Genomic DNA, 55,072 nt, shown 5'->3' on the forward strand with positions numbered 1-55,072 from the left:
CAGGGCATTGCCGCGTCCGGCTGATCTGCGACCGGCAGCAGCCGCGCGCGTCCGTCCGGCGTCGAAAAACGCCCTTCGTCGAAGGGCAGCTCGCCCCAGCGCCAGGGTGTCAGCTCGGCATAGGCCGGGTTGGAAATCGGCGCATGACGCTTGAGGTTCAGCAGTTGCGCGCCCTCATTCCGATAGGCGGTCAGCCGCACATGCTCGCGATAGATATCCGCGGCCCGCTCGAAGTGAAACGCATCGCCCCATCCCATTGCCTGCGCCACCTTGGTCAGCATCCACCAGTCCGGCCGCGCCTCGCCGGGCAGGTCCAGCAGGCGGCGCTGGCGACTGACGAGCCGGTCCATGCCGGTCAGCGTCCCGTCCTTCTCGATCCACGCAGCCGAAGGCAGCTGGACGCTCCAGTCCGCCGCGTCCGGCTCGATCCGATCGGTGGCGCGGATGGTCAGCGGCACCAGCGCGCGCGCCTCCTTGAGCCAGAGCGATGCGGCTTCATCCGCGCCGATGCTCCACAATGCCTTGACCCGGCCGCCGCGCATCGCCTCCAGCAGCGCCTCGCCCTCCAACCCCGGCCCCTGCGCCATGGCGCGCGCGCTCCAGAAGCGCTCGGCCCGGACCAGCTCCTCGGCATCGAATCCGCTATGCGCGGCGAGGCTGTCGGCCATGCACCCCACCTCGCGCGCGCCCATGCCGTTCGCTCCGCCGCCGATCAGAAAGGGAGAGGCGCCCGGCCGACCAATGCGCCCCGTCGCGAGATGTAGATTGAGGACCGCTGTCGCCACCCTCTCATCCGCCGCAACGGACAGCGTTACCGCCTGCCCATCGGCCGCCCATAGTTCATAGAGGGTGCGAATGGACGCCGGCGGCTGGCCGCAGGCGCGCGCAACCGACCAGATATCATGGCCCCGGCGCAACGCATCCCAATGGCCTTCCGGCACGACGACGCTCCACTCCAGCCAGGCCGGGTCGATCAGGCCCGTGTCACGGCAGTGGAGCAGCAGGCCGCCCAGCAGTCGCGCCACGCTGCCCGGCGCGGCCGGCAGATGCAGGTCTGCCTCCAACGCACCAAACGCATCCGCCGGCGCGAGATGGATCAGCCGTGCGCCATCCGCCCGCGCCGCCTGCACCCGGTCGATCAGCACTGGATGGTCGCGCGCAATCTCGCCGCCGACCAGCAGGATGGTTCCGGCCCGGCTGATATCTTCGAACGCGCCCGGCATGACGTCCTCGCCATAGGCAGCGCGCTGCAACCGTGCGATGCCGCCCCGCCAGGGCGTGTGTATATGGGCCGACCCGAAAAAGCCCTTCAGCAGCTTGTTGGCCACATAATAATCCTCGGTCAGCAGCCCGCCGCCGACGTGCAGAGCAATACTGCCCGGACCATGGCGCGCGATGATCGCCGAGAGTCGTCGCGCGATCTGTGCAATCACCCGATCCCAGCCCTGCCGCCGCCCGTCCATCAGCGGATGCAGCAATCGCCCCTCCAGCTGCGTGCTGTCCTCCAGCGCCAGCGCGCGGGCGCACAGCAACCCGCCATTGGCGGGATGGGTCGCATCGCCCTCGATCCGCAACCGTCGGCCCTCGTCCGCCAGCACGCGCATACCACAGCCCACGGCGCATTGCCCGCATTGGCTTCGCACGATCGCCATGGTCAGCGCGGAGTCCAGCGGCGATCGGTCATGATTCCCGTCCTAGCGGATTGAAGCCAAAGACAAAAGCGGCGCTTGCCTAAACCCGTATGATCGGCGCAAACAGGTGGCATGATGACGCTGCTGTCGCGCGCCCTGGCGCTGCTCGCCCTGCTTGGCTCCTCCATGGCGCAGGCCGCCCCCGGCGATCGCGGCCCGCTGCTGCTGGCGGCGGCGAGTATGCAGGAAGCGATGAACGCGACCGCCGACGCCTGGGCGGCGCGCGGCCATCCCCGCCCGGTGCTGTCCTTCGCCGCATCCTCCGCCCTTGCCCGGCAGATCAAGGCCGGGGCGCCCGCCGATCTGTTCCTGTCCGCCGATGAGGAATGGATGGACGATATCGAGCGCGCCGGCCTGATCGCGCGCGGCGCGCGGGCCAATCTGGCGGGCAACCGGCTGGTGCTGGTCCGCCCGGCCGACAAGCCTGTTGCCCTGCGGATCGGGCGCGACATGCCGATCGCTCGCGCGCTGGGCGACGGGCGGCTTGCCATGGCCGATCCCGACAGCGTGCCCGCCGGCAAATATGGCAAGGCGGCCCTCACCGCACTGGGCGCCTGGGCCTCGGTCGAAGCCAAGGTCGCGCGCGCCGACAATGTCCGCGCCGCTCTCGCGCTGGTGGAACGCGGCGCGGCCCCGCTCGGCATCGTCTATGCGACCGACGCCCGCGCCAGCAAGAGTGTGGCTGTAGTCGGCGTCTTCCCGGCCGCCAGCCATGCGCCGATCCGTTATCCCATCGCCCGCTTGACCGCCAGCCGGCACAGGGACGCCGAAGCCTTCCGCCGCTTCCTGCTGTCTTCGACCGGCCGGTCGATCCTGGCGCGCTATGGCTTTAGCGCGCCCTGATCCTCATTTCTGGCAGGCGACGATCGCGGCGATGACCGACAGCGTTTCCTCGGGATCGCGCACGCGCACGGTATCCAGCCCCAATTGCTTGGCCGGATAGTCGTTGCCGCCGGGGAAGATGGCGTCGCCGATGAACATCATCGCATCCAGCGCGATGCCGCTCGCGTCGCGCAGTTTCTTGAGGCCATAGGCCTTGTCAACGCCTTCGCGGGTGATGTCGATTGACGTCGCGCCACCCATGTTGATCGACAGGCCGGGCAGACGCTCGCGCAGATCCGCCTGGATCACCTTGCGCTTGGCGAAGTCGGGATCCCAGCCTTCCTTGGCATGGATCGGCGCCTGCTGGCCGAGCGCGGAAAAGGTGATCTGGCTGCCCCGATCCTCGATCCGCTCGCCCCAGGTCTGTTCGGGCACGAAGCCAGTCGCTTCCAGCGACGCATCGAACGCCTCCAGGATCGCGCTCTTCTGCCCGGCGTCGAACAATTCGGCATAGACCGGCTTCCAGCCGCCATCGCGCCAGGTATAGAGCTTGGTGCCGGTCGTCGGCATCAGCCACAGCCGGGTGACGTCGGCGCGCGTGGGCAGGCGGCTCGCCACCTGCTTGTCGAACTGCGGCCAGTCGCCGCCCGAAATCACCGCGACATGCGCGACCTCCAGCAAGTCGGCCAGCGCCTCGCCCATCGCCGCACCCAAGGGCTGCTTGCTTTCGGCCAGGGTTCCGTCGAGGTCGAAGGCAATCAATTCTTTCATGCACCTGTCCAGTCAGATGAAGTTGACAAATATAGAGTGGCTGCGACCCTCCTGTGGCGCGGCGCTACACCATCGCCCTGGCTTTTTCCAGCCGACGCGATCGCGCAATGACACGGCATATGTGACAAACCAAAGACATGCTCCACATGCGTAACAAACGCGCATCGTCACGCTTTCTTGACGGCCGAACACATATCCCTCACCCAGCATGACATGAATGCTCCCCTGACCCCGGACGATTGGACGGTCATCAGCCTGTCGCTCAAGGTCAGCCTGGTCGCCGTGGCGGCCATGCTGCCGATCGCCTTCGCGCTCGCCTGGGTGCTGGCGCGCTGGCGTTTCCCCGGCAAGCTTCTGCTCGACGCGCTGGTCCACCTGCCGCTGGTGGTGCCGCCGGTCGTCACCGGATGGCTGCTGCTTATCCTGTTCGGCATCAACGGCCCCATCGGCCGGTGGCTCGACCAGTGGTTCGGCGTCACCTTGCTGTTTCGCTGGACCGGCGCGGCGCTCGCCGCCGCGATCATGGCGATGCCGCTGATGGTGCGCGCGATGCGCCTGTCGATCGAGGCGGTCGACCAGCGGCTGGAGCAGGCGGCCCAGACGCTGGGCGCCTCGTGCGCCCGGACGTTCCTGTCCATTTCGCTGCCGCTTTCCCTGCCCGGCGTGCTGGCGGGCGCGATGCTGGGCTTCGCCCGTTCGATCGGCGAGTTCGGCGCGACCATCACTTTCGTCTCCGACATTCCCGGCGAAACCCGCACCCTGCCGATCGCCATCTACGCCGCGCTCCAGGTGCCGGGCGCCGAAATGACCGTCAGCCGCTTTGCGATCATCTCCGTGCTGCTCTCGCTTGGCGCCCTGCTTCTGTCCGAAATTCTTGCCCGCCGCGTGGCGCGGGGACGCATGCCCCATGTCCTTTGACATCGCCGTCCGCCACCGCCTGGGAGATCGCGACATCGCCCTTGCCTGCCGGTCCGACGCCCGGCTGATCGCGCTGATCGGTCCGTCCGGCGTGGGCAAGACCAGCATCCTCAACATGGTCGCCGGGCTGCTGACGCCCGATGAGGGACATATCATGGTCGGTGGCGAGCGGCTGTTCGATCGCGCCGCCGGCATCGACCTGCCGGTCGCGGATCGTCATGCCGGCTATCTGTTCCAGGATCTGCGCCTTTTCCCCCACATGCGAGTGGAGGCCAATCTGCGCTATGGCCGCCGCCCCGGCGGACGGCTGTCGCAAGAGGAAATGCTCGCCTTTCTGGGTATCGGCCATTTGCTGCACCGGATGCCCGCCAGCCTGTCGGGCGGCGAGGCGCAGCGGGTCGCGATCGGCCGCGCGCTCCTGTCCGCCCCCCGCTTCCTGCTGATGGATGAACCGCTCACCGGGCTCGACCGCGCGCGGCGCGAGGAGATATTGCCGCTCATCGAGCGGCTCCGCGACAAGATCGGACTGCCCATCCTCTACGTCACCCATGATCTGCGGGAAGCCGAACGGTTGGCCGACCTGGTCGTCGAAATGCCCGGGAACTGAGCCGCCACGCTAACAAAGATGGTCGACAGCGGCCCATTTGACCGCCATCAGAAAGCGACGCAGCAATTAGGGAATGATCCACTGAACCCCCTGGACGATATGCCCGATTCCACTGACCCGACAGGCGGCCCGATCGGCGAAGCCTCGGCCCCCTCCGCGATCGAACAGCGTCTCGACCAATTGGAGCGCATGATGGCGGACAGCATCCGTCGGCTGGACCAGCTCCAGCATCTGGTCGAGCTGGTCCTCAGCGAAACCCATGCCCACCGACGGGACGCCGCGCCGGCGCCTGAGGGCAAGACCCGCTGGTCGAGCGAGGGCTTTCCCATTTTGCCGCGAAACTGGCCGGTGCATTTCGGCGCGGATCGCGACGACGGGGAACTGGCCGCGGATGATTTCCTGGCCGGAGGATGGTTCGGACGCGAAAGCTGGGGCGTCTGGGGCCACGACACCATTCAGACGCTCCGCTTCGCGCTGGAGGAATATCGCGGCGGCTATGCGACGGTGCATTTGGGGCTGCGTTGCCTCGTCCCGCCCGGCATGGATCGCCCCGGCATCGACATTCTCGCCAACGGCTATTTCCTTGGAAGCCACAAACTCGGTCCAGTGGGGCGCGTCATCACATTGCGCCTCCCGCCTTCCTGCATCGGCGATGGCAACATTCTGCTTCAGTTGCGGCATGATGCTGCAATATCACCCGCATCCATAGGTGCTGCGCCGGATGACCGCATCATTGGCGTCGGCCTTACGACGCTGGATGCCGCCTGACACATATCCTTCCAAGAAAAGATCTGGCGGAGCGTGATATAGCTGAAGCAGATTTTTCGGGAAGAACACCCCAGACATATTGGACCGGATAAATCGCAATATGATGCAATAGATCGCAACTCGATTGCGGAGTCGCTTCATTTACGGTTACTGCTTGGCGCAAGTGCAGGGGAATCAAGCCCTTGACGTCATGAATGGTTCAACTGGCGCGCATTACCGTGCGCGGATCATCAGGGAGCGAAATACAAGCGCATGGCCAATCTGATCATCACTGGGGGCGCGGGTTTCATCGGTGCGAATTTCGTCCGGCACTGGCGCAAGGTGTCGCCCAATGACGGCATCGTCGTGCTGGACGCCCTGACCTATGCAGGCAATCCCGCCAATATCGCCGACGTGCCGAATGTAACGCTGGTCGAGGGCGATATCTGCGACACGGCGCTGGTTTCGCGGCTGATGACCGATCATGATGTCGACACAATTGTCCACTTCGCTGCCGAAAGCCATGTGGATCGCTCCATCACCGGCCCCGACGCCTTCGTCACCACCAATGTCATCGGCACCCACAGCCTGCTGAAGGCCGCCAAATCCGCCTGGCTCGACAAGGGCAGCGGCCGCCCGCACCGCTTCCACCATGTCTCGACCGACGAAGTTTACGGCACGCTGGAACTGGACGATCCGGCCTTCAGCGAAACCACGCCCTACGCCCCCAATTCGCCCTATTCCGCATCTAAGGCCGGGTCCGATCATCTGGTGCGCGCCTATCATCACACCTACGGGCTGGAAACGACCACGAGCAACTGCTCGAACAATTATGGTCCCTACCAGTTTCCCGAAAAGCTGATCCCGCTCTTCACCCTCAACGCGCTGTCGGGCAAGAATCTGCCCATCTATGGCGACGGCATGAACATCCGCGACTGGCTCCATGTCGAGGATCATTGCATCGGCATCGAACTGATCCTGCGCAAGGGCCGGATCGGGGAAACCTATAATGTCGGCGGCGGCCAGGAACTGCCGAATATCGAGGTGATCCGGGAGATTTGCCGCGGCGTGGATGAGGCTTTCGTCCGCAATCCTGCGCTTGCCGCAATGTTCCCCCACGCGCCCGCGGCCCAGGGTCGCCGGTCGGCCGACCTCATGACCTATGTGCAGGATCGCAAGGGGCATGACCGTCGCTACGCGATCGACGAGACCAAGATCCGCACCGAACTGGGCTATGCCCCCTCGCGCGATTTCCCGCAGGGCTTCGCCGACACGCTGAACTGGTTCCTCGACAATCAGGACTGGTGGCGTCCGCTGATCGGCCGGGCCGCGCTCGTCGCCTGACCGCGGCTGACCTTTCGCCCCCCCAAAGCCGGAGGACAGGCATAAAATCAGTGGGCAGGCAGAGCATGAGCCACAGGACAATGTCGGCGCGCCAATCTCCGTTTATCCTTCCGGCCGGCTGTCCAAAAGCCGGCCGGGCGGGTGCACAAAAGGGCTTGACCGCCTTTCAAACCCCGCCTATCTGCGGCCTCCCAAGCGGGGCTGGCCCCGCCGATGATGCCCGATCGTCTAAAGGTAAGACTACGGACTCTGACTCCGTCAATCGAGGTTCGAATCCTCGTCGGGCATCCAGACTTTCCCACAAATCACCATATCCGCGCCAAGACGATGGTCCGCTGCCGGCTCCACCAGCCCCCACCCGGATAGAAGCCCGTTGCGGCTATAAAGAATAAGAGCACGCCACCTGCGTCCGATTTAACATAGCGCGACCGAGCGGGAGACACAGTCCATGCAGGAAGAGTCACAAGCGCCGGAACCGAACCCGACCGAGACGATCGACGGTCCTTCCCCGCCCCCTCACCCATCGCATGTGCATCAGATCCTGATCGCAAAGCCGTTTGACCAGACCGTGGCGTCATCACCGATCTTCGATGACAATATGAGCCGGATAGGGATTTTATATCCGGACTCCGAATATCGGCTGTGGACGCACGACGATCTGCGCGACTTCATGGCGCAGGCATTCCCTGGCGAAGTCTGCCGGGCGTTCGACACGCTTCGCCCCTATGCCTACAAGGCGGACCTGGGCCGACTGTGTCTGCTCCATGCGATGGGCGGTCTGTATAGCGACATTTCCTTCTTCTGGATGGAACGCCTCCGTCCCCCATCCACGGCCGGCATCGTCGCCTTCCTTGATGTCCGCTCCTCCAGTCCGGCCTGGACGGCGCTGTCCAACGGGATCATCTGGGCGCGCCCGCAGCGCCGGGAGATCGCCATCGCCATCGACATGATCCTGGCGAACTGCCGTAACCTCTATTATGGGCTGAACTCACTCCATCCTACCGGCCCGGTCCTGCTCGGGCGCGCGTTCGTAAAGGCGCTGGCCGAACAGGAAACGGACGAAGGCTGGAGCGAACAATGGGTCGGCCATGCGTGCTTCCTGACCCCCATGGGATATCCCAAGGGCCTGGCCTGCTTCACGCCTGACGAAAAATTGATCGCCATCTCCCGCAAGGAAGGCGGCACTGGCCTGGGCGACCTGCAATTATCCGGTGGGAATAATTATAACGACTTCTGGAATAGCCGGACCGTCTATGGCGAGGGCGAAGAAAGCGCGCCCTGACGCCACGCGCGATCAGGACGGCTCTTCCCCTTTTGCGAGTTCGTGTGTCAGGCCGCGTCGCCGTGCACCACCCCCATGGCCCGCCGCCTGCGCCCGACCGGCCGTGGCAAGGGCAGCACTTCGGAGGGATCTTTTTCCAACCGCTCAATGGCATTCGCCACCAGCAGTTGCAGCCCTTCCTCACTCAGCAGGCCGCCGCGTATCAGGCAGCGATCGACCAACACCCGGCGGAAAGCCGAATAAAGGGCCATGTCGGGCGGACGCGGCGCCGCCCAAAAATCGTCCAGCCCCGTCCGATGGACGACGCCCGGCACCTTGTATACGGCATGTCCCAGCACGACCACCGGCTTGCCGCTGTTCAGTGCCAGCGTGCCGACCGTGCTGTTGACCGTCACCACGCCCAGCGATTTGCCGACAACCTCGGCAATATCCCAGTCAGGCAGATAAAAAACCCGGTCGGCAACGCCATAATGGGTTGCCAGCCGCTGGGTCAGGCGCCCCCAGGCGACCAGCCCCGGATCGAGCGGATGCCGTTTGACGAGCAGCGAGACACCTTCGGGTGCATGGCGGGCGAAACTCTTGATCACGAACCTCAGCGCCGCCCGCATATTCCCGAAGGGCGAATGGACGCGGATCTGATAGTCGGAATTGAGCTGCAATGGCAGGGTGAAATAGGGCCGGTCCTTGACCGCCTCCCACATCCTCAATGACCGATGCTCTTCGCTTCGGCGCATCAGGAGCTTGCAACACCAGGCGACCGATTCCAACAGGAAGCTGTGCGGCCGGTGCGTCCGGTAAAAGGGGAAATAGGGCCGCATCAACGCCGAAGCCAGCCCGTTGCGCATGGTGTTGCGCGCCCGCGCACGAAAGGTCGACGGGACGGCCGGCAGCACGCCTTCATATTCGGGCAGCCCTTCCGCCTGGTCGATATACCATTGCGGATCGAGCGGCAGGGTCGAATTGCCGTTCACGCCGTCATCCTGAAGCGTCAGGAAATCGGGCCGGATATAGCCTTCCTCCATACAGTGGACGCGCAGCCCGCGCAGCCGCGCCATGCTGTGCGCGGACGTATGATAGGGGCGGCAATCGCCATAGAGGATCAGGTCGGTGACGCCATGATTGACGATGAAATCGTCAAAAAATAGCGGCCAGTTGCGGAAGGTGCCGCGATAATCGGTCGCCTCACCCGGCCAGTCGACCTTGTCGCCGCCATTGATGTTGATCCGCAACGCGCGATGCCCGCGTTCCCGCAAGGCATCGGCCAGCATCGCGAAATAGGGTCCATGGGGCCCCTGAAGGAAAAGGAAGGTCTTCATCGGCGCGTCAGCCATGAAGATACTCCGTGGACAAGGTCATAAATCGCCGTAACTTTCCTTGTAATTCCCGCAACCTGATCAATGACGTCACGGGTGGCGTCGACCCGTTCGCCATACGCTCGACCATGACTTCCGGCCCGCATGGCAATTGGGTCACCATATCCAGATAGCGAGGATAGAGAATCAAGGCGGCGGCGACAAGCTGATCCAGGGTCAATTGCCGCCCCCGTCGGACATTGGGCTGCGCTAGGTCGCGCGTCAGCCCCCAACCGGCGTAGAAGGGCATACCGTGAACGGTGACGGGGCGTCCGCGCATCAGCGCCTCGAAACCCGTCAGGGACGAAAGCACATGCAACTCGTCCACGGCCTGCACCAGTTCCATCAGCGGCGCGCCGCTGTCGATCGCATCGGCATGGGCCAATATGGTCGCATCGGACATATGGCCCTTGCGGTGTCCCGCCTGCACGTCGGGATGGGGGCGATAGACGATCCACGCATCCGGTTCGGCACGACGCACCCGGACCAGGAAGTCGAGATTGCCTTCCACGCCCGCGCCGCCCAGTCGCACCGACAGATCATCATCGACCTGCCCGATCGCCAGCACCGTGCGACGCCCCTCCGGCAACGCCGGCATCCGCCCGGCATCCTGCCCATATTTGGTGACGCCGGCGGAACAGATGCGCGCGCGCAGCCGCTCTGCCCTTTCGATCAACGGTTCGGGAAAATCATGGGTTGCGAGCAGGGTTTCCAGATCATTCGCCGCGCAGCCATCATAATAGATGCCGTTGCGATCGATCACCACCGATCCCGGCGGGTGCAGCGCGGCCCCCAGGCCGCGTGACCGGATGAAGCCATCCTCGACCCGCACCAGCGGCACATTCCGGGCCGCGGCATCCTGCGCTGTCGTCGGCGGCACGCGGGACGGCCAGACGGCGAGCGCGCCCTTTTCCTGCTGCGCCCGGCGCAGGCCGCGCGATGCGGACAGAAAGGGGGGAGACTGACTCCCATCCCACAGGAACCGGCTGACTACCTCTCTCTTCCAGAAGGCCATGCCGCTTGCCGCGACGATGCCGCGATTGCCCTCCAGATGGCGCCGCCAGTCCGCCAGGTGCATGATCGCCGCCGCGGCATCCGTCGGCTCGCCGGTAAAGGGATTACGGTAGCGAGCCAGACCGATCCGCAGCCGTGCAGCCTCCCGCAAATGGCCTGGGTCGATCCGCTTCCCGTCGGGACCGAGCACCGGCACGCCAAGCAGGCCGGCGACCAGCGCCCATTCATCCTCTTCCGTCGCATGGAGCGCCTGCGCGCCATCGATCATCCCCCAGGGATCGCAATCGGCCGGCAGCATCCTGCCCGCAAAGGGCGTCTTTCCGGGGCCGGGCAACAGGCCGATCTCATCGGGCCGCAACCCGGACACGGCCCTGGCATCCATGTCGACACCAGTCCGCACCAACAGCCGCACCGGGTCCGGGCGACGCCCCCAGAAGGCTCCACCCACGCGCGCCAGCGCCACCGCATCGAGCAGGTCGTCCGGCACGACCGCGCCATCCTGCCCATCGTCGGTCGACGCGCTGATCGCGGCAACGGACGGTGGAACATGCGGAAAGGGCGGCGATCTCAAAAAGGGGAGCATGGGCTTCCATCGGCAATCGCTGCCGCCTTGCGCGCGCGACTCGTTACAAATCCGTGCCGATCATTCCGTGAGCGCACCGCGCACCGCATCCTCAATACCCCTTTATCGCCATCCTTGAGCGGCAAAAGAGCGAAGGTCAAGAAACAGAAGCCGTCACTTCTTCAATCAGTTCGGCAATGATGTCAAAATAGTCACGCCAGGTCGGCGCCCGCCAGGCCGCGATCCGCGCCAGCTGCGCCGCCCGCTCCGTCGAATCCGGCCGCGCATAGGCGCAGATGGCGCGCATCCACCCCAGCCCGTCCAGCGGGTCGAGATAATCGGGCGCATTGCCGCCCACTTCGCGATGGGCGATGATATCGCTGCAAATCACTGGCACGCCAGCCGCCAGCGCCTCGACCACCGGCATACCGAACCCTTCAATGAAGGAGGGCATCAGCATCGCGCGGGCATTGGCGACCAGCGCCTGCATCCGGTTGTCGGACACTTCACCCGCCTCGATCACATGGCCGCGCAGCGCCTCGGCCCGCTCCAATATGTCGATGACATTCTCATTTTCCCACCCGCGCCGGCCAACCAGCACCAGCACCGGCGAAGCATCCCCCAGTCGCTCGACCAGTCGCCGCCAGATGTTGAGCAGCAGCAGATGGTTCTTCCGCGGCTCGATCGTCGATATGTAGACGAAATAGGGCCGCGTCGGCAGATCGTCGTCCTGCGCACCAAAAATGTCGGGAAAGTCCGCCCCGAAATGGGCGACGCGCACCGCGCGTCCGTCCAGCCCGTTCTTCAGGTGCGGCGCGAGCGCATCGATCGTCGCCTGGCTGTTGCCGATGATGCCCGCGGCATAGCTGTCGATCGTGCGCACGCGCCTGCGGTGCTCATCGGCGCCCTGCGGCCGCGCAAATTCGGGATGGCTGAGCGGGATGACGTCATGCACCAGCGTCACCAGCTTCGCTCCCTCCGCCCGCAGGATCGCACCGACCTGGTCGTGATTGTCCAGATGGTGCGGCGACACCTGCAAATAGATGCGCGGGCTGGTCGCGCGCGGCACCGGCCGGGGTCGCGTGGCGAACATATGCCGGATGACCGCCGCCTTCCCCTCCCCCGCGTCGGCCGATCGGGCGTTGCGCCATTTCGCCGTCGTGAAGGCCAGGAACTGGCGCACCGCTGCGCTGCTCAACCGGCCATAATAGCCGCCGGCGGGATGGACCGCGGCAAAGGCCAGTCGATCGGGAATGCGCTCCAGCAATTCGCGGGCATAGACATATTCGACCCGGTCGATCCCAGTGGGCGCCGTGTGGAAAGCCCGCGACAGCAATCGCGAGACATCAAGGATGACTTCGCTCTCGCCGTGCCGGCCCAGAAACCGCGCGCTGGCGCGCTTCGACCGCAGGGCCAGCCGCGCGCCGGGTGCATTGAAGGGACGCAAAGCCATGTCAGCGCCTGTTCCACAGGCTGGTCGCGAAGAAAAGAAACATCAGAACTGCGCGCGTATCTCGTTGGCCAGCGCCTGCAATTCCGCGATATCCGCCTGCTTGCCATGGCCATGGGGGGTAAAGCCCCTGGGCTCGCCTTCCCAGCGCGGCAGGATATGGACATGCAGGTGGAAAATCGTCTGCCCGGCCGGCGCGCCATTGAACTGGGCGATCTGGATACCGTCGGGATCGAGCGCCTTGCGGATGGCGGTGGCGACCTTCTTCGTGGTCGCCATCACCTGGGCCAGCGCCTCCTCCTCCATCTCCAGCAGGTTGCGCGCCCTCGACCATTTGGAAATGACCAGCGCATGGCCCCGCGTCTGCGGCATGATGTCGAGGAAGGCGAAGGTGGTGTCGTCCTCATACAGCTTGGTCGACGGGATCTTGCCCTGAAGGATCAGGGCGAAGACATTGGCGTCGTCATAGGTGCCGTCGAGGCTCATATATTGCCCTTAGCTGATATAATGGGCGGTCGTCTTAGCAGCGACTTCCTCCGCCGTCACGCCCGGCGCCAGTTCGATCAGCTTGAACGGACTGTCATGGTCGGGACGCTGGAACACGCACAGGTCGGTAACGATCATGTCGACCACATTCTTGCCGGTCAGCGGCAGGGTGCAGGCCGGGATGAACTTGGCGTCGCCATTCTTGGAGCTATGCTCCATCACCACGATGATCTTCTTGACGCCCGCGACCAGGTCCATGGCGCCGCCCATGCCCTTGATCATCTTGCCGGGGATCATCCAGTTGGCGATGTCGCCATTTTCCGCGACTTCCATCGCGCCCAGCACGGTCAGGTCGATATGCCCGCCGCGGATCATCGCGAAACTGTCGGCGCTGGAGAAATAGGCCGACTGCGGCAATTCGCTGATCGTCTGCTTGCCCGCATTGATCAGGTCGGCATCCTCCTCCCCTTCATAAGGGAAGGGGCCGATGCCCAGCATCCCGTTTTCCGACTGGAGCGTCACCTCGACGCCATCGGGAATATGGTTCGCCACCAGCGTCGGGATGCCGATGCCGAGGTTCACATAGAAACCGTCCTTGAGTTCCTTCGCCGCCCGCGCGGCCATATCGTCACGAGTCCAGGGCATCTTCACTTCTCCCCTTCGGCGGGCGGCGCCCACCTCTTGTCCATCGGAAACACATCGTCATACCCGCCCTTGAGGCCGCTGCCATAGACGGGGTTGGGCATCACGAACCAGCCATTGCCCCACAGTCCCGCGATCGGCAGGCGCATGGTCGCGGCACGGCGCGCGGGCACGGGCTGGTCGGCATTGAACAGGTCGGAAAAATCGCCCAGCTGGTCGCCGCCCATGGCGATCACACAATAGCGGGCGGAAATCGTCCAGCGGCGGCCATCCTTGCGCGATCCCATGGCGTCGTCGCCGCTCAGATAGAGCGTCTGGCCATGCACCGCCTCACCCAGCCCAGCCGCCTTGATCGCACGCGCGGTCGCGTCGGCATGGGCGACCGACCTATTGGTGTTGAAGATCACCGCCACGCCCATGTTGCGCAGCGCCGCCAGCACATGATCGGCGCCCGGCACTGGGCCGACCGCGCCCTCGCCGGTCTTCTCCCATGCGTCCCAATCCGCCTCATTCCATCCCCGGCCGGTCCTGGCAGCATGATATTCATAGCCGGTGTTGAGCATCACCGTCTCGTCGACGTCGAACACGGCCGCAAAGGGCCTATCGCCGCAGGGCAGGAATTTCGGCACCTCAAGGGTCGATCCTTCCGCCAGCACCACGCTGTCGGCCGGGCGCGCCTTCACCTTCGCCGCCACATAGCCGAGCAGCGCGTGCCACGCCTGCACCGACAGCGCCGACGCCTCGCCCGAGCCATAGAGATATTGCATCCCGGCCGGAGGATCGGCGGACGGCGCGGAGACGGAGGCGGGCGGCGTGGTCGCACAGGCGGACAGGACCGCCAACAATGCGAGGCCGACAATCCCCCTCCCGCTTGCGGGAGGGGTTAGGGGAGGGTTTGTCGAGAAACGGCCAACGGAAAAGAAGCCCTCCCCCGACCCCTCCCGCAAGCGGGAGGAGAGAAATCGGGTCATGCCGCTTCCCGCTGCCTTACCGTCCGAAACTCGATCTTCTTGTCATAGGGCGCGCCGACGATCATCCGCTTCACATAGATGCCGGGCAGGTGGATCGCGTCGGGATCGAGGCTGCCGGTCGGCACCACCTCCTCGACTTCGGCGATGCAGAGTTTCGCGGCGGTCGCCATCGGCTGGTTGAAGTTACGCGCGGTCTTGCGGAAGATCAGGTTGCCGCTTTCGTCGGCCTTCCACCCCTTGATGATCGCGATGTCGGCGAAGATGCCGCGCTCCAGAATATAATCCTGCCCGTCGAAATTCTTCACTTCCTTGCCCTCGGCCACCTGCGTCCCGACGCCGGTCCGGGTATAGAAGCCGGGAATGCCCGCGCCGCCGGCGCGGCAGCGTTCGGCCAGCGTCCCCTGCGGGCAGAATTCCACCTCCAGCTCGCCGGCCAGATATTGCCGCTCAAATTCCTTGTTCTCGCCGACATAGGAGGAGATCATCTTCTTCACCTGCCGCGTACGCAGCAGCTTGCCCAGCCCTTCGCCGTCGATGCCGGCATTGTTGGAGGCGATGGTCAGATCCTTCACCCCCGAATCGCGGATCGCGTCGATCAGCCTTTCGGGAATGCCGCACAGGCCAAAGCCGCCCGCGCAAATCTGCATCCCGTCGAAGAGAAGTCCCTCCAGCGCGGCCGCGGCATCGGGGTAGAGCTTCTTGACCATCGGCATCCATCCTTTTGAAAGTTCACACCGTTCTATGCAGGCTGACCGATCAATACCAATGATTTGTTTTTTCGGTTAAACACAAACAATGTCTATCAATCGCATCGCCTTCTACCATCTGGAAACCTTGCTCTGGATCGCGCGCCTCGGCACCTTCGCGGCGGCGGCGGCGCGGCTCAACACGACACAGCCCGCCATTTCCGCGCGGGTGCGCGAACTGGAAAACCATCTCGGCACCGCGCTGTTCCGGCGCGAAGGGCGGACGATGGCGCTCACTCCCGCCGGACGCGAACTGGTGCGTGAAAGCGAACCGCTCTGGGCGCGTTTCCAGGGCGTGCTGATGGGATGCAGCGACATTTCGGGCGCGACCGGCATCATCCGCATCGGCGCGGGCGAAATTGCGGCCGCCAGCTGCCTGCCCGGCTTCGTCGCGCAGCTGGGCCGCGAACTGCCCCATGTCTCGCTGGAGGTGGACATCGCGCTGACGGCGGACCTTATCCAGCAGCTTGCCTCGGGCCATGCCGACCTTGCCTTCGCCGCCGGGCGGATCGCCCATCCGATGCTGCGGACCGCACCGATCGGCAGCGTCGACCTGCTCTGGCTGGCTTGCCCCTCGATCATAGTCGCGACCAAGACGCCGATCTGGTCGCTCTCCAATCTCTCGCCGCTCTACCGCATCATGAAGGATGCGATCGCCGCGTCGGACCTCGCCGACTGCCCGCTCAACCTGTGCAACAATGTCCGCACGATGATCGACATCGTGCTGGAAGGTGGCGGCATCGGCATCTTCCCCCTGCCGATGGTGCAGCGACAGATGGCGGACGGACGACTGATCCCGGTTCCGGGCGCGCCGGCCATGCCGCCCGTCGACTTCCATGTCGCCGTCCGCGCCGCCGAAGCCGACCCGCTGGTCCTCGCCATATTCGACCGGGCGAGCCGGCAGGAATTGCGGGGAAATGGCGGGATGTGACGCACACCGCCTTGGACAACGCGATCCCGCAGGCGAGGATGACAAAAAGAGGTGGGAAGCGGACAGGCGGCTTTTTCATCCTCCCCTTGCAGGGGAGGATTTTATGTCCACTCCTGGTCATCGCCAGACCCTCCCAATTCGCCTACGCGCGCCCTTCCACGGGTTCAGGACTAACGGCCCTAGGGGAACCTGATGGCCTTCGCCTCCCGCACGACCAGAACCGGCACGCCATCGCGCACCGGGAAGGCCAGCCCCGCCGCCTCCGACACCAGCGCCGCGCGCGCCGCGTCCCAGCGCAGCGGCGCGCGCGTCACCGGACAGACCAGCTTCTCCAGCAGCCACGGATCGATCGGCGCGGCCTCACCCACAATCCCGCTCATTGCATCGTCGCGCCGCCGTCGCGTTCGATCCGTCCGACGATCTGCATCAGCTGGATGATCCGTTCCGACCGCTCGGACAGGGTGTCGGCCTCCAGCAGCGTCTGCTTGGCCGCCGGGTCGAAGGGCGCGATCTGGGCGATGCCGTTGACCAGCGCCGTGTCGTCCAGCCGCGACACCGCCGTCCAGTCCACCACATAGCCCAATTTCTCGGCAAAGCGCCGCGATTCCTGCTCCAGCGCCGCGCGCTCGATCGCCGACAGCGCCTCATCCTCCTGCGGCGCCTGTTCGACATCGGCCTCGATCTGCCGGAACTGAGTCGCCACCGACAATTCCCGCACCACCCGAAACCGCGCAAGGCCGGTCAGGATGATGTTGAACCGCCCGTCGTCCAGCGCCTCGATATGGCTGACATGGCCCAGGCAGCCGACGTCGAACAGGGGCGGAACCTGCCCCTGCCCGCGCGGCTGGATCATGCCGATGCGTCGGTCGCGCGCCATCACGTCATGGATCAGCGCCCGGTAGCGCGGCTCGAAGATATGCAGCGGCAATTCCATGCCCGGCAGGAGCAGCGCGCCTGCAAGCGGAAAGATCGAGATGCGCGCCAGCGGCATGGCCGTTACGAAAAGAGGATCTGCGACAGCCTGCGCCGCTGCCCCGCGACCCAGGGGTCTTCCAGACCGACCGCCTCGAAGATCTTGAGCAGTTGCGCCTTGGCCGCGCCGTCATTCCACGCCCGGTCGCGCCGCACGATCTCCAGCAGCGCATCGGCCGCGCCGTCGCGGTCGCCATTGCCCATCAGGCCGCCGGCCAGATCGAACCGCGCCGCATGATCGTCCGGGTCGGCGGCGACCCTGGCCTCGACGCCCGACAGGTCGGCCACCGGCCTAACGTCGCGCGCCAGCGCGATGGCGGCGCGCGCCTGGTCGATCGCGCCATGCTTCGCCACATCGTCGGGCAAGGCGGCCAGCACCGCCTCCGCCTCGTCCAACTGTCCCAGGGCCACCAGCGCCCGCGCCTGCCCGGACGCCACCTCGGCATTGTCCGGCGCCATCTCGGCAATCTGGGTGAAGATCGACAGGGCGCGTTCAAACTCGCCGCCGGCCAGCATCTCCTCGCCCATGGCGATCAGCGGCGCGACTTCCTGCTTCAGCGCCTTCTCGTCGGATTCGATCGGCAACTGCGCCAGCAGCTGGTCGAGATATTGCTTCAACTGCCCTTCAGTGCGCGCCTGGCTCAGATCCGCGACCGGCTGGCCCTGGAACACGGCATAGACGGTCGGGATCGACTGGACGCGGAACTGGCTGGCGATGAAGCCATTCTCGTCGACATTCACCTTGACCAGCTTCACGCCCTTGGGCGCATATTCCGCGCACACCTTCTCGATCACCGGGGCAAGCTGCTTGCACGGGCCGCACCATTCGGCCCAGAAGTCGACGATCACCAGGCTCGTGCGCGAAGGCTCGACCACATCCTGGCGAAATGCCTCCACGGCCGCCTTTTCGGTCTCGCTCAATCCCAGGGTCGCCACGCTCTAATCTCCTGCCTATGCGGTCCAACTTGCCGCCCTCATACAGCGGCTTATGTGGGGCGTCACCCCTGTGGAACAAGTCGGAACGCGCGAAGGGCATGGCCGCTACGATGATCGAGCCCGTCAGAGAAAATATTTGAGCCTGATGTCCTGTTCGACCGCCTCGCCCGCCACCGCGAAGCTGGCCGACTTGAAGCTCGGCGCGCCAAAGCGCAGCACGGGATTGCGCGAAAAACCCACCCCTTCGCGCGGGATGCCGGCGAAACTGTCCAGCTTGCCGTTGGCATTTTCGTCATGGATGATGGCGATGGCGTAATGGCCAGGCGCCAATTGTCCCAGCGCCACCGGCCCGCCCGAAGCGTGCCCCGAAACGGGGACGGTGAAATGCCTCTTGTCCGGGTCCTTGCTGCAATCGGGGAAATGGTCGGGTGATCGGGTGACGCAGACCAATATCTGCCCCTTGGCCGACCGCAACCCTTCCAGCGCCATGCTGAGCGGCTGGGGCTGGGCGACCGGCGCCGCGCCGGTCAATCCCAGCACCGCCAGCGCCAGAACGCCCCGCTTCACGCCCGCCCCTTCGCGAAGTCGCCCAACCCCTTGTCCGTGCCGCATATCCTGTCCCAAAATCGAAAATAAAGACCGTAATTACAATGATATAGATCATGATGCCGCTGATGGTGGCTGGCGGTGATCAGCCATTGCCCCAGCGGCCCGCGCACCATCCAGCGCGGGAACATCTCCCACCCCATATGGTTGCTCACCCCCATGACGGTCATGATCGTCAGCACGCATCCCAGCGCGCCGACATGGATCGGGATCAGGAAGACCAGGATCGGAATCACCACCGCGCCGGTCAGCGCTTCCCAGGGGTGAAAGCTCATCGCCGCCCAGGCAGTGGGCGGCCGGCTGGCATGGTGGACCGCATGGGCGATGCGGAACAGCCTCGGCCGGTGCATCCAGCGATGGGTCCAGTAGAACCACGTGTCATGCGCGACGAGGTAGAGCAGCACCGACACCGGCAGCCACCAGAGCGGTTGATTGTCCAGATCGCTGTATATTTGTGTCCAGCCCCGCGCCTGCCAGCCCCAGGCGACCAGGCCGGCCGGCACGCCATAGACCAGCGCGGACAGCAGCGACCAGCCGATCTCCCGCGCCATCTGCTTTTCCAGTCCCCTGTAGAGGCCCGGCCGGCGAATCCGCGTCGCCAGCGCAAAGCCGCCGCTCGCCAGCAGATAGCGCAGGCCGACAATGGCGCTCATCGCGACGGCGGACAGGAGGATGGCTGCGGCCATGGGGCGGCTATAGCCAACCCGCAGCGGACCGTCACGTCTAGAGCCTGTTCCGATTAGATTGAATCGGAACAGGCTCTATTTTCTTTTTGTTTTCCGCGATTTCTGAGTCGTCAGATGTTTCATCTGACTTGAAATCGCTCTAAGTGCGGGGCCGCGCCTGGCGGTAACTGCCCAGCTGCCGCACCCATTTGGTATGGAATTCCAGCTCGGCCAGCGCGCGGTCGACCGCCGGATCGCCCGGCATCCCCTCGATATCGCAATAAAATTCGGTCGCGGCGAAGCTCGCGCCGCGCTGATAGCTTTCCAGCTTGGTCATGTTGACCCCGTTGGTGGCAAAGCCCCCCATCGCCTTGTAGAGGGCGGCGGGGATATTCTTCACCTCGAACAGGAAAGTCGTCATCACCGGACCGACATTGGCGGTCGGCAACCTCGGCTCGCGCGCCAGCACCAGGAAGCGCGTCATATTGTCGTCGCTGTCCTCGATATTCTCCGCCACCAGACGCAGCCCGTAAAGTTCCGCCGCCAGATAGGGCGCGATCGCGCCCTCGCCGGGCGTCTTCGTCTCCGCGACCAGCGCCGCGGCCGCCGCCGTGTCGGCATAGGCGACCGGCTGGATGCCGCGCTCGCGCAGATAATGGCGGCACTGGCCCAGCGCCTGCGGGTGGCTGATCGCGCTTTTCACTGGGGCGGTGTCGGGCGCCATCAGGCAATGACGGATACGCAGGAAATATTCGTCCACGATGGCCAGCCCCGATTCGGGCAGCAGGAAATGCATGTCCGCCACGCGGCCATGCAGGCTGTTCTCGATCGGAATGATGGCGCGGGCGGCCTGCCCGTTGCGCACTGCATCAATCGCATCCTCGAAGGCGAAACAGGGCAGTGGCACACAATCGGGCGCATAGCCCAATGCGGCGAGATGCGAATTGGCGCCCGGCGCGCCCTGATAGGCGACGGCGCGTGACGGGTCGGCGGCGGCCTTGGCGGCCTGATCCGCGACGATCGCGCGGGCGGGGGCGGGATAATTTTCCATGGGCGTGCGTGCGCTTAGGGTTTCCGGGGCGCGCGCGCAAGCATTGCCGCACCTTGCATTCGCAATAGGCATGAACCCGGCTTGCGCCTGCGCGTATCCCCCATTATGGCAACGCACAAGAGGGGGCGCGGCTGACAGTCCCAGAACATAAATCTTAGGGAAGACGAGCGAGATGGGCGATCGTTTCAATACCGTGGCGGGCTGGGCTTTGTTTGCGGGGATCATCGCCTTGGGCGGCGCGATCATCAGTTCGAAATATTATTCGTCCGAACGGCCCGAAAAAATGGGCTATGCCATCGAAGGCGTCGAAGCCGAGGGCGAAGGCGGCGAAAGTGGCCCCAGCCTCAACACCCTGCTGGCCAGCGCGGATGTCGCGGCGGGCGAGAAGGTGTTCGCCAAATGCGCCGCCTGCCACACCGTCAACCAGGGCGGCGCCAATGGCATCGGTCCCAATCTCTACGGCACGGTCGGCGAAGCCGTCGGTCAGGGCAAGGGCGGTTTCGCCTTCTCCGAAGCGCTCAAGAGCAAGGGCGGCGAATGGACGTTCGACCAGCTCGATCATTGGCTGAAGAGTCCGCGTGAATTTGCGCCGGGCACCAAGATGACCTTTGCGGGCCTGGGCAATCCGGCAGATCGCGCCAACCTGATCGCCTGGCTCAACACGCAGGGCTCGAACCTGCCGCTGCCCGCCGCCGATGCGGCGCCCGCGGCCGAAGGCGACAATGCCGCGGCGGCCGGCAACGCCGCCAATGCGGCGCAAGCCCCGGCCGAAAACGCCGCCAACGCCGCCGAATAACAGAGGCGATCGACGCGCCCTTCCCAGTCGCGAGCCTGACGGGCGCAGCGCTGGCCGATGCGCATCGCGGGGATGACGGAGTGGGGTGGAAAACGGACAGGCGGCTTTTTCATTCTCCCCTCCCCTTCAGGGGAGGGGCCGGGGGTGGGGGCTATCCCACCAACGCTGCATTATGAGGCACGCCCCCACCCCAACCCCTCCCCTGAAGGGGAGGGGCTATGAAGGTCCACTGCTGGTCGAAACTTGCCACGCCCTGCTCGGCTCGTTACATCGCCGGCTCCACCATTCCAAAAGGATCGCCGCCATGGATTTCACCCTGAACGCACAGCCCGTCCGCTCTGCCTTCAGGAAAGCCCCTATCCATGCCTGCCATCATCCTTTCGAATCTCTGCTGGTCTACGCCTGACGGGAAACCCATCCTTTCCGGTATCGATTTTCGTTTCACCGCCGAACGCATCGGCCTGATCGGCCGCAACGGCGTCGGTAAATCGACCCTGCTCGCGCTGATCGCGGGCGAGCGTCTTCCCGCTGCCGGCCATGTCCGCATCGACGGCAGCTTCGCAACGCTGCGTCAAACACCGCAGGCCGATCCCGGCCAGAGCATCGCCGACCTGTTCGACGTCCGTGCCGCGCTCGCACAGCTCGACAAGGCGGAGGCCGGCGACGCGACGATGGAGGAACTGGAAACGTGCGACTGGACCCTGCCGGCTCGCCTCGCCGACACGCTGGCGGAGGTCGGCCTCGCCGCCGATCCGGCGACACCGCTGGCGCAGCTCTCCGGCGGCCAGCGCACCCGCGCGGCACTCGCGGCGGTGGTCTTCGCCCGACCCGACTGGGTGCTGCTGGACGAGCCGACTAATCATCTCGATACCGAGGGGCGCGTGGCGCTCGCCGCCCTGCTCCAACGCTGGCGCGGCGGCGCGATCGTCGTCAGCCATGACCGCGCGCTGCTGGAAGGGATGGACGCCATCGCCGAACTCACCAGCCTCGGCATCGCCCGCTATGGCGGCAACTGGTCGGCCTACAGGGCGCGCAAGGATATCGAACTCGCCGCCGCCCGGCACGCGCTCGACCATGCCGAGCGGGAAGCCGCCACCCTCGCCCGCAAGACCCAGATCGCGACCGAGCGGCAGCAGCGGCGCGACGGCGCGGGCGCGCGCCAGGCCGGGAGGGGAGATATGCCCCGCATTTTGCTCGGCCGACGCAAGGAACAGGCGGAACGCTCCGGCGGCGACGCGGCCCGTCGCGCCGATCGCCAACGCACCGCAGCGGAAGGCGCCATTGCCGACGCCCGCGCGAAGATCGAAATCCTTGCCCCGCTCAGCATCGCCCTGCCCTCCGCCCAGGTGCCGGCCGGCCGCACGCTGCTGGTGCTGGACGGTGTCACTGCCGGTCATGATCCTGCGGACCCGGCGCTGCGTGACCTGCGGCTGCGTATCATCGGCCCGGAACGGATCGCCGTCACGGGCGCCAATGGCGCGGGCAAGTCGACCCTGCTTCATCTGGTCGCTGGCCAGATCACGCCGCTATCGGGCAGGATTCACCGCCCGGTGGCCACGGCGCTGCTCGATCAGGACGCCAGCCTGCTCGACGCGCGCACCACCATCGCCGACAATTTCGCCCGGCTGTATCCCGGCGCAACCCGCAACGCGGTCCATGCCGCACTCGCCCGGTTCCGCTTCCGCGCCGATCTGGCGCTGCAACGGGTGGAGACATTGAGCGGCGGGCAGCGGCTGCGCGCCGCGCTCGCCTGCGTGCTGGGCGGGGAAACGCTGCCGCCGCTGCTCTTGCTTGATGAGCCGACCAACCATCTCGACCTGGAATCGATCGCCGCGATCGAACAGGGCCTTGCCGCCTATGACGGCGCGCTGCTGGTGGTCAGCCACGACCCGGCCTTTCTGGAGGCGATCGGCATCACCCGCCGCACCGCCCTCTGACCCTTCAATGCGCGGCGGAGGTGTCGACCGGCCCGGCCGGGCGAGGCGCCAGCCAGACCAGGATGGCTGCGGCGAACAATATCAGCGCGGAAATGAAGAAGATATAATCGACGGCGACCGCGATCGCTTCCGTCTCGACGATGTTGGAGATCGTCTGCCGAACCTGCTCCGTAGACATGCCCAGCGCGCCGAGTTGCGCCTGCGCATCCCCCGGTTGCAGCACGCCCGCCAGCTCGTTGCGCGACACACGCTGCGCATCGCCCCATCCCGTCAGGACCAGCGAGGTGGCGATTGCGATCGCCATGGTGCGCAGGAAATTCTGCAGGCCCGCCGCCGACGCCGTTTCGTTCGGCAACACCGATCCCAGCGTGAGCGTGGTCAGCGGGATCATGAAGAAGGGCATGGCGAAGCCCTGGATGAACTGCGGCGCGGCCATCGTCCAGAAATCGATCCCGCTGGTCCAGTGGGCGCGCCACAGGGTCATCAGCCCGAGCCAGAAGACGGCGCTGGAAATCATGATGCGCGGATCGACCCTGCCGACAAAGCGGGCGGCGAAGGGCGCCGTCATCAGCGCCGCCATGGCGGTGAAGGCGGTCACGATGCCCGCCCAGGTCGCGGTATAGCCTTGCGTCATCTGCAACCATTGCGGGATGATCACGATGCCGGAGAAATAGGCGCCGAAGCACAGCGCCAGCGAAAAGACGCCTGATGTAAAGCCGATATGGCGAAACACGCGAAGGTCGACGACCGGATGCTCCTCAGTCAGTTCCCAGATGATGAACACGACAAAGCCGATCGCCGCCAATATGGCCAGCGCGACGATCGTCGGATCGTTGAACCAGTCATGGTCGCGGCCAATGTCCAGCATCACCTGAAGGCAACCGATCCAGAAGACCAGCAGCGCCAGGCCGATCCTGTCGATCGGCACCTTGGCCGTGTCGGTTTCCACCGGCCGCAACAGCGCCTGCGCGGCAAAGACGCACAGCACCGCGATCGGCAGGTTGATGAAGAAGATCCAGTGCCAGCTCCAATTGTCGCTGATATAACCGCCGATGATCGGTCCCATGGCCGGCCCCAACAGGGTCGTCATCGCCCACAGGCCCATCGCCCTTGGCCGCGTTTCCGGCGGGAAGATGCGCATCAGCAGCGTCTGCGACATGGGCATGATCGGTCCGCCGCAAATGCCCTGGCCGATCCGCGCGGCGACGATCATGCCCAGCGTCATCGACAGGCCGCACATCAGCGAGAAGAAGCCGAAGCCGATCATCGCCAAGGTGAAGACCCGGACCACGCCGAACCGCGCTGCGAGCCAGCCGGTGAGCGGCACGCAGATCGCCTCCGCCACCGCATAGGATGTGATGATCCACGTCCCCTGATCGGGCGAGATGCCCAGATTGCCGGCGATGTGCGGAACGGACACGTTGGCGATGGTCAGGTCAAGCACGACCATGAAGTTGCTGAGCGCCAGCACCAGTCCCGCCAGCGTGCGGGTGCGCGGAGAAAGCCGCGAAAAAATGTCGTCGTCGCCGCTCATCGTCCGGCCGTCCTCACTGTTCGGAAAGGTCCAGCTCGACTTCCATCGACAGGCCCACGCGCAGCGGGTGCGCGGCCAGTTCCTTGGCGTCGAGCTGGATGCGCAGCGGCAGGCGCTGCACCACCTTGATCCAGTTGCCGGTCGCATTCTGCGCCGGGATCAGCGACAGGGAAGAACCGGTGCCGCCGGAGAAACCGACGACCTTGCCATGATAGACGACGTCGCCGCCATAGAGGTCGGACGTGACCTTGGCGGGCATCCCCACCTTCACGTCACGCAACTGGCGCTCCTTGAAATTCGCATCGACATAAAGCTGCGACAGGGGAACGATCGTCATGATCGGGCTGCCCTGCGCGACGCGCTGGCCCACCTGCACCTGCCGCCTGGTGATCACGCCGTCGATCGGCGCGCGGATGATGCTGCGATCGAGGTCCAGCTGCGCCGAATCCAGCCGCGCCTTGGCCGCCATCACCGCTGGATCGGTGTCGACGGTCGACCCACGCACCAGCGCGTCATTGGCCTCCAACTGACCGGTCGCGGCGCCGCGAGTGGCCTCCGCCGTCTTCACGCCCGCGCGCGCCAGATCGAGCGCGGCCCTGGCGGCGGCATAGCCCTGACGCGCCGTGGTGACTTCATCGCCCGAAACAGCGCCGTCGCCGACCAGCGCCTCGCGGCGTTGCAGGTCGATCCGCGCCTTTTCGAAATCCGCCTGCGCCGTGGCGAGCTGGGCGCGGGCCTGGACGATATCGGCGCCACGCGCATCGACCTGCGCGGTCAGCGAGCCGCTGGTCGCCACCGTCTGCCGGAAGCGGCGGCGCGCCTCGGCCAGATCGGCCTGCGCCTGCGCCACCGCGATCCGGGCGTTGGTGGGGTCCAGCTTGACGAGGATGTCGCCCTTTTTCACCGCCTGTGTGTCGCTCACCAGCACCTCGATCGCCTGCGCGGAAATGAGCGGCGTCACCTGCGCCATCTCCGCATTCACATAGGCATTGTCGGTGCTCACATGGTTGCGCCCGATCAGTAGATACCAGACGCCCCAGATCAGGCCGACAACGATCACGACAATGGCCAGTCGGATCAACCAGGTCCTGCGCGCCGACTGACGCCCGTTCTGCTGTGCATCATTGGTTTCGAGAGCGGCGTCAGCCATGCGGTTGATCCTTGGAGTGAGTGTCGCTGGCGGTAAAGCCGCCGCCCAGCGCGCGGATGAGGGCGATGTCGGTGGAAAAGGCGCCTGCTTCCAGCACGGCGAGCGCCTGGCGCGCGCTCAATAGCTGGTCCTCGACATTCAGCACGTCGAGATAGGTCGACAGGCCGCCCTTGTAGCGCTTTTGCGCCACGGAATAGGCATCCTCCGAGGCGGTGACGGCGGCGCGGGCATCGGCCAGCCGCTGCTCCAGCGTCCGCCGGGTCGTGACCGCATCGGCCACCTGCTGATAGGCGGCCAGCACCGTCCTGTCATAGGTGGCGACCGCTTCGTCATAGGTGGCGCGCGCACCGCGATACTGGCCCTGGAGCGATCCTCCGCGGAAGATCGGCAGGCTGATCGCAGGGCCGGCATTGCCGAACAGCGAATCCTTCTTGAACAGATTGTCGGTGAAAGGTTGGGCCGAGCCCACTGCGCCGCCATTGGCGAAGACCGTGTTGTAGCCCAGCGATTGGACGCCGATGAGCGCGCTGAGCCGCACCGCCGGGAAGAAGTCGGCGCGCGCCACCTTGATCCGCTTGGCCGCGGCTTCTGTCCGGGCGAGCGCCGCGGCGATGTCGGGACGCCGCGCCACCAGGTTGGTGGTGACGTCCGCCGGCAGGCCGAGGGACGCCAGCTTGCCCGCCTGCGGCCGGGTGATCGACAGGCCGCGATCCGGCCCCGCGCCGATGAGCGCCGCGATCTGGTGCTGCCGCACCTGGATCGCCAGCCGTGCGCCCGCCAGCTGCGCCTTCGCTGACGACACGGTGGCATCCGCCTGACGCACGTTGCCGCGCGTTTCGAGACCATTTTGCCGCCGGTCTGCGACCAGTTTCTGGCTGGCCATGCGGATATCGAGCGCGCGCTGCTGGATCTCCGCCTCGTCATAGAGGCGGGCAAGGTCGGCATAGGCGTCGGCGATGCCGGTCGTCAGCGCCAGCCGCGCCTGCTGCGCGTCGATCTCCGCCGCGCGTGCCTCGGACGTGGCGGCCGCCAGCGCCGCCTTGTTCTTGCCCCACAGGTCGAGATCGAAGCCCAAGTCCAGCGCCACCCGGCCGGTGCCGAGCCAGCCCTGCGGCACGAACTCCTTGGGCATTCCCATATTGTAGCTCTGCTTGGTCGCCGCCGCGCTGGCGTCCAGATTGGCGGACGGCAGCATAGCCGCCCCGGCCTGCTGCGCCATTGCCTGCGCCTGGCGGAAACGTGCCGCTGCGATCGCCATGTCGGGCGCGTTGCGCAACCCTTCCTCGATCAGCGCGGAGAGTTGTGGATCGCCATAGGCGCTCCACCAGCCCCCGCCCGGCCAGGCAGCGTCTTCGGCCGCGCCCAGACTCTGCTGCGCGGCCACGCTTTCGGGTGCGCGAATCACAGGTTTGGGACCAAGATTGGGGATCGCGGCGCAGGCGGACAACAACATCGCCGATGTCGTCGCCAGCAGGGCGCGGGAGGAAAAAGCCATGCGACTCACCGCCATAACAAACCGTACCAGATAGTATGAAAATGGCCATTGCGCCGGTTGCACGGCCTTGTCAACAGGGTTAGCGTACTATATGGTACGATTTCATGATGGAGAGCAAAAGGCCCCTCTTCTGCGGCCGAAGGGAAGCGCGCCGCCGGAACCGGCAGGACATGATCCTGACCGTGGCGCAGCGCTATTTCCTCAACCATGGCTATGCCGGGACGACCATGTCGGGCATCGCGGCGGCGCTGGGCGGGTCGAAGGGCACTTTGTGGAATTATTTCCCGTCCAAGGAGCGATTATTCGCCGCCGTGCTCGCGCGGGTGGCGCGCGCCTATCAGGCGCAATTATCCCAGCTGCTCGATCCCGACGAGGATTTGGACAAAATATTGCTGCGCGCCTGCCTCAGCCTGATCGGGAAGGTCACGTCACCCGACTCGATCGCGCTGCACCGGGTCATCATCTCCGAAGGCGGCCGCGCCCCCGAAATCAGCAAGATCTTCTTCGAACTCGCCCCCCGCAACACGCGAGGCCTGATGGCGCATTTTCTGGAAGGCGCGATGGCGCGGGGCCAGTTGCGCACCGCCGATCCCACCGATGCCGCCCGCGCGCTGATGGCGCTCTGCATGGCGGGCAGCCACCAGCAACTGCTAATGTCCCAGATCACGGCGCCCGACCCGGCGCAGATCGAACGCGATGCGGCCTTCGCCGTCGATATCTTCCTGCGCGCCTATGCGCCCGATGGGGCACCGGCGCAGCACCCGTCGACATCGAGCATATAGCCTTCCCCCTTGACCGTACGCAGGATCGGCCGCGCGAAGCCCCGGTCGATCTTGGCCCGCAGGCGCGACATATGCACTTCCACGCTGTTGGTGCCGGGATCGAAGTCCAGTCGCCACACCGCGCGCAGCAGTTCCGCCCGGCTCACCGTCTCCCCCGGCCGTCGCGCCAGATAGAGGAGCAGCGCATATTCGCGCGCCAGCAGCGGCACCGATCGTCCCGCCCGCGTCACGCCGCGCTCCATCAGATGCAGCACCAGGTCGCCCACTACCAGCTGGGACTGCCGGAGCTGCGTGAGGCGGATGATCCGCGCGACCGTTTCCGCCTCATGCATCCATGGCCCGACCACCTCATGAGCCCCGCCTTCAAGCGCCCGCGCCCGCTCTGCGGGATCATCCACCCCCTGCCACAATATCGTCGCGTCACCGGCACGGAGATGGGGACGGACGGCGCCGGACCGGATCGCCAAATCGAAGCCGCGCGCGTTCAGCGCCCGTGCCACCGGGGCAAAGTCACTGCCCAAATCATGGCATTCCATCCGTCCGCCCACGCCCGACCCGTCAGCTGCTGATCCCTGTCACCCGACCGTCCCGTGGACAGGAAAACAAGCCATTTCATCTCCATAATGGATCGATTGCAGCGCATCCACGCTCGCCCTTCGGATCAGAGGACTGTTGCTGCGTGCGCCCAGCTCCCAATGCGCCATTCGTTCCGCCGCCCCCATCCCCATCTCCAACGCCTGCCCTGCCGTCAGCCGCATCGCATCCTGTGGATGCCCCTTCGCAAATGCGTCGGCCAGGTCCAGCGCATTGCCGCCGCCGCATCCCACCGCGATTTCCAGCAGCAACTGCGCGCTCGCCACGGTCATGCATTCGGCAATCACGCCCTTGTCGGTGTCGAACCGATATTGCCGTCGCCAGCCCTGCTGCGGCCCGCTGGCCAATATGTTGAGCGAGACGGACATGGCCTCCGGCGGCAATTGCGCATGAATGTCGCGATTGGCACGATAGAGCAGCATCTTTCCTTCGCCCAGATGACTGCGTTCGACGAAACGTAGCGCCACGCTCTCCCCCGCCGCGCCGGCCACGTCGCCGTCATAGCTATAATAGTCCGATCCATAACCCGGCCCGAGATAGCCGACCGTCAGAAAATCGAAGCCATGGTCATGCGGCACATGGTAGAGGAAGGGCGCGGTGCCGCTCATTCGCACGACATGGTCGTTCGGCGCCGGCCAGAAGGCCGCGCGCAACACATATTTGCCCGCCGGCGGCCGCAACAGCATCACCTGCGCCGAATAGGGGTTGATCCGCCGCTGCTCCGCGCACCGCGTCTTGAGTTGGGCAATCGCCGCATCGGCCAGGAAATGGCGGTTGCGCGACAGCGCGCGCAGCATCGGCGCGGCAGCGGCCAACCCATCTTCGCAGGACGGGTCGAAATCGCTGCTTTCACACCAGTCGACCAGATCGTCCAGGCCGATCCTGCCGCCGGTTTCCGGCGGTGTGATCAGACGGGGCATGGGGCCGCCTCAATCTGCGCCAATGTCCGCTCCGCCAGCATACGCACCCCGTCCTCCGCTTCGGTCCGCGCCATATGCCGAAGCGCCGGCAGCGCCCCCGCCGTGTCGAGCGCCAGATATTCGCGCATCACCGCCCAGCGCTGCGCCGGCAGCTCCGCCTCCAGCGCGGCGGCGAACCGGTCGGCGGCATCGCGCCGTCCCTGCATCCGCAGTAGCGACAGCAACATCAGCGCGCGCGCATGGCCCTCATCCGCCTGCGCCTCCGCGACCGGCGCACCGCTGCCCGCATCGAACAGGCGCGACACGACCGGCCCGACTGGCGCAATCTGCGCACGCAACATCAGCAACGGCGCGTCGCCCGGCCGGAGGCGCAGCGTTTCCCGCCGTTCGTCCAGCTCGATCACGCTTCCCGGCGGACAGAGGCGCGGGCCGGTCGCCACCGCCCGTCCGCCATCTATCCGGTATCCGTCCACCGACATCGCTCGGTTCAGCGGCCGGCAAAGCGCATGGCGCCCGGAAAAATGGAGCCGCGTCCCCGGATTGCGCACCGGATCGACGACGGTCGCCGTCACCCAGACCCGCTCGGTCCGCGCGAACACCAGATGCCGCGCGGCGCCACTGCGGCTCGCCCGGAAGGCGGGAAGGTGCAGTGGATCGGCTCCGATCCGCGCGCATTCCTCGCCCAACAGCGCCTCGAACCAGCCGATATCCGTCAGGAAAGGCCGGATCAGCGCCACCGCCCGGTCGAGTGGCGCCGTATCGGCCGCCGCCACCGCGTCGGCCAGCGCGCTCACACTCACCGCTGATCGATGATCGCGATCACCACATCCATCAGGCTGATGTCGAGCGCGTCGCCATCGGCGACCCCGAACAGGCTCATGCCTTCAGGCAAATCGACGATATCCTCAATGGCAAGCTGAGTCTGGGTCTGCGGCATGATCATTTTCCTCCTTGATGAATGGAGGCAGGCTATGGCGCAGCGGGGATGCGGGCCAATTAAATCGGTTTAATCGGGGATCGCCCCGTTAACCATTTCTTCGTCGGTCGAACCTACACTTTGGGCATAGTCCCAGGGATCAATCCAATGCAGTTTTTCCGGCGCGCCATTCGCCAGCAGAAGCAGGCCATCTTGAAGAATTTGGCGCCGCAACGCCGCCTACGCATTCTGCTGGTCGATGAAAATGCCACCGCCCGCGCGGTTGTGGCGCGCCGCCTTTCCCATCACAACTATGATGTCATGGTCGCCGAAAACGGCCATGTCGCGCTCGGCCTGCTGGTGGCGCAGCGGGTGGACATCATCCTGATCGACATGGGCCTGACCTTATTGCCGGCGGTGACGACGATGGACCGGATCCGCGCCGGCCATCTTGCCGGCTCCGCCTGTTTCGTGATGATCGGCGGCCGCGAGGACGGCCAGTCCGCGATCGAGGCGCTCAAGGCCGGCGCGGACGACCATATCCTCAAGCCGTTCGACTTCGACCTGCTCGACGCGCGGTTGCGCCACTTGTGCCGGCGCGCCGAACAGATCGGCACGCTCAGCCGGCAATATGCCGAACTGGACGCCCGCATCGCCCGCCGCGCTGTGGAACTGGGCGAAACCCGCGAAACGCTGCGCGAAATGCAGGCTGACCGCGCCCGCCTCGTCTCCTCGATCCAGGCCTTGCAGGACGAAATCGCGCGGCTCAGCGCGCCGCGCAGCTGATCCTCAGTCCAACGCCAGCCACAGCGAAAGCCCCTCCCCCGGTTCTTCGGGCGGTGCGTCCACGAGGATTCGCGCGGCATCGGCGCGCGCGCGATCCAGGATCGCGGCCGGTACCCGGGCCGGATGATAGATGCGGTCCGCTTCTCCCAGCAGCCGCGCCGCGCGCAGGGTCAGATCGTCGGGGTCGCCCGAAATCAGTCGAATCTTTTCCAGCCGGGACGCGACATGATCGCCGGTCACGGTCAACCACGCGGGCACGGCATCGGTTGCTTCCTCCTTCAGCGGATCGATGATCCCGCCCGGCGCCAGCCCCGCGTCGATCGCCCGCCGCCGCGCGGCCGCGTCTGGCCAGCGCGCCCGGATCGCCGCGCGCGCGCCGTACAAAGCCTGCGCAAGTGCACCCAGCCGCGCGGGCAACAGCGCCTCCAGCCGCTGTCGCAGCGCCTTGGCCAGCCCCGCCGACGCGCCGCCGGTGCCGATCGCGATCAGCACCGGATCGCGATCCACGATCGCGGGCAGGGTGAAGTCGCATAAGTCGGGCCGATCGGTCGCATTGACCAGCACGCCCCGCGCCCGGAGCCGCGCCACCACCGCCGCGTCGCCGTCCGACACGATGGCGATCCGCGCCGCCGTATCCTCTTCACCAACGATGCGCGCGCCGGCCCGCTCCAGCAGGCGGCGCTTGGCCTCGGCCGCCTCACCCTCGCCGGTCAGGATGACCGGGCGGCCCGTCAACGCCAGGAAGACGGGCAGGCTTTGCATCAGGCCACCCAGTCGGGAATGATGTCGCCGTCGATCAGCGCCTGGATCGGCGGGCGTTCGCGCACCACCGCCCATTTGTCGCCCGACACTAGCACTTCGGGGGTCAGCGGGCGGCTGTTATAGGTGCCCGCCATGGTCGCGCCATAGGCGCCCGCGGTCATGAAGGCGACCAGATCGCCCGCCTGCACCACATCCATGTCGCGGTGCATGGCGAAGGTGTCGCCCGTCTCGCACACCGGCCCGACGACATTGGCGGTCGCACGATTGCCCGCCGGCTTCACCGCACGGATATCGTGCCAGGCGTCGTAGAGGCTGGGGCGCATCAGGTCGTTCATCGCCGCATCGACGATGACGAAAGGCGCCTGCGCGCCCTGCTTCACCCGCACCACGCGCGACAGCAGCGCGCCGGCATTGCCGACGATCACCCGGCCCGGTTCGAACATCAGCCGCACCGGCCAGCCCTGCGTCACCCGCGTCACCATCGCGCCATAGTCGGCGGGGCTGGGCGGCAGCGGCTGCGAAGGATCATAGGGCACACCGAGGCCGCCGCCCAGATCGGCGGTGCGGATGTCATGGCCCGCCGCGCGCAGCGCCTCGATCAGCGCGCCGACCTTGACGAAGGCGGCTTCGAGCGGCGCGAGATCGGTCAGCTGGCTGCCGATATGGACGGCAACGCCCTGCACGTCGAGGCCGGGCAGAGCGCGCGCGGCGGCATAGCTTTCCAGCGCGCGGGCATAGGGGATACCGAACTTGTTTTCGGACTTTCCGGTCGAAATCTTGGCATGGGTGCCGGCGTCGACATCGGGGTTGATGCGATAGGCGACCGGCGCCGTCTTCCCCATCGCCACAGCCACGTCGGACAGCATCTCGGCTTCCGGCTCGCTCTCCAGATTGAACTGGTAGATGCCCTGTTCCAGCGCGATCCGCATTTCCTCTTCGGTCTTGCCGACGCCGGAGAAGACGATGCGATCAGCGGGAATGCCCGCCGCCACCGCACGCAGCAATTCGCCGCCCGACACCACATCCGCACCCAGCCCGAGTTTCGCCAGCGTCGCCAGCACGGCGGCATTGGGATTGGACTTGACCGCGAAGGCGATCAGCGGGTCGGCGAGTTGCGACAGGCCGTCGCGGAACACGCCGACATGGCGCTCCAGCGTCGCGGTCGAATAGATATAGACGGGCGTGCCGACCGCCTGCGCGATCGCGTCCATCGGCACCTGCTCCACCTGCATGGCGCCGTCGACATAGGTGAAATGATCCAAGGTCTTGTCCTATATCCCTTCGTCATTGCGAGCGTAGCGAAGCAATCCAAAGTCGCTCCGATGGATTGCTTCGCTACGCTCGCAATGACGATATTGCTATCGTTCGGTCTTACTTGGGCTTCGCTTCGGGCGGCAGGTCGAATTCGTCATTGCCGCGCTGGCGCGACTGGGTGAGCAATTCGACGTTGCGCTCCGGGCGCGCCTGAATGGACGGCTGCATCAGGTCGGCGGCGGTCGGCGCGGTCGCTGCGCCCACCGGCACGGCGGGCAGTTTCTGCCCCTGCACGGGCTTGAGCGGCTGACGCCCGCCACAGGCCGCCAAGGTGAGAGCCAGCGCCATCAGCCCCAGCCCGGCGATCGTCCGCATCATCCCAGTTCCTTCTTCGCATCGGCGATCCGCGCCCGCACCTGAACCGGCGCGGTCCCGCCATGACTCTGGCGGCTGGCGACCGAGGCGTCCACGGTGAGCACCGCATAGACCCGGTCGTCAATCCGCGCGTCAATCTCTTTCAGCGTTTCCAGCGGCAGCCGGTCCAGCGGCACCGCCGCCGCCTCCGCCGCGGCCACAGCGCGGCCGGTGATATGATGCGCCTCGCGGAAGGGAATGCCGCCCTCACGCACCAGCCAGTCGGCAAGGTCGGTCGCGGTGGCGAAGCCGCTTTCGGCCAGCCCGCGCATCCGGTCGGTGCGGAACGTCACCGTCTCGATCATGCCGGTCATCGCCGCAATCGACAGGCCGAGCAGGTCGTGCGCCTCGAACACCGGCGGCTTGTCGTCCTGCATGTCCTTCGAATAGGCGAGCGGCAGCCCCTTCATCGTGACGCACAGCGCGTTCATGCAGCCCAGGATCCGCCCGGTATGGCCGCGCACCAGTTCGGCCGCGTCGGGATTGCGCTTCTGCGGCATGATCGAGCTGCCGGTCGAATAGGCGTCGGGCAGCTTGACGAAGCCGAAGGGCTGGCTCGCCCAGATGATGAACTCCTCCGCCAGCCGCGACAGGTGCAGCGCCAGCTGGGTCGCCGCCATCAGATAATCGAGCGCGAAGTCGCGGTCGGATACGCTGTCCAGGCTGTTGTCGGTCGGTCGGGCGAAGCCCAGCGTCGCCGCCGTCATGTGGCGATCGGTCGGGAAGCCGGTGCCGGCCAGCGCCGCCGCGCCCAGCGGACATTCGTTGAGGCGCGCGCGGGCATCAGCGAAGCGGCTGCGGTCGCGGCGCACCATTTCATAATAGGCCATCAGATGATGGCCCAGCGTCACCGGCTGCGCCGACTGGAGATGGGTAAAGCCCGGCATCACCGCATCGGCATTTTCCTCCGCCCGCGCCACCAGCGCGCGCTGGAGGCCGAGCAGTCCGGCTTCCACCTCGTCGATCGCATCGCGCACCCAGAGGCGGAAATCGGTCGCCACCTGATCGTTGCGGCTGCGTGCGGTGTGCAGGCGACCGGCCGCCGGGCCGATCAGCTCGGCGAGGCGCGACTCCGTGACCATATGGATATCTTCCAGGTCCAGATTCACCGGCACGCCATTGGCTTCATATTCGGCGGCGATCGTGTCGAGGCCCGCCGAAATCGCATCGGCATCGGCCTGGCTGACAATGCCCTGCCTGGCCAGCATCGCGACATGCGCCTTGGACCCGGCGATATCCTGTTTCCACAATCGCTTGTCGAAGGGGATGGAGGCATTTATCTCCCGCATGATCGATGCCGGGCCGGCGGCGAACCGGCCGCCCCACATGCTGTTGGAGCCTGCTTCCGTGATATCGTCATTCCGCGCGCTAATGATACTGCTCCTGCCTGCCGCCCTGGCGGCCTGCGATAGGCAATCCCAGCCCCCGGAGCAAGACAATGCGCAAGTCGATGCCGGCATCAGCGGTGAGGTTCCGGCCACGTCGGGCGAGGCGAAAGGCGGATCGAAGGACAGCGCCTTCCACTATAAGCTTGATCGCGGCAAGGCGGGCGCCCCCGCCCCCGATTTCACCTTCCTCGATCCCGACGGCGGGGAAAGCAGGTTGCAGGATTTCGCGGGCCGCCCGCTACTGGTCAATCTCTGGGCGACCTGGTGCGCGCCCTGCGTCGCGGAAATGCCGACCCTTGACCGGATCGCCGCCACCCATGGCGCGAAGGGTCTCGCCGTCCTCACCATCTCGCAGGACAATCAGGGGATGAAGGCGGTCAAGCCCTTCTTCGAAAAGCATAAGCTGCCCAATCTCAAGGGCTATGCCGACCCCGAAAACCGGCTTGGCTTCCATTATGCCACCGGCCAGCTCCCCACCACCATCGTCTATGACGCGCAGGGCAAGGAAATGGTCCGCGTGGTCGGCGCGATGGATTGGGAAAGCGCGGAGGGTCGGGCGCTGATCGACGCGGCGATGGCCTCTTGATTCCAGCCGAAAAGTGCAAAGACGAATGAGGATGAAAAATCCTCCATACCATATATTAGAAAATAACGCTTTGGAAATATAAAGACACCTCTTGGTGCTTGATCCGTTCGGATAATAGGATGGACGGATTTTCTCTAGAAACAATGAAGAAATATTGCGATTTTCCTACATTTTTTGCACTGCAATAGAGGATTTCAGACAGCCGGCCGTCACTCCCCTTGTCATCCATAATGAATAATCAGGGGGCATGAATGACGAGATTATCCGCACTCAAACTTTCTCTTATCCTGGCGTCGTCCTGGTCGGCTGGCGCGCTGGCGCAGGAAACGCCGCAGGAACCGCAGTCCGACGACGGCGCCGCCATCATCGTCACCGGCACCCGCGCCGCCGGTATGCAGGCGGCCGACAGCGCCGCGCCGATCCAGGTGCTCAGTGACCAGGCCATCGCCAAGGTGGGCCAGCCCAACCTCAATCAGGCACTGACCCAGATCGTGCCGAGCTTTACTGCCCAGACCCAGGGCACCGACATGTCGAACTTCGCCCTGTCGGCCCGCCTGCGCGGCCTCAGCCCGAACCACACTCTGGTCATGGTCAACGGCAAGCGCCGCCATGGATCGTCCATCCTTCAGGTCATCGCCGGCCCGTTCCAGGGTTCGGCCGCGCCCAGCATCGACCTTATTCCGCCGGACGCCGTGTCGCGCATCGAAATCCTGCAGGATGGCGCCGCCGCCCAATATGGCACGGACGCGATTGCCGGCGTCATCAACCTGATCCTCAAGGACCAGACCGAAGGCGGCAGCTTCAAGGTCACTGGCGGCCAATATTATGACAGCGAGGGCGAGCTTTGGAGCGTCAGCGGCAATGCCGGCTTCAAGCTGGGCGAGGACGGCTTCTTCAACGTCACCGCCTTCCACCGCCGTCAGGACTATACCTCGACCGGCACCGGCCAGGTCCAGATCACCCGGCCCGACGGCACGCTGCAACCCAATGTCCCGGCGCAATGGTCCAACCTGTCGGGCGATGCGCTTTCCGGTATCAACGGCGGTCAGGCCAAGTCCGAACTCAGCCTGCTCTTCTACAATATGGGCTATGATTTCGGCGGCATCGAATTTTACAGCTTCGGCGACATTTCCCGCCGCATCGGCTATGCCAAGCAGGGCTATCGCCACCCGTCGCGCATCTGCCGCAATCCCGCCAATCCGGGGGGCAGCATCACCACCGCCGCTTATGATCCCGCGCTCTGCCTGGGCGATACCGGCATTGTCGGCATGGTGCCCCAGCAGAAGGTGGAGCAGGACGAATATAGCATCACCGGCGGCGTCCGGGGCGATGCGGCCGGCTGGAACTATGATTTCGGCGTGACCTATGGCTCGGACAAGAACCAGATATACACGATCGATTCGGCCAACCGATCACTTTATCTCAACACCGGCTTCACCCCGACCGACTTTTATGACGGCATGTTCAAGCTGACCCAGCTGACCACGACCCTCGACATCCGCAAGGAATTCGACGCCGGCCTGGCCGGGCCGCTGACCTTCGCCTTCGGTGGCGAATATCGCCGCGAGAAATACACGATCGGCGCGGGCGACGAAGGCTCCGTCTATCTCGAAGGCGGCCAGTCCTTCCCCGGCTACCAGCCCAGCGACGCCGGCACATTCGGCCGCCATGTGAAGGCGGTCTATGCCAATGTCATTCTGGAACCGGTGGACAATTGGACCGTCGACCTTGCCGGCCGCTACGAGGATTATAGCGACTTTGGCGACACCAGCATCGGCAAGGTGACGACCCGCTACGATTTCTCGGACGCCTTCGCGATCCGCGGCACGGCCAGCACCGGCTTCCGCGCGCCTACCTTGCAGGAAGGCAATTATTCGGCAACCAACGTCAGCCCGACCGGCGCCGTGCTGCAACTGCCACCATCCTCGACCGCCGCAACCCTGTTAGGCTTCAGCGCGCTCAAGCCCGAAAAGTCGACCAACTTCTCGGCCGGCATCGTGCTGCGTCCCATTCCCAAGCTCGCGATTACGCTGGACGGTTATTATATCAAGATCAAGGATCGCATCGCCGGCACCGCGCAGATCCGCGGCACCGTCAACGGCGTGATCCAGCCCGGCAATCCGGCGCTGGGCGTGCCAACCGGCCAGCAGGTGCTCGACGCCATCGCCGCCCGGGGCGTGGCCATCGACAATGTGCCCAATCTGGGCGTCGCGACCTTCACCAACGGCGTCGACACCCGCACGCTGGGCCTGGACTTCGCCGCGCGCTATCCGATCAGCCTGGACTTTGGCCGCCTCGACCTGTCGCTGACCGCCAACTACACCAAGACGAAGGTCACGAAGAACCGTATCCCGGGCCTCTTCAGCGCCCAGTCGGTCAGCTATCTGGAAGATGCCTCGCCCGATTATAAGATCGTGTGGAGCGGCCTGTTCACCAGCGGCAGGTTCAGCCTGAACGCGCGGGAAACCTTCTACGGTAGTTCCAGCATCCTGGTGTTCCCCGCGATCAGCGGCGCGCCCTCCTTTACCGGCGTGGTCAAGGCGACCGCGATCACCGATCTGGAGGCCAGCTATGCCTTCACCGACGCCGTGACTATCTCGCTGGGCGCGAACAACCTGTTCGACAAGCGTCCCGAAGTGCCCAAGCTGCTCGCCGGCTATACCATCGCGCCGGGCGTCTCGCCCTATGTGAACGGCACCACGACCTATAATTCGCCCTACGGCCATGGCGCCTATGGCAGCTCGGGCGGCTATTATTACGCCCGCATCGACTTCAAATTCTGATGGTCTGACACGCGGTCACGAAGGGAGGGCCGGTCCGGAAACGGGCCGGCCCTTTTACTTGAGAGGGGATTGGAAAGATTGCATGGATATGCGCCTGACCCAGGGGAGAGTGATTATGAAGCGTCTTCTTACCGCCGCAATGATGCTGGCGGCCGCCCCCGCCATGGCCCAGCCCGCCGCTGCCCCGCAGCCGCTTCCGACCAAGCCCCCTTTCTCGCCCTCTGTCCGCGTGGGCGATATCCTCTTTCTCTCCGGCCAGATCGGCCGGGTGCCTGAGGGGATGGACCGGCACGGGGAAGGGTTCGACGCGGCGGTGAAGAACGCCATGGATTCGATCGGCCGGATATTGAAGGACAATGGCCTCGACTTCGGCAACGTCGTCAAATGCACGGTGATGCTGGACGACATGGCCGACTGGCCACGCTTCAACACCGCCTATCTCCCCTATTTCGTAGGCAAGCGCCTCCCCGCCCGCAGCGCCTTCGGCGTGGACGGCCTAGCGCTGGGCGCTCCGCTGGAAGTGGAATGTATCGCAGCGTTCAAGTGAGGCGGCGTTGCGCTATCCATCGCCCGGCCTCTCGAACCCGCACTATCGCACGGCTACCAGCAGCTTGTCGATCTTGCGCCCGTCCATATCGACGATCTCGAAGCGCCAGCCCTGGTCTTCGGCATAGTCGCCCACTTCAGGCAGACGCTTGAGCAGCCACAGCGCATGGCCCGCGACCGTCGCATAGTCGCGGTCCTCGGACAGGTCGATCCCGATCCGATCCGCCAGCTGGTCGATCGGCATCTGGCCCGACACCAGCAGGCTGCCATCTTCGCGTTCGACCATGTCCGGCTCGTCGAAGGCGTCGCGGTCGGACGCGAAATGGCCGGCAATGGCCGACAGCAGGTCCGCCGGGGTCACGATCCCCTCGAAATGGCCATATTCGTCATGGACCATCACCATCGGCACGTCGGATCGGCGCAGCACTTCCAGCGCGTCCATCGCGTCGACCTGATCGGGCACGACCTCCGCCCGGCGCATCAGCGCTGCGAGCGCGAGCGGCTCGCCCCGGAACAAGGCCGTCATGATGTCACGCGCCTGGACGATGCCGATGATATCCTCAACCGACCCGCGCCCGACGGGCAGGCGGGTATGCGGCGTGTCGAGTAGCTTGGCGCGGATCGTCTCCTCATCCGCGCCGACGTCGATCCAGTCGACATCCATGCGCTGGGTCATCACCTCGCGCACCGGCCGGTCGGCCAGACGCACGACGCCGGAAATGATCGCCCGCTCGCTTTCCTCGATGACGCCCGACTTGCTTGCCTCCGCGACGATCAGGTGCAGTTCCTCGGCGGTGACATGATGTTCCGATTCGCGGGTCAGGCCCAGCAGCTTGAAGATCAGGCCGCTCGACGCATCCAGCACCCACACGATCGGCGCGGTCAGCTTCGCCAGCCACAGCATCGGCGTCGCCACCAGCACCGCGATCGGCTCGGGCTGGCGCAGCGCGAACTGCTTCGGCACCAATTCGCCGATAATCAGCGAGGCATAGGTGGTCAGGCCGATGACCAGCGCGAAGCCCAGATTTTCGGCAGTGTTGGGCGACAGGCCCAGTCCCTCCAGCCTCTCCCCCACCGGGCCGCCCAGGCTGGCGCCCGAATAGGCGCCCGAAATGATGCCGATCAGCGTGATGCCGATCTGGACCGTCGACAGGAACTTGCCGGGGTCGGCCGCCAGCGCCAGGGCGGTGCGCGCGCCTGTGCGCCCGGCTTTCTCCATCGCCTGGAGGCGCGGCTTGCGGGCGGACACGATGGCCAGCTCCGACATGGCGAAGACGCCGTTCAGGGCGACGAGCGCCAGAATGATGACGAGGTCTGCCCAGGGAAAGGGCGTCGGACTGGGAGGGGGGATCGGGGCCATGGCGGTCAGTGTCCCCCTATAGACGCTAATCTTTCAATTTCACAACATCGCCATCAGCAAGAGTTCAGTTCGCTTGTGGAACAAAGATTGCCGCTTGGTTATTGAGGGGCATCCGCCTCGATCGGCGAAAAGCAAGGGAACAGGACAAATGAGGATTTCTCACCGCATCATCGGCGCAGCGGGTCTAGCCGCGATGCTCGCCACCACCGCCTGCACGACCGATCCGCAGACGGGACAGCGCAGCATTTCCAAGGCGGCGATCGGCGGAATTGGCGGGGCGCTGGGCGGCTATCTGCTGGGCGATCTGGTCGGCGGCCGCAACGACCGCACCGAAAAGATACTGGGCGCGGGCATCGGCGCGGTCGCGGGCGCCGGCATCGGCGCCTATATGGACGCGCAGGAACGCAAGCTGCGGGAAGAAACCGCCGGCACCGGCGTCGACGTGATCCGCGACGGCGACAATCTGCTGCTGCGTATGCCTTCCGGCATCACCTTCGCCTATGACAAGGCCGACGTGCAGCCGCAGTTCCAGCCCACGCTGAACGACGTCGCATCGGTCCTGGCGCAATATCCCAAAACCTATATCGACGTGTATGGCCACACCGACAGCGACGGGTCCGACGCCTATAACCAGACGCTTTCCGAACGCCGCGCCCAGTCGGTCGCCAATTATCTGGTGACGAAGGGCGTCCAGTCGGCCCGCATCGGCACCCGCGGCTATGGCGAAAGCCAGCCGATCGCGTCAAATGCGACCGAGGAAGGCAAGGCCGCCAATCGCCGCGTCGAAATCAAGATCGCGCCAGTCACCGAAGCCGACGTGCGCGGTTGATCATCAGGCGCGGACGATCAACGCCCGCGTCAGCAAGTCCAGCGCCGCCCGCTCCCCCGCCGGATCGGGCGGCAACCGGCCATCCAGCGCCAGCGTCGCAAGGCCATGCACCAACCCCCAGCAAGCCAGTGTTCCCGCTTCGGCCCGATCGGGGGCCAGTTCGGCGACCCGCCCCGCCATCCGCGCATAGGCGCCCTGACATTGTTCGTGCGGCAATTCCTTGCCCGCCCCATCCGCGAACATCAGCCGGAACAGCGCCGGATGGCGGCGGGCGAAGGCGATATAGGCCAGCCCCTGCCCGGTGAGCGCCTCAACCGGATCAGGCGCCATGTCGGCGACCACCGCATCCGCCTCCAACAGCTTGAAGCCACGCAGGGCGACCGCCGCCATCAACGCCGCCTTGTCGGCGAAATGGCGATAGGGCGCCATCGCCGACACCTCCGCCGCCCGCGCCACCGCGCGCAGGCTGACCTCTCCCTCCCCCGCCTCTAGCAGGGCGAGGCCGCAATCCACTAGTCGATCATGCAGGGAGAGGCTTTGGGTCATAGTATGTTTACACTGTAATCAAGGTGCGGTATGTTTACAGCATAAACAACATGGAGTCGTTCGATGCAAGTCCGCCAGTCCGTTGACCTCGACGCCTATCCCGACCTGATCATGATCCTGCTCGGCTTTCGCGTATCGCGCCTGCGCGGCCTGCCTGCGCTGTTCCGCATCGGCAAAGGCCTGAGCATGATCGAACGCGATCCGCCCGAAGGGCTGCTGGCCCATGAGATGTTCCTCTTCGCGCTCAATCATGTCGGTATCCGCCAATATTGGCGCGATCTTGACAGCCTGGAGCGCTTCACCCGCTCCATGCCGCATTCCGGCTGGTGGCGCGATTTCGCCAAGGGCGATAATGGCGCGGGTTTCTGGCATGAAAGCTACGCCCGCAGCGGCGCGATGGAGGCGGTCTATATCGATATGCCGAACCCAATCGGCTTCGGCCGCTTCGCGCCATCGCTCGACCCGACCGGCCCCTTCCTCACCGCCCGCGCGCGGATGGCGCGCAAGGCGGCTTAAAAGCTCGCCTTGATCCCGTCGATCACGAACTGCGCCGCAAGCGCTGCCAGCAGCACGCCCAGCAGACGGGTGATGACCGCCTCGATCTTGCGTCCCAGCAGCGCCATCAGCGGCCCGGCCGCCAGCAGCGACCCCAGCATCAGCCCCAGCGTCAACACGACCGCGCCCAACACCACCGCGCGCTCCGCCAGGCCATTGGCGCGCGACATCAGCAGCATGACCGTGGCGATGGATCCCGGCCCGGCGATCATCGGCATCGCCATGGGGAAGACCGACACATCCTCGACATGCGGTTCTTCGGTGGTGATCTTGTTCGCCCGGTCTTCGCGCCGCTGGGTGCGCTTTTCGAAGACCATGTCCATCGCGATCATGAACAGCATGATGCCGCCCGCGATGCGAAAGCTGTCGAGCGCAATGCCCAGCACGCCCAGCAACTGCTTGCCCCACAGGGCGAAGACCAGCAGAATCGCCGCCGCGATGCCGACCGCGCGGATCGCCATCGCCCGGCGCTGCGCCTGGCTCGCGCCGGCGGTCAGGCTGGCATAGATGGGCGCGCAGCCCGGCGGGTCGATCACCACGAACAAGGTCACGAAGGCGGAAAGGAACAAGGCGATCATAATCCGGCCTTCACCCCATCGCCCCTCACCCTGTCGTCGATCACGGTTTCATATGCCTCGCCGGTCCACATCCTGACGGTGATGCGGCGGCTGTTGTCGGCGGCGACATCAACGCTCCAGACCAGACTTTCATCCGGCGGCGGCAGGACGTCACCCTTGCCCGGTTTGCCACCGGAAGGCGGCGGCGGTCTATCGGGGCGCGCTCCGCGCTTGCAGGTCGCGACCTTGCCGGTCAGGAACTCGGGCGCCTCACGCGCGGTGGCGAGCGTGTCGCCATGGTCGAGTATCCATTGCCAGCGCCCCTTCTTGTCGCGACGCCACAGGGTGGTGAAATAACCGACCGATCCGTCCGGCCGCTTCCAGTTGCCCGTGCTGGCGGCCAGATTGCCGTCGCAGGAGACATAGACGATCGCGGGCGACCATTGGACGGACGCAGGCGGGTCGGCCTGTTTCTTCAACCAGTCCTTCGCCAGTATCTTTTGCGGTACGAACATCACCGCATCATCTGCGGCGGTTTCGCGGAAGGCGGTCCATTGCCCCTTTTCCTGCGCCAGCCGGTTGAAGGCGATTTCCGCCGCGATCACGGAACTGGGATCGGGCTGAAAGCGCATGGGCGGTTTCGCGGCTATCCCGGCAGCGGGCAGCGCGACGACGCCCAATGTCAGCAGGGCAAGCCGCGTCCTCACAGACCCTCGGGCTTTGCCAGCCCGGCGCGGGCATGGGCGGCGACCAGCGTGTTGCGCAGCAGCACTGCAATGGTCATCGGCCCGACGCCGCCCGGTACGGGGGTGATGGCGCGGACATGGGCCAGCGCCTCGGCGGTGGCGACGTCGCCGACGATGCGGCTCTTGCCCTCTTCCTCGGTATCGACGACGCGGTTGATGCCGACATCGATCACGGTCGCGCCCGGCTTGATCCACTCGCCCTTGACCATCTCCGCCCGGCCCACCGCCGCGACGACGATGTCGGCGCGATGGACGACGCTGGCCAGATCATGGGTGCGGCTGTGCGCGATAGTGACGGTCGCGTTTTCCGCCAGCAGCAGCTGCGCCATCGGCTTGCCCACAATGTTGGAGCGGCCGACGACCACCGCCTCCATGCCGGACAGGTCGCCCAGCTCATCCTTCAGCAGCATGATGCAGCCCATCGGCGTGCAGGGCACCAGCGCTTCCTGCCCCGTCGCGAGCCGGCCGGCATTGACGACATGGAAACCGTCCACATCCTTGGCCGGATCGATCGCGCCAATCACCGCGGTTTCGTCGATATGCTTGGGCAGCGGCAGCTGGACCAGGATGCCGTCGACGCGATCGTCATGATTCAGCTCCTCGATCAGGTCGAGCAGATCATCCTCGCCGATGCTGTCGGGGCGCTTGAACTCGAAGCTCTCCATGCCGACCGCGACGGTCATCTTGCCCTTGGAGCGGACATAGACGCTGCTTGCCGGGTCTTCGCCCACCAGCACCACGGCCAGGCCAGGCTTGCGGCCCGCCTGCTCGACGAAGCCGGCGACGCCATCGGCCACCTTGTCGCGCAGTCCCGCCGCAAACGCCTTGCCGTCGATGATCTTGCCGATGGTCATGTCCGTTCTACCCAATGTTCGATGAGGGCGATCAGGCGCGCCGCTGCGTCGCCCACGCCGATGATCCGCAACCGCTTTAGCCGGTTGGTGTCGCCCGATTCCAGCAAAATCGCGCCTTTGGGCCAATCCAGCCGTTTCGACAGCAGCGCGATCAGCGCCGCATTGGCCTTGCCCTTTTCCGGCATGGCGCGGACGCGGGCGGACAGCCAGTGCGCCCCCTTCTCGTCGATCCAGCCGCCACCGACATCCTCCTTCGCCGATCCGGGGGTCAGCGCCGGACGCTGAGCAGCAGGTCGTCGCCAGCCGCATTCTAGACCGTCACACCAGTCCGAAGAGCGGCGGCAATATGGCCTGGCGGATGATGAGGATGGCGAGCAACACCACCATCGGCGACAGGTCGAGCGCGCCCAGGTCCGGCATCACCCGGCGGATCGGGTTGTAGATGGGCGCGGTCATCCGATCGAGCGCGACCATGACCGTGCGGACGAAATCATTGCCCATGTTGACCACGTTGAAGGCGATCAGCCAGCTCATGATCGCCTGGATGATGATGATCCACCACAGCACGTCCAGAAGGATGACGATGATCTGATAGAGGGCGTAGGACACAAGGGTCTCCGTTGGATGCTTGGAGGCTGCTCTAGCCGAGGCGGCACCCCCGCCACAAGCGTGCTGCGACGCAAAATCCACCAACGACAGGACAAATTCGTCCAGCACGCTATAGGAATGTCATGGACTTCCGAGACGCAACCCCCACCGACGCTCCTCTGATCGCCGCCATCCATGTGGCCAGCTGGCGCATCGCCTATGCCCATATCATGGACCCGGCCTATCTCGCCGGCGGGATCGAGGCCGATCGGCTGGCGACCTGGACCCAGCGACTGAAGGCGCCCCAGCCGGGCCAGCGGGTGATTATCGCCGAACGGGACGGAGAAGCGATCGGCTTCACCTGCGTCATCGGCGGGTCCGATCCGCGTTGGGGGACGCTGGTCGACAATCTTCACGCCCTGCCCGCCGCCAAGGGCAGCGGGATCGGCACGGGGTTGCTGGATCAGGCGGCACGCTGGGCGGTCGAGGGCTGGCCGGACGCGGGCCTGTTCCTGTGGTGCTACACCGATAATGTCGCGGCCCGCGGCTTCTATCGGGCGCGGGGCGGCGTGGAGGTCGAGGATTGGGACAAGCGCGGCCCGGACGGCCGGACCCTGCCGGAAAAGCGGATCGCGTGGAACAATCCGAGGGTTTTGGTCCGCTAAAAACCGCCGTTCGTTTCGAGCGTAGTCGAGAAACGGAAGCACAGTTCTATCCGCTTCTCGACTACGCTCGAAGCGAACGGTGTTGGATTGAGCCTACCCTTACTTCCGCACCAAGGTCCCCGCGCCGCGATCGGTGAAGATTTCGAGCAGCATGGCGTGCGGCACCCGGCCGTCGAGGATGACGGCCGCGTCAACCCCATTTTCGACCGCGCGGACGCAGGTTTCCAGCTTGGGGATCATGCCGCCGCTGATCGTGCCGTCGGCCTCCAACCCATGGATCGCTTGCGGGTCGAGGTCCGTCAGCAACTGGCCCTGCTTGTCCAGCACGCCCGCGACGTCGGTCAGCAGGAAGAAACGCGACGCCTTGAGTTCGGCCGCGATCGCCCCCGCCATGGTGTCGGCATTGACATTATAGGTATGGCCGTCGGTGCCGATGCCCACCGGCGCGACGACCGGGATGATGCCGTCCTGCGCCAGCGTGTCGAGAATCCGGCGGTCGACCGAGACGGGATCGCCGACGAAGCCCAGGTCGACATTGCGCTCGATCCCCGAATTGGGGTCCGCCTCGCGCTTGCCCAGCACCTTTTCGCACAGGATCAGGCCGCCATCCTTGCCCGAAATGCCGACCGCGCGGCCGCCCGCGCCGGCAATCCAGCCGACGATTTCCTTGTTGATGGAGCCGGCCAGCACCATTTCGGCGATCTTGGCGGTTTCGGCGTCGGTGACGCGCAGGCCACCAACGAACTGCGATTCGACGCCCAGCTTCTTGAGCATCGCGCCGATCTGCGGCCCACCGCCATGGACGACGACGACATTGATGCCGACCGCCTTCATCAGCACGACATCCTCGGCGAAGTCGCGCGCCGCCTCCGGATCGCCCATGGCGTGGCCGCCATATTTGACGACGAAGGTCTTGCCCGCATAACGCTGCATATAGGGCAGCGCTTCGACGAGGGTTTCAGCCTTGGCGAGAAGGGCCGGATCGGGGGCGTGCTTGCTGTTCATGCGCGCGCGCATACGGCCATATGCCCCCCGTCGCAAGTCAACGATCGAGCTTGCGCCCCAAAGACACGGCCAGCGAGATGAGCGGCGGTACCAGGATGATCGACAGGATCACCTTGGTGATCATCTGCCCGACCATCAGGTCCAGGATCGGTCGCTCCCCAAGGAAGGAGATGGTGATGAACAGCAACGTGTCGACGATCTGCGACACGACGCTGGCGATCATGCCGCGCAGCCAGACCAGCTTGCCCTCGCCCCGCGCCAGTTTCGAGAAAATGAAGACGTTCAGCGTCTGCGAGGTGCCGTAGGAAATGAGACCCGCCAGCATCATGCGCGATCCCTGCCCGACGACGATCGGAAAAGCCTCGACCGCCGGCGGATACATGCCCGGATCGTGCGGCAGGGCGATCACGATATGAATCAGCGCCGCCGACACCAGCAGCGGCACGAAGCCCAGCCGCACCAGCGCGGTCGCGACCTTCTGGCCATGAAGTTCGGACACGGCGCTGGACAGGATGACCAGCAGCAGGAAGGCGAAGATGCCCGCCTCCACCGCGAGCGGCCCCAGCGCCACCTGCTTCACCCCCAGCACGCCCGCCATGCAGACCATGCCGCCATAGAGGATGGAAAAGATGAAGAGAGAGCGGCTGATGGGCGCGGCGGTCGTGGTCATCGGCAGCCCTTACCGGCATTTGACGCGCGGGGGAAGATGGGGCCGTGATCGCTTACGCCTGCCCGCCCAGCAGTTGATATTTCACCCCCATCGCCTGGGCGAGGTTGCGCAGGCGGCGTTCGACGGCCTCGCCATAGAGATCGGCGTCCCCACCCCGCAAATGCAGGTCGATGCGATCGCCGATACGCTCCAGATGGGACACGGCGAGCGGCCCCTCCGCACCACCCGACAGGCGTTGCGCCAGACGGATCGCAAGCCCCCAGAGCGCAGCGCGACGCAGAGTTTCGGACGAGGCGATGCGATCCAGGCCGGTCGGCGCATTCAGCCCGCCGCCGAAATGCGTATGCAAAGCCTGTCCCAGCATCGCCCGTTCCGCCGCGGTGATGCCGACCCAGTTGCTGTGAAGCGCAATCTCCACACCGCGCTCGGCGCGGAAATCGGGATTGGCGCGCCAGCTCACATCGGCGAGCAGGCAGGCGGCCCGGCGGATGCGGCGCGCGGCGGCGTCATCGTCAGGAAAGAGCGGCGCGATCCAGCGATCGATGCGATCGCCATGGCCGCGAAAGCGCGCCTGCGCCTCCCCCTCCGCCTCTGCCGCGACCAGCAGTGGGTCATGCGTGCGAATATCCTGGGGCAGATCCTCGTAGAGCAGCCCCTCGCGCAGACCATAAGCGGACACGACCAGATGGCTGGATTTCAATTGCCGCACCACCACCGACAGCAAAGCGGCCGCATCGGGCAATGTGGGCACGCGCGATCCGGTCATGGCCGGCACCTGTTTCAACCGCACCCGGTCGACATGCGAAACGATGCGCGTCAGTTGCTCGGCGCGGGCGGCGTCCATCTCATATTGATGGACGACGGGCAGAGGGAAGTGGGTTAACTGCATGTCAAAGCGGGCAAGCGCGCGCCACGACCCGCCGACCATATAGAAGGGCAGGCCCGGCTCGGATTGCCAGCCCGCCTTGTCCAGCATCTTGGCGACGCAGCGTTCCAGTGCGCGCGGCCCCTTGGCGCGGATTTCAGGCAGGCGCAGGACGCCGAGCGGCAGCGAAATCGTCTGTTCCACCGCGCCCGTGCGCACCCGCGCCAATTCCAGGCTGCCGCCGCCCAGATCGCCGACGATGCCGTCGGCCTGCGGAATACCCGACAGCACGCCCATCGCCGCGCCGATCGCCTCCTGCGCGCCGGACAGCAGCTCGACGCTCAGGCCCATGTCCGTGGCACGCGCGATGAAGTCGGCGCCATTGGTGGCGTCGCGCACCGCGGCGGTCGCGACGCAGCGTATCTCCGTCACCTGCATCGCGCGACACAGATGCGCGAAGCGGCCGACGGCGCGCAGGCCGCGATCCATCGCTTCCGGCTCGATCGCGCCGGTCCTGGCCAGCGACGCGCCCAGCCCCGCCATCACTTTCTCGTTAAAGAGGATGAAGGGAATGCGGCGCGGCCCATCATAGACGACCAGACGCACGCTGTTGGAACCGATGTCGATGATGGCGGTGCGCGCATGGGCCGGTTCGGGCGATGTCGCCATCTGTTCGGCGACATCGCGGATACGGCTCAGCATCGAATTCATGGGCCTCAGGCCCTCCCGCGCAGACGCAGGGTCGGCACCGCTTCATTGTCGAGCGCCGCGCCGCGACCGGACAGCGACGGGTTGGTCATGAAATAGCGGTGCAGGTTGAACGGCTTCTCGCCCGGCTCCAGCCGCGTATAATGGCCATCACTGTCCAACGACCAGCTCTGTTCGGTGTCGATCAGATTGGCGACCATTACCTGATCGAGAATCTGGTCGTGGACGGTGGCGTTCTCGACCGGCGCCAGGAACTCCACCCGGCGGTCGAAGTTGCGCGGCATCCAGTCGGCCGAGCTGATATAGACCTTCGCGCCGTTATTGGGCAGCGTCTTGCCATTGCCGAAGACGGTGATGCGGCTATGCTCCAGAAAGCGGCCGACGACCGACTTCACGCGGATATTTTCCGACATGCCCGGCACGCCCGGCCGCAGGCAGCAGATACCGCGCACGATGAGGTCGATCTGAACCCCCGCATTGCTGGCGGCATAGAGTTTCTCGATGATCGCCGGGTCCACCAGGCTGTTCATCTTGGCCCAGATGGTCCCCGGCCGTCCGGCGCGGACATGCTCGATTTCCGCATCGATGCCAGCGCACAGCGTGTTGCGCAGGTCGCGCGGCGACATGACCAGCTTTTCCAGATGCTGGGGTTCGACATAGCCGGTGATATAGTTGAACAGCGCCGCGGCGTCGCGACTATAGGCGGGGTCCGCCGTAAAGAAGCTGAGGTCGGTATAGATGCGCGCCGTGACCGGATGATAATTGCCGGTGCCGAAATGGCAGTAGCTGCGAAACTGTTCGCCCTCGCGCCGGATCACCATCGACACCTTGGCGTGGGTCTTCCAGTCGATGAAGCCATAGACGACCTGCACGCCCGCCCGCTCCAGCGCATCGGCCCACATGAGGTTCTGCTCCTCGTCGAAACGCGCCTTGAGTTCCACCACGGCGGTCACGGACTTGCCCGCTTCCGCCGCGTCGATCAGCGCGCGGATGATCGCCGACTGCTTGCCCGCGCGATAGAGCGTCTGCTTGATCGCGACCACGTCCGGGTCGGATGCCGCCTGCTTCAGGAAGGAGATGACGACATCGAACGCCTCATAGGGATGATGGACGACAATGTCCTTGGCCCGGATCGCGGCGAAACAATCGCCGCCATATTCGCGGATGCGCTCAGGGAAGCGCGGGGCATAGGGTTCGAACTTCAGGTCGGGCCGGTCGGCGTCGACGATGCCGCTGAGGTCGCCGATGCCGATGAAGCCCTCCACCTCGACCACGCTCGCCTCATGGCCCTGGAGCATGTCCTGGAGCATTTCCTCGACCGGCTCGGGAATGCGCTCCTCTATCTCCATACGGATCACGCGGCCGCGACGCCGACGCTTGATGGCGCTGCGGAAATAGCGGACCAGATCCTCCGCCTCTTCCTCGATTTCGATGTCGCTGTCGCGAATGATGCGGAACACGCCGCTGTTGCGCACGCGATAGCCAGGGAAGAGATCGGCGGAGAAGCGGCGGATCACCGCCTCCAGCGCCATATAGCGCGCCGGTTCGCCCGGAATGCGCACGAAGCGGGCGAGCGAGGACGGGATCATCACCAGCTCGCGGATCGGCTGCTTGTCCGACAGCCGTTCGAGATCGAAGACGATCGACAGCCCCTGATTTGGGATGAAGGGGAAAGGATGCGCCGGGTCGAGCGCCTGCGGCGTCAGGATCGGGAAGATCTGGGTCAGGAAATGTTCGCGCAGCCACGCCCCACAGCCGGGGTCCATATCGGCGGAGGGGCCGATCACCTCTATCCCCACCTGCACCAATTCGCCGTGCAGCGCGCCCCACACCTTCTGCTGCGCGCGCATCAGCGTGGCGGTGGCATCGGTGATGGCCGCCAGCTGCTGCGCCGGGGTCAGCCCGTCGGCCGACCGCATGTCGACATCCTGCAATTGCTGGCCCTTGAGGCCGGCGACGCGGACCGAGAAGAATTCATCAAGATTCGCGCCCGAGATCGACAGGAAGCGCAGCCGCTCCAGCAACGGATGGGCGCGGTTCATCGCTTCTTCCAGCACCCGCTGGTTGAAGGCGAGCCAGGAGAGTTCGCGATTGAAATAGCGTTCGCCGGTGGGCGACAGGTTGGCGATGGGGTCGGCTTCGGCCACGGATTACTCAGCGCTGGTCGGTGGAAGGATCGGGCGAAACTATAGGCAAAAAGCCCGCTGCTTGCAGAGTCTCTTTCGCCATTGCGACCGAAATCTTACGACCGGATGACAGCGCGGCCATATCGAGCAGCCGTGTCACTTCCGATATGGCGCCATAGCGATGCTCGACCCGGCGCAGCAGCCAGTCGGGCAGGTCGGACGCGTAATTGGCACCGGCCAGGTCGAACGCCCGGCAGATGAGCGCGCGCGCCAGCGCCTCGTCCGGTTCCTCGATCGCGACATGGGGCGCGGCGGCCAGCCGCGATCGCAGGTCGGGCAGCGCCACGGTCCAGCTGGCGGGCGGCGCATGGCCGATCATCAGCAAGGGGCGGCGCTCGGTCTGCGCCTCGTTCCAGGCATGGAACAGGCGATGTTCGTCCTCGCCCTGCGCCTCATCGATGATCTCACCCCCGCTCATCCGCGCGAAATGGCTGGCCAGCGTTGTGCGCCCCGACAGCGGGGGGCCGGTGAGCACACTGACCGACAAGGGCCACTCGCGCCAGCGCTCCAGATGGGCGACGGCAAGGCGGTTGGCGTCGCTGACCAGGAAATCCCCTGCGTCCGCGCCGCCCTGACCGCTACCATGCCATTCGAAAGGCAGGCTGATCTGGCTCATTGCGGCGCCGGGGCCGCCTGCCGCCGCGTGATCCGCAAGGTGTTGCCGCTGGCGGCGACCGTGTAGCCGCGCGCCTGCAACCCGGCACGCAGCGCGTCGATCGGGCCGTCGAAGCTCACCTGCATCACCGACGTGCCGCCCAGCGCCAGGCTGCTGGTCGCCGCCGAGCGGACGCCGGGGATGCCGCGCACCGTCGATTCGCCCGCACCCACCGAGCCGACGTCCGGCGTGTCGAACTGGATCGAGACGCTGATCGCGTTCGCCGCCGCCGTGGTCGGCAGGTCGATCGCCTCGATCGGCGCTTCGGTCGCATTCTCGATCGCCAGCGCATCGGGATCGACCGGTTCCTCGATGATCAGCGAGGGGTCGGGCCGCAGGCGGCCGTCATTAAGCGCTCGGATATAGAGTTCGTCGATCCGGCGCGCGCCCTCGTCCATCATCCGCGCGATGCCGCTGTCGTTGGACGCGCGCAGGGAAAAGCTGCCGATCAGGCTGTTGTCGGGACCGTAGCGCGCGGTGAAGATGCCCGTGACCGGACCGCCGGGATAGGCGCGATCGAGGCGCGCGATCGGGATCACGACATCCGCCGCGCCATATTGGTCGAGCAGCACGCGCCACCACAGCCGCCCGCGCCGCCCGATCTGGCCCGCGTTCAGCAGGATCGGGTCGGCGATCGATCCGGCGACCCGGACATAGTCGATCGCGCTGTCGCCGGTGCGGTAACGCGCCCAGGCCTTCTGCCATTCATTGGTCCGTTCATAGGATACGGCCGATCCGCCGTCCCACAGGACCGGGATCACCAGCAGCGGGGGCGAGCGCATGACGTTGCCCGACACGCCCAGCAACTGCCCGGTGCGCGCGCGGTCGAACAACACGCCCAGCGTCGCGACATAGCGATTGGGGCCGGCCTGCTCATAATCGATCTCGATGCCGGAGATCATGCCCTCCAGCTGCGAATCGGACAATGCCGGTGCGCCGCCCCCGCCATGGGTGCGGGTCCACAGCATCCGCCACGCCTGCCGCTGCGCCATGCGCCAGCCGGCATAGCGGGCGCTGTCGGCATCCTTGGCATAGACGTCGACCTTGACCCCACGCACTTCGAAGTCGCCGCCGCTGGCGATCGGCGGCACGCCGCGTTCGCCTTCCATCTGCGCGAACAGCGCGGCCGCGAGCAGCCCAAGGCCGACAGCCAGCAGGATCTGGACGGGTCGCGAGAGCAGGCGCAATGCGGCGCCGGGCTGGAACGGGCGGGAAAGGGTCTGGCTCACACTCACGCGCGCCCTTTTGGCGAACATTGCCCGCCGTGCCAAGCGCGAACGCACGATTAGCAACCTTCAACCTGAACCCTACCTCCGGAATGGAGGCGGAATGTCAGCATCCCGGCCGCCACATCCAAACTTCCGTTTTCCGCCCCTTTGCTCTAGGGGCGCAGATCATGAGCGACAACGAATCCTACAGCTACGCCAAGGCCGGCGTCGACATCGCCGCGGGCAACGCCCTTGTCCGGGCCATCGCCCCGCTGGCCAAGGCCACCCGCCGCCCCGGCGCCGACGCCGAACTGGGCGGCTTCGGCGGCTTTTTCGACCTCAAGGCCGCGGGCTATGACGATCCGCTGCTGGTCGCGGCCAATGACGGCGTGGGCACCAAGCTGAAACTCGCGATCGACCATGATCGCCATGACGGCGTCGGCATCGACCTCGTCGCCATGTGCGCCAACGACCTGATCGTGCAGGGGGCCGAGCCGCTTTTCTTCCTCGACTATTATGCCACCGGCAAGCTGGAAAGCGGCGTCGCGGAGCGCGTCATCGCCGGGATCGCCCAGGGCTGCCGCATCGCCGGCTGCGCCCTGATCGGCGGCGAAACCGCCGAAATGCCGGGCATGTATGCCGATGGCGACTATGACCTGGCCGGCTTCTGCGTCGGCGCGGTCGAACGCTCCAAGGCACTGACCGGCAACAGGGTGAAGGCCGGCGACGTGCTGATTGGCCTTGCGTCCTCGGGTGTCCATTCGAACGGCTTCTCGCTGGTCCGCCGCCTTGCCGCCGACAAGGGCTGGAGGCTCGACCGCCCGGCGCTCTTCGACAATGAAGTGCTGCTGATCGACGCGCTGATGGCGCCGACCCGCATCTATGTGAAGAGCCTGCTGCCGCTGGTGCGCGCCGGCATGGTCAATGCGCTGGCCCACATCACCGGCGGCGGCCTGCTGGAAAATATCCCGCGCGTCCTGCCCGATGGCGCCCATGCCATGGTCGACGCCGGCACCTGGGACCAGCCGCGCCTGATGGCCTTCCTCCAGGCGCAGGGTCATATCGAGCCGGAGGAGATGGCGCGCACCTTCAACTGCGGCGTCGGCATGGTGCTGGCCGTGGACGAGGCCCATGTCGCCGCCGTCACCAAGTCGCTGGAGGATGCGGGCGAAACCGTCTTCCGCATCGGCGCGGTGGAAGAAGGCGACAAGGGCTGCACCGTCAGGGGCAGCGCCGGGACCTGGAGCGCGAAGGCCGACTGGTCGGCCACGCATCTGGGGTAAGCACAACCAATCCCCCTCCCGCTTGCGGGAGGGGTTAGGGGAGGGCATGTCCGAGGAGCGGCCTAACAGCCCCTCCCCCGACCCCTCCCGCAAGTGGGAGGGGAGTTCTCCATGCAAAAGGCAAAAGTCGGCGTCCTGATTTCCGGGCGCGGGTCGAACATGGCGGCTTTGCTCTACGCGGCGAAGGCTGAAGGCTGCCCCTATGAGATCGTGCTGGTCGCCGCCAACGATCCTGACGCCCCCGGCCTGGCGCTCGCCGCCGCCGAAGGGATTGCGACCTTCGGCCAAAGTCACAAGGGCATGAAGCGCGCCGCGTTCGACAGGATCATCGACGCGCAATTGCGCAAGGCCGGCGCCCAATATGTCGCGCTCGCCGGCTATATGCGCCTGCTCTCGCCGGAGTTCGTCGGGGCATGGGACAACCGGATGCTCAACATCCACCCCAGCCTGCTGCCCAAATATAAAGGCCTCGACACCCACAGCCGAGCGATCGACGCGGGCGATGCCCAGGCGGGCTGCTCGGTCCATATCGTCACCGCCGAACTGGACGACGGCCCGGTCCTCGCCCAGACCCCGGTGGCGA

57 protein-coding genes, 1 tRNA gene and 2 pseudogenes (3 of these 60 only partly in view) are annotated in these 55,072 nt (G+C 65.7%); 21 read left to right on the plus strand and 39 right to left on the minus strand.

The window, feature by feature from the left end; translation table 11 throughout:
* A protein-coding gene (locus AC58EF_RS03590; protein WP_497274571.1) for a glycosyltransferase crosses the window boundary here: on the plus strand, positions 1 to 24 show its 3' portion. The gene continues 1,149 nt to the left of window position 1, outside the view; 24 of the gene's 1,173 nt are visible here — the last part of the coding sequence; its start codon lies beyond the left edge, outside the window; its stop codon occupies positions 22 to 24.
* Here the strand turns inward: AC58EF_RS03590 and AC58EF_RS03595 are convergent.
* Positions 1 to 1,652, minus strand: partial view of a molybdopterin oxidoreductase family protein gene (locus tag AC58EF_RS03595; RefSeq protein ID WP_497274573.1) — the 5' portion only. 1 nt of this gene lie to the left of the window's left edge; only the first 1,652 of its 1,653 coding nucleotides appear in the window; its start codon is at positions 1,650 to 1,652; its stop codon straddles the left edge of the window (only 2 of its three bases are visible, at positions 1 to 2). The two genes, AC58EF_RS03590 and AC58EF_RS03595, sit on opposite strands and share 25 nt — an antisense overlap.
* A 111-nt stretch (positions 1,653 to 1,763) precedes the next feature.
* On the opposite strand from AC58EF_RS03595, the gene modA reads away from it, so the two are divergent.
* Positions 1,764 to 2,534 (plus strand): molybdate ABC transporter substrate-binding protein, encoded by a 771-nt coding sequence (gene modA / locus AC58EF_RS03600; RefSeq protein ID WP_497274574.1) that lies wholly within the window; start codon positions 1,764 to 1,766, stop codon positions 2,532 to 2,534.
* A 3-nt stretch (positions 2,535 to 2,537) separates the two neighbouring features.
* Here the strand turns inward: modA and AC58EF_RS03605 are convergent, their stop codons facing one another.
* Positions 2,538 to 3,284 carry an HAD-IIB family hydrolase gene (locus AC58EF_RS03605; protein ID WP_497274576.1) on the minus strand — a complete coding sequence of 249 codons (747 nt, stop codon included), beginning with the start codon at positions 3,282 to 3,284 and terminating at the stop codon, positions 2,538 to 2,540.
* Positions 3,285 to 3,497: 213 nt separating this feature from the next.
* On the opposite strand from AC58EF_RS03605, the gene modB reads away from it, so the two are divergent.
* The 6 genes from modB (at position 3,498) to AC58EF_RS03635 (ending at position 8,182) form a co-directional block, all read left to right on the plus strand.
* Positions 3,498 to 4,202: a molybdate ABC transporter permease subunit gene (gene modB, locus AC58EF_RS03610; RefSeq protein ID WP_497274969.1), complete on the plus strand. Its 705-nt coding sequence runs from the start codon at positions 3,498 to 3,500 to the stop codon at positions 4,200 to 4,202.
* Complete coding sequence (locus AC58EF_RS03615; RefSeq protein ID WP_497274578.1) at positions 4,192 to 4,809, plus strand: ATP-binding cassette domain-containing protein; 618 nt, start codon at positions 4,192 to 4,194, stop codon at positions 4,807 to 4,809. The genes modB and AC58EF_RS03615 overlap by 11 nt, the downstream gene beginning before the upstream one ends.
* Positions 4,810 to 4,908: 99 nt before the next feature.
* Complete coding sequence (locus AC58EF_RS03620; RefSeq protein WP_497274580.1) at positions 4,909 to 5,577, plus strand: hypothetical protein; 669 nt, start codon at positions 4,909 to 4,911, stop codon at positions 5,575 to 5,577.
* A gap of 252 nt (positions 5,578 to 5,829) precedes the next feature.
* Entirely contained in the window at positions 5,830 to 6,900 is a 1,071-nt protein-coding gene (rfbB, locus tag AC58EF_RS03625; protein ID WP_497274582.1) for a dTDP-glucose 4,6-dehydratase, read from the plus strand.
* 217 nt (positions 6,901 to 7,117) lie between these two features.
* Positions 7,118 to 7,191, plus strand: a tRNA-Gln gene (locus AC58EF_RS03630).
* Between the two features lie 157 nt (positions 7,192 to 7,348).
* On the plus strand, positions 7,349 to 8,182 hold the full coding sequence (locus AC58EF_RS03635) for a glycosyltransferase family 32 protein (RefSeq protein ID WP_497274584.1): 834 nt from the start codon (positions 7,349 to 7,351) through the stop codon (positions 8,180 to 8,182).
* 47 nt (positions 8,183 to 8,229) lie between these two features.
* Here the strand turns inward: AC58EF_RS03635 and AC58EF_RS03640 are convergent, their stop codons facing one another.
* The 7 genes and pseudogenes from AC58EF_RS03640 to AC58EF_RS03670 all read right to left on the minus strand — a co-directional run bounded on the left by AC58EF_RS03640 (position 8,230) and on the right by AC58EF_RS03670 (position 15,366).
* Positions 8,230 to 9,513 carry a capsule polysaccharide biogenesis protein gene (locus AC58EF_RS03640; protein ID WP_497274586.1) on the minus strand — a complete coding sequence of 428 codons (1,284 nt, stop codon included), beginning with the start codon at positions 9,511 to 9,513 and terminating at the stop codon, positions 8,230 to 8,232.
* On the minus strand, positions 9,506 to 11,131 hold the full coding sequence (locus AC58EF_RS03645) for a capsular polysaccharide export protein, LipB/KpsS family (RefSeq protein WP_497274588.1): 1,626 nt from the start codon (positions 11,129 to 11,131) through the stop codon (positions 9,506 to 9,508). Before AC58EF_RS03645 ends, AC58EF_RS03640 begins: the two co-directional genes overlap by 8 nt.
* Positions 11,132 to 11,267: 136 nt before the next feature.
* Positions 11,268 to 12,670: pseudogene (locus tag AC58EF_RS03650) on the minus strand (glycosyltransferase family 4 protein).
* Positions 12,606 to 13,046: an HIT family protein gene (locus tag AC58EF_RS03655; protein ID WP_497274590.1), complete on the minus strand. Its 441-nt coding sequence runs from the start codon at positions 13,044 to 13,046 to the stop codon at positions 12,606 to 12,608. Before AC58EF_RS03655 ends, AC58EF_RS03650 begins: the two are co-directional and overlap by 65 nt.
* Positions 13,047 to 13,055: 9 nt before the next feature.
* Entirely contained in the window at positions 13,056 to 13,691 is a 636-nt protein-coding gene (locus tag AC58EF_RS03660) for a CoA transferase subunit B (RefSeq protein WP_497274592.1), read from the minus strand.
* A 2-nt stretch (positions 13,692 to 13,693) separates the two neighbouring features.
* On the minus strand, positions 13,694 to 14,533 hold the full coding sequence (locus tag AC58EF_RS03665; RefSeq protein ID WP_497274594.1) for an HAD family acid phosphatase: 840 nt from the start codon (positions 14,531 to 14,533) through the stop codon (positions 13,694 to 13,696).
* A gap of 122 nt (positions 14,534 to 14,655) precedes the next feature.
* Positions 14,656 to 15,366, minus strand: a complete 711-nt coding sequence (locus tag AC58EF_RS03670) for a CoA transferase subunit A (RefSeq protein ID WP_497274596.1) — start codon at positions 15,364 to 15,366, stop codon at positions 14,656 to 14,658.
* An 88-nt stretch (positions 15,367 to 15,454) separates the two neighbouring features.
* Here AC58EF_RS03670 and AC58EF_RS03675 point away from each other — a divergent pair, with 88 nt between their 5' ends.
* Positions 15,455 to 16,336 carry a LysR family transcriptional regulator gene (locus AC58EF_RS03675; RefSeq protein WP_497274598.1) on the plus strand — a complete coding sequence of 294 codons (882 nt, stop codon included), beginning with the start codon at positions 15,455 to 15,457 and terminating at the stop codon, positions 16,334 to 16,336.
* Positions 16,337 to 16,515: 179 nt separating this feature from the next.
* On the opposite strand, the gene AC58EF_RS03680 is transcribed toward AC58EF_RS03675, so the two are convergent.
* The 6 genes from AC58EF_RS03680 to AC58EF_RS03705 all read right to left on the minus strand — a co-directional run bounded on the left by AC58EF_RS03680 (position 16,516) and on the right by AC58EF_RS03705 (position 20,566).
* Positions 16,516 to 16,716, minus strand: a complete 201-nt coding sequence (locus tag AC58EF_RS03680) for a Trm112 family protein (protein WP_497274600.1) — start codon at positions 16,714 to 16,716, stop codon at positions 16,516 to 16,518.
* Positions 16,713 to 17,327: an LON peptidase substrate-binding domain-containing protein gene (locus tag AC58EF_RS03685; RefSeq protein WP_497274602.1), complete on the minus strand. Its 615-nt coding sequence runs from the start codon at positions 17,325 to 17,327 to the stop codon at positions 16,713 to 16,715. Before AC58EF_RS03685 ends, AC58EF_RS03680 begins: the two co-directional genes overlap by 4 nt.
* A 5-nt stretch (positions 17,328 to 17,332) precedes the next feature.
* Positions 17,333 to 18,244, minus strand: a complete 912-nt coding sequence (locus AC58EF_RS03690) for a tetratricopeptide repeat protein (protein ID WP_497274604.1) — start codon at positions 18,242 to 18,244, stop codon at positions 17,333 to 17,335.
* Positions 18,245 to 18,367: 123 nt separating this feature from the next.
* Positions 18,368 to 18,733 (minus strand): DUF2141 domain-containing protein, encoded by a 366-nt coding sequence (locus AC58EF_RS03695; protein WP_497274970.1) that lies wholly within the window; start codon positions 18,731 to 18,733, stop codon positions 18,368 to 18,370.
* Between the two features lie 74 nt (positions 18,734 to 18,807).
* Positions 18,808 to 19,536: a sterol desaturase family protein gene (locus tag AC58EF_RS03700; RefSeq protein ID WP_497274606.1), complete on the minus strand. Its 729-nt coding sequence runs from the start codon at positions 19,534 to 19,536 to the stop codon at positions 18,808 to 18,810.
* Between the two features lie 139 nt (positions 19,537 to 19,675).
* The gene (locus AC58EF_RS03705) at positions 19,676 to 20,566 is read right to left on the minus strand and encodes a prephenate dehydratase (RefSeq protein ID WP_497274607.1); all 891 of its coding nucleotides are present in this window, start codon (positions 20,564 to 20,566) and stop codon (positions 19,676 to 19,678) included.
* Positions 20,567 to 20,738: 172 nt separating this feature from the next.
* Between AC58EF_RS03705 and AC58EF_RS03710 the strand changes: the two genes are divergently transcribed.
* Together AC58EF_RS03710 and AC58EF_RS03715 are read left to right on the plus strand one after the other, a co-directional pair.
* Complete coding sequence (locus AC58EF_RS03710) at positions 20,739 to 21,362, plus strand: c-type cytochrome (protein WP_497274609.1); 624 nt, start codon at positions 20,739 to 20,741, stop codon at positions 21,360 to 21,362.
* A gap of 362 nt (positions 21,363 to 21,724) precedes the next feature.
* A complete protein-coding gene (locus AC58EF_RS03715) occupies positions 21,725 to 23,299 on the plus strand; it encodes an ABC-F family ATP-binding cassette domain-containing protein (protein WP_497274610.1) in 1,575 nt (524 codons plus the stop codon).
* A gap of 4 nt (positions 23,300 to 23,303) precedes the next feature.
* Here the strand turns inward: AC58EF_RS03715 and AC58EF_RS03720 are convergent, their stop codons facing one another.
* From AC58EF_RS03720 to AC58EF_RS03730, 3 genes are read right to left on the minus strand one after another with little or no spacing between them, the layout of a single operon-like run.
* The gene (locus tag AC58EF_RS03720; protein WP_497274611.1) at positions 23,304 to 24,833 is read right to left on the minus strand and encodes a DHA2 family efflux MFS transporter permease subunit; all 1,530 of its coding nucleotides are present in this window, start codon (positions 24,831 to 24,833) and stop codon (positions 23,304 to 23,306) included.
* Positions 24,834 to 24,846: 13 nt separating this feature from the next.
* Positions 24,847 to 25,983: an EmrA/EmrK family multidrug efflux transporter periplasmic adaptor subunit gene (locus AC58EF_RS03725; RefSeq protein ID WP_497274613.1), complete on the minus strand. Its 1,137-nt coding sequence runs from the start codon at positions 25,981 to 25,983 to the stop codon at positions 24,847 to 24,849.
* Complete coding sequence (locus AC58EF_RS03730) at positions 25,976 to 27,493, minus strand: efflux transporter outer membrane subunit (protein ID WP_497274614.1); 1,518 nt, start codon at positions 27,491 to 27,493, stop codon at positions 25,976 to 25,978. The genes AC58EF_RS03725 and AC58EF_RS03730 overlap by 8 nt, the downstream gene beginning before the upstream one ends.
* 155 nt (positions 27,494 to 27,648) lie before the next feature.
* On the opposite strand from AC58EF_RS03730, the gene AC58EF_RS03735 reads away from it, so the two are divergent.
* Positions 27,649 to 28,260 carry a TetR/AcrR family transcriptional regulator gene (locus AC58EF_RS03735; protein ID WP_497274615.1) on the plus strand — a complete coding sequence of 204 codons (612 nt, stop codon included), beginning with the start codon at positions 27,649 to 27,651 and terminating at the stop codon, positions 28,258 to 28,260.
* Here AC58EF_RS03735 and AC58EF_RS03740 read toward each other — a convergent pair.
* Genes AC58EF_RS03740 through AC58EF_RS03755 form a run of 4 tightly spaced genes read right to left on the minus strand, consistent with a single transcriptional unit; the run spans position 28,209 to position 30,711 of the window.
* Positions 28,209 to 28,796 carry a winged helix-turn-helix domain-containing protein gene (locus tag AC58EF_RS03740; protein ID WP_497274617.1) on the minus strand — a complete coding sequence of 196 codons (588 nt, stop codon included), beginning with the start codon at positions 28,794 to 28,796 and terminating at the stop codon, positions 28,209 to 28,211. The genes AC58EF_RS03735 and AC58EF_RS03740 overlap by 52 nt on opposite strands.
* A gap of 39 nt (positions 28,797 to 28,835) precedes the next feature.
* Complete coding sequence (locus AC58EF_RS03745; RefSeq protein WP_497274618.1) at positions 28,836 to 29,774, minus strand: transposase; 939 nt, start codon at positions 29,772 to 29,774, stop codon at positions 28,836 to 28,838.
* Positions 29,762 to 30,574, minus strand: a complete 813-nt coding sequence (locus AC58EF_RS03750) for a hypothetical protein (protein WP_497274620.1) — start codon at positions 30,572 to 30,574, stop codon at positions 29,762 to 29,764. The genes AC58EF_RS03745 and AC58EF_RS03750 overlap by 13 nt, the downstream gene beginning before the upstream one ends.
* Positions 30,571 to 30,711, minus strand: coding sequence for a hypothetical protein (locus AC58EF_RS03755; protein ID WP_497274622.1), 141 nt, complete (start codon positions 30,709 to 30,711; stop codon positions 30,571 to 30,573). The genes AC58EF_RS03750 and AC58EF_RS03755 overlap by 4 nt, the downstream gene beginning before the upstream one ends.
* Positions 30,712 to 30,858: 147 nt before the next feature.
* Here AC58EF_RS03755 and AC58EF_RS03760 point away from each other — a divergent pair, with 147 nt between their 5' ends.
* A complete protein-coding gene (locus tag AC58EF_RS03760; RefSeq protein WP_497274623.1) occupies positions 30,859 to 31,476 on the plus strand; it encodes a response regulator transcription factor in 618 nt (205 codons plus the stop codon).
* 3 nt (positions 31,477 to 31,479) lie between these two features.
* Here AC58EF_RS03760 and AC58EF_RS03765 read toward each other — a convergent pair whose 3' ends face one another.
* The 4 genes from AC58EF_RS03765 to argH all read right to left on the minus strand — a co-directional run bounded on the left by AC58EF_RS03765 (position 31,480) and on the right by argH (position 35,234).
* A complete protein-coding gene (locus AC58EF_RS03765; protein WP_497274625.1) occupies positions 31,480 to 32,238 on the minus strand; it encodes a precorrin-2 dehydrogenase/sirohydrochlorin ferrochelatase family protein in 759 nt (252 codons plus the stop codon).
* The gene (gene lysA, locus AC58EF_RS03770; RefSeq protein WP_497274627.1) at positions 32,238 to 33,500 is read right to left on the minus strand and encodes a diaminopimelate decarboxylase; all 1,263 of its coding nucleotides are present in this window, start codon (positions 33,498 to 33,500) and stop codon (positions 32,238 to 32,240) included. The genes AC58EF_RS03765 and lysA overlap by 1 nt, the downstream gene beginning before the upstream one ends.
* A gap of 109 nt (positions 33,501 to 33,609) precedes the next feature.
* The gene (locus tag AC58EF_RS03775) at positions 33,610 to 33,867 is read right to left on the minus strand and encodes a hypothetical protein (RefSeq protein ID WP_497274628.1); all 258 of its coding nucleotides are present in this window, start codon (positions 33,865 to 33,867) and stop codon (positions 33,610 to 33,612) included.
* Positions 33,867 to 35,234, minus strand: a complete 1,368-nt coding sequence (argH, locus tag AC58EF_RS03780) for an argininosuccinate lyase (RefSeq protein ID WP_497274630.1) — start codon at positions 35,232 to 35,234, stop codon at positions 33,867 to 33,869. Before argH ends, AC58EF_RS03775 begins: the two co-directional genes overlap by 1 nt.
* Before the next feature lie 43 nt (positions 35,235 to 35,277).
* Here argH and AC58EF_RS03785 point away from each other — a divergent pair, with 43 nt between their 5' ends.
* From AC58EF_RS03785 to AC58EF_RS03795, 3 genes are all read left to right on the plus strand, one after another.
* On the plus strand, positions 35,278 to 35,880 hold the full coding sequence (locus AC58EF_RS03785) for a TlpA family protein disulfide reductase (RefSeq protein ID WP_497274631.1): 603 nt from the start codon (positions 35,278 to 35,280) through the stop codon (positions 35,878 to 35,880).
* Positions 35,881 to 36,131: 251 nt separating this feature from the next.
* Complete coding sequence (locus AC58EF_RS03790) at positions 36,132 to 38,663, plus strand: TonB-dependent receptor plug domain-containing protein (protein WP_497274632.1); 2,532 nt, start codon at positions 36,132 to 36,134, stop codon at positions 38,661 to 38,663.
* A gap of 115 nt (positions 38,664 to 38,778) precedes the next feature.
* Positions 38,779 to 39,210: a RidA family protein gene (locus tag AC58EF_RS03795; protein WP_497274634.1), complete on the plus strand. Its 432-nt coding sequence runs from the start codon at positions 38,779 to 38,781 to the stop codon at positions 39,208 to 39,210.
* A 42-nt stretch (positions 39,211 to 39,252) separates the two neighbouring features.
* Here the strand turns inward: AC58EF_RS03795 and AC58EF_RS03800 are convergent, their stop codons facing one another.
* Positions 39,253 to 40,569 (minus strand): hemolysin family protein, encoded by a 1,317-nt coding sequence (locus AC58EF_RS03800; protein WP_497274636.1) that lies wholly within the window; start codon positions 40,567 to 40,569, stop codon positions 39,253 to 39,255.
* A 148-nt stretch (positions 40,570 to 40,717) separates the two neighbouring features.
* Between AC58EF_RS03800 and AC58EF_RS03805 the strand changes: the two genes are divergently transcribed.
* The gene (locus AC58EF_RS03805) at positions 40,718 to 41,398 is read left to right on the plus strand and encodes a YiaD family glycine zipper/OmpA-like lipoprotein (protein WP_497274638.1); all 681 of its coding nucleotides are present in this window, start codon (positions 40,718 to 40,720) and stop codon (positions 41,396 to 41,398) included.
* 3 nt (positions 41,399 to 41,401) lie between these two features.
* Here AC58EF_RS03805 and AC58EF_RS03810 read toward each other — a convergent pair whose 3' ends face one another.
* A complete protein-coding gene (locus tag AC58EF_RS03810; RefSeq protein WP_497274640.1) occupies positions 41,402 to 41,944 on the minus strand; it encodes a TetR/AcrR family transcriptional regulator in 543 nt (180 codons plus the stop codon).
* 63 nt (positions 41,945 to 42,007) lie between these two features.
* On the opposite strand from AC58EF_RS03810, the gene AC58EF_RS03815 reads away from it, so the two are divergent.
* Positions 42,008 to 42,460, plus strand: a complete 453-nt coding sequence (locus AC58EF_RS03815) for a monooxygenase family protein (RefSeq protein ID WP_497274641.1) — start codon at positions 42,008 to 42,010, stop codon at positions 42,458 to 42,460.
* On the opposite strand, the gene AC58EF_RS03820 is transcribed toward AC58EF_RS03815, so the two are convergent.
* The 5 genes and pseudogenes from AC58EF_RS03820 to AC58EF_RS03840 form a co-directional block, all read right to left on the minus strand.
* Positions 42,457 to 43,077 (minus strand): MarC family protein, encoded by a 621-nt coding sequence (locus AC58EF_RS03820; protein ID WP_497274643.1) that lies wholly within the window; start codon positions 43,075 to 43,077, stop codon positions 42,457 to 42,459. The two genes, AC58EF_RS03815 and AC58EF_RS03820, sit on opposite strands and share 4 nt — an antisense overlap.
* Complete coding sequence (locus AC58EF_RS03825) at positions 43,074 to 43,763, minus strand: Cif family virulence factor (RefSeq protein WP_497274645.1); 690 nt, start codon at positions 43,761 to 43,763, stop codon at positions 43,074 to 43,076. Before AC58EF_RS03825 ends, AC58EF_RS03820 begins: the two co-directional genes overlap by 4 nt.
* Complete coding sequence (folD, locus tag AC58EF_RS03830; RefSeq protein WP_497274646.1) at positions 43,760 to 44,656, minus strand: bifunctional methylenetetrahydrofolate dehydrogenase/methenyltetrahydrofolate cyclohydrolase FolD; 897 nt, start codon at positions 44,654 to 44,656, stop codon at positions 43,760 to 43,762. Before folD ends, AC58EF_RS03825 begins: the two co-directional genes overlap by 4 nt.
* Positions 44,653 to 44,948 (minus strand): annotated as a pseudogene (locus AC58EF_RS03835) (DUF167 domain-containing protein). Before AC58EF_RS03835 ends, folD begins: the two are co-directional and overlap by 4 nt.
* Before the next feature lie 26 nt (positions 44,949 to 44,974).
* Positions 44,975 to 45,265: a YggT family protein gene (locus AC58EF_RS03840; RefSeq protein WP_497274648.1), complete on the minus strand. Its 291-nt coding sequence runs from the start codon at positions 45,263 to 45,265 to the stop codon at positions 44,975 to 44,977.
* Between the two features lie 122 nt (positions 45,266 to 45,387).
* Between AC58EF_RS03840 and AC58EF_RS03845 the strand changes: the two genes are divergently transcribed.
* Positions 45,388 to 45,909: a GNAT family N-acetyltransferase gene (locus tag AC58EF_RS03845; RefSeq protein ID WP_497274650.1), complete on the plus strand. Its 522-nt coding sequence runs from the start codon at positions 45,388 to 45,390 to the stop codon at positions 45,907 to 45,909.
* Positions 45,910 to 46,008: 99 nt separating this feature from the next.
* On the opposite strand, the gene argB is transcribed toward AC58EF_RS03845, so the two are convergent.
* From argB to AC58EF_RS03875, 6 genes are read right to left on the minus strand one after another with little or no spacing between them, the layout of a single operon-like run.
* Positions 46,009 to 46,926, minus strand: a complete 918-nt coding sequence (gene argB / locus AC58EF_RS03850) for an acetylglutamate kinase (protein ID WP_497274652.1) — start codon at positions 46,924 to 46,926, stop codon at positions 46,009 to 46,011.
* A 25-nt stretch (positions 46,927 to 46,951) separates the two neighbouring features.
* Positions 46,952 to 47,584: a queuosine precursor transporter gene (locus tag AC58EF_RS03855; RefSeq protein WP_497274654.1), complete on the minus strand. Its 633-nt coding sequence runs from the start codon at positions 47,582 to 47,584 to the stop codon at positions 46,952 to 46,954.
* A 52-nt stretch (positions 47,585 to 47,636) separates the two neighbouring features.
* Entirely contained in the window at positions 47,637 to 49,160 is a 1,524-nt protein-coding gene (locus AC58EF_RS03860; protein ID WP_497274656.1) for a Ppx/GppA phosphatase family protein, read from the minus strand.
* Positions 49,161 to 49,165: 5 nt separating this feature from the next.
* Positions 49,166 to 51,304 carry an RNA degradosome polyphosphate kinase gene (locus AC58EF_RS03865; RefSeq protein WP_497274657.1) on the minus strand — a complete coding sequence of 713 codons (2,139 nt, stop codon included), beginning with the start codon at positions 51,302 to 51,304 and terminating at the stop codon, positions 49,166 to 49,168.
* Positions 51,305 to 51,311: 7 nt separating this feature from the next.
* Positions 51,312 to 51,959 (minus strand): P-loop NTPase family protein, encoded by a 648-nt coding sequence (locus tag AC58EF_RS03870; protein WP_497274659.1) that lies wholly within the window; start codon positions 51,957 to 51,959, stop codon positions 51,312 to 51,314.
* Positions 51,956 to 53,254 carry a heavy-metal-associated domain-containing protein gene (locus AC58EF_RS03875; RefSeq protein ID WP_497274661.1) on the minus strand — a complete coding sequence of 433 codons (1,299 nt, stop codon included), beginning with the start codon at positions 53,252 to 53,254 and terminating at the stop codon, positions 51,956 to 51,958. Before AC58EF_RS03875 ends, AC58EF_RS03870 begins: the two co-directional genes overlap by 4 nt.
* A 140-nt stretch (positions 53,255 to 53,394) precedes the next feature.
* Between AC58EF_RS03875 and purM the strand changes: the two genes are divergently transcribed.
* Both purM and purN read left to right on the plus strand, forming a co-directional pair.
* Entirely contained in the window at positions 53,395 to 54,489 is a 1,095-nt protein-coding gene (gene purM, locus AC58EF_RS03880) for a phosphoribosylformylglycinamidine cyclo-ligase (protein ID WP_497274663.1), read from the plus strand.
* A 111-nt stretch (positions 54,490 to 54,600) separates the two neighbouring features.
* Positions 54,601 to 55,072, plus strand: partial view of a phosphoribosylglycinamide formyltransferase gene (gene purN / locus AC58EF_RS03885; protein WP_497274665.1) — the beginning only. 479 nt of this gene lie beyond the right edge of the window; only the first 472 of its 951 coding nucleotides appear in the window; its start codon is at positions 54,601 to 54,603; its stop codon lies beyond the right edge, outside the window.

The organism is Sphingobium sp. WR1 (genome assembly GCF_059693745.1).

Coding starts and splice junctions, on each gene's coding strand:
- modA (WP_497274574.1), top strand. CDS start 1,764: ATGATGACGCTGCTGTCGCGCGCCCTGGCGCTGCTCGCCCTGCTTGGC.
- AC58EF_RS03605 (WP_497274576.1), bottom strand. CDS start 3,284: ATGAAAGAATTGATTGCCTTCGACCTCGACGGAACCCTGGCCGAAAGC.
- modB (WP_497274969.1), top strand. CDS start 3,498: ATGAATGCTCCCCTGACCCCGGACGATTGGACGGTCATCAGCCTGTCG.
- AC58EF_RS03615 (WP_497274578.1), top strand. CDS start 4,192: ATGTCCTTTGACATCGCCGTCCGCCACCGCCTGGGAGATCGCGACATC.
- AC58EF_RS03620 (WP_497274580.1), top strand. CDS start 4,909: ATGCCCGATTCCACTGACCCGACAGGCGGCCCGATCGGCGAAGCCTCG.
- rfbB (WP_497274582.1), top strand. CDS start 5,830: ATGGCCAATCTGATCATCACTGGGGGCGCGGGTTTCATCGGTGCGAAT.
- AC58EF_RS03635 (WP_497274584.1), top strand. CDS start 7,349: ATGCAGGAAGAGTCACAAGCGCCGGAACCGAACCCGACCGAGACGATC.
- AC58EF_RS03640 (WP_497274586.1), bottom strand. CDS start 9,513: ATGGCTGACGCGCCGATGAAGACCTTCCTTTTCCTTCAGGGGCCCCAT.
- AC58EF_RS03645 (WP_497274588.1), bottom strand. CDS start 11,131: ATGCTCCCCTTTTTGAGATCGCCGCCCTTTCCGCATGTTCCACCGTCC.
- AC58EF_RS03655 (WP_497274590.1), bottom strand. CDS start 13,046: ATGAGCCTCGACGGCACCTATGACGACGCCAATGTCTTCGCCCTGATC.
- AC58EF_RS03660 (WP_497274592.1), bottom strand. CDS start 13,691: ATGCCCTGGACTCGTGACGATATGGCCGCGCGGGCGGCGAAGGAACTC.
- AC58EF_RS03670 (WP_497274596.1), bottom strand. CDS start 15,366: ATGGTCAAGAAGCTCTACCCCGATGCCGCGGCCGCGCTGGAGGGACTT.
- AC58EF_RS03675 (WP_497274598.1), top strand. CDS start 15,455: ATGTCTATCAATCGCATCGCCTTCTACCATCTGGAAACCTTGCTCTGG.
- AC58EF_RS03680 (WP_497274600.1), bottom strand. CDS start 16,716: ATGAGCGGGATTGTGGGTGAGGCCGCGCCGATCGATCCGTGGCTGCTG.
- AC58EF_RS03685 (WP_497274602.1), bottom strand. CDS start 17,327: ATGCCGCTGGCGCGCATCTCGATCTTTCCGCTTGCAGGCGCGCTGCTC.
- AC58EF_RS03695 (WP_497274970.1), bottom strand. CDS start 18,733: ATGGCGCTGGAAGGGTTGCGGTCGGCCAAGGGGCAGATATTGGTCTGC.
- AC58EF_RS03700 (WP_497274606.1), bottom strand. CDS start 19,536: ATGGCCGCAGCCATCCTCCTGTCCGCCGTCGCGATGAGCGCCATTGTC.
- AC58EF_RS03705 (WP_497274607.1), bottom strand. CDS start 20,566: ATGGAAAATTATCCCGCCCCCGCCCGCGCGATCGTCGCGGATCAGGCC.
- AC58EF_RS03710 (WP_497274609.1), top strand. CDS start 20,739: ATGGGCGATCGTTTCAATACCGTGGCGGGCTGGGCTTTGTTTGCGGGG.
- AC58EF_RS03715 (WP_497274610.1), top strand. CDS start 21,725: ATGCCTGCCATCATCCTTTCGAATCTCTGCTGGTCTACGCCTGACGGG.
- AC58EF_RS03720 (WP_497274611.1), bottom strand. CDS start 24,833: ATGAGCGGCGACGACGACATTTTTTCGCGGCTTTCTCCGCGCACCCGC.
- AC58EF_RS03725 (WP_497274613.1), bottom strand. CDS start 25,983: ATGGCTGACGCCGCTCTCGAAACCAATGATGCACAGCAGAACGGGCGT.
- AC58EF_RS03730 (WP_497274614.1), bottom strand. CDS start 27,493: ATGGCGGTGAGTCGCATGGCTTTTTCCTCCCGCGCCCTGCTGGCGACG.
- AC58EF_RS03735 (WP_497274615.1), top strand. CDS start 27,649: ATGATCCTGACCGTGGCGCAGCGCTATTTCCTCAACCATGGCTATGCC.
- AC58EF_RS03740 (WP_497274617.1), bottom strand. CDS start 28,796: ATGGAATGCCATGATTTGGGCAGTGACTTTGCCCCGGTGGCACGGGCG.
- AC58EF_RS03745 (WP_497274618.1), bottom strand. CDS start 29,774: ATGCCCCGTCTGATCACACCGCCGGAAACCGGCGGCAGGATCGGCCTG.
- AC58EF_RS03755 (WP_497274622.1), bottom strand. CDS start 30,711: ATGCCGCAGACCCAGACTCAGCTTGCCATTGAGGATATCGTCGATTTG.
- AC58EF_RS03760 (WP_497274623.1), top strand. CDS start 30,859: ATGCAGTTTTTCCGGCGCGCCATTCGCCAGCAGAAGCAGGCCATCTTG.
- AC58EF_RS03765 (WP_497274625.1), bottom strand. CDS start 32,238: ATGCAAAGCCTGCCCGTCTTCCTGGCGTTGACGGGCCGCCCGGTCATC.
- AC58EF_RS03775 (WP_497274628.1), bottom strand. CDS start 33,867: ATGCGGACGATCGCCGGGCTGGGGCTGATGGCGCTGGCTCTCACCTTG.
- argH (WP_497274630.1), bottom strand. CDS start 35,234: ATGTGGGGCGGCCGGTTCGCCGCCGGCCCGGCATCGATCATGCGGGAG.
- AC58EF_RS03785 (WP_497274631.1), top strand. CDS start 35,278: ATGATACTGCTCCTGCCTGCCGCCCTGGCGGCCTGCGATAGGCAATCC.
- AC58EF_RS03790 (WP_497274632.1), top strand. CDS start 36,132: ATGACGAGATTATCCGCACTCAAACTTTCTCTTATCCTGGCGTCGTCC.
- AC58EF_RS03795 (WP_497274634.1), top strand. CDS start 38,779: ATGAAGCGTCTTCTTACCGCCGCAATGATGCTGGCGGCCGCCCCCGCC.
- AC58EF_RS03800 (WP_497274636.1), bottom strand. CDS start 40,569: ATGGCCCCGATCCCCCCTCCCAGTCCGACGCCCTTTCCCTGGGCAGAC.
- AC58EF_RS03805 (WP_497274638.1), top strand. CDS start 40,718: ATGAGGATTTCTCACCGCATCATCGGCGCAGCGGGTCTAGCCGCGATG.
- AC58EF_RS03810 (WP_497274640.1), bottom strand. CDS start 41,944: ATGACCCAAAGCCTCTCCCTGCATGATCGACTAGTGGATTGCGGCCTC.
- AC58EF_RS03815 (WP_497274641.1), top strand. CDS start 42,008: ATGCAAGTCCGCCAGTCCGTTGACCTCGACGCCTATCCCGACCTGATC.
- AC58EF_RS03820 (WP_497274643.1), bottom strand. CDS start 43,077: ATGATCGCCTTGTTCCTTTCCGCCTTCGTGACCTTGTTCGTGGTGATC.
- folD (WP_497274646.1), bottom strand. CDS start 44,656: ATGACCATCGGCAAGATCATCGACGGCAAGGCGTTTGCGGCGGGACTG.
- AC58EF_RS03845 (WP_497274650.1), top strand. CDS start 45,388: ATGGACTTCCGAGACGCAACCCCCACCGACGCTCCTCTGATCGCCGCC.
- argB (WP_497274652.1), bottom strand. CDS start 46,926: ATGCGCGCGCGCATGAACAGCAAGCACGCCCCCGATCCGGCCCTTCTC.
- AC58EF_RS03855 (WP_497274654.1), bottom strand. CDS start 47,584: ATGACCACGACCGCCGCGCCCATCAGCCGCTCTCTCTTCATCTTTTCC.
- AC58EF_RS03860 (WP_497274656.1), bottom strand. CDS start 49,160: ATGAATTCGATGCTGAGCCGTATCCGCGATGTCGCCGAACAGATGGCG.
- AC58EF_RS03870 (WP_497274659.1), bottom strand. CDS start 51,959: ATGAGCCAGATCAGCCTGCCTTTCGAATGGCATGGTAGCGGTCAGGGC.
- AC58EF_RS03875 (WP_497274661.1), bottom strand. CDS start 53,254: ATGTTCGCCAAAAGGGCGCGCGTGAGTGTGAGCCAGACCCTTTCCCGC.
- purM (WP_497274663.1), top strand. CDS start 53,395: ATGAGCGACAACGAATCCTACAGCTACGCCAAGGCCGGCGTCGACATC.